Below are 56399 nucleotides of genomic sequence, written 5' to 3' on the forward strand. Positions count from 1 at the left end.
CCAGTCGGCCTGGTACAGCCGGTGCTCGCGCTGGAGCGGCGGCGGCTTCGGCGGCAGGATCGCGGACCCGTCCGGGATCGGGCTGAACGCCGAGTAATAGACCCGCTTCAGGCCGACGCTGCCGTAGAGCAGCGCGCTCTTGCGGATCAGCGCCTCGTCGGTGGTGGCGTCCGCCCCGACGATCACCTGCGTCGAGTGGCCGGCCGGCGAGAAGCGGCGCTTCTCGGCCTTGGCCTGCACGATGCGCTCGCCGATCTGGGCCATCGCTCCCTGGATCGCGGCGCCGTCCTTCTCCGGGGCGAGGCGTTCCAGGCTCGCCTCGGTGGGCAGCTCGACGTTGATCGAGAGCCGGTCGGCGTAGAGACCGGCCTCCTCGATCAGCCAGGGGCTCGCCTCCGGGATCGACTTCAGGTGGATGTAGCCGGCAAAGCCGTGGTCGCGCCGCAGCGACTTCGCCACCCGGGTCAGCAGCTCCATGGTGTGGTCCGGCGACTTGATGATGCCCGACGAGAGGAACAGGCCCTCGATGTAGTTGCGCCGGTAGAAGTTCAGGGTGAGGTTCACGACCTCCTCGACGGAGAACTTGGCCCGCCGCACGTTCGAGGAGCGCCGGTTGATGCAGTAGGCGCAATCGAACAGGCACCAGTTGGTCAGCAGGATCTTCAGCAGCGAGACGCAGCGCCCGTCCGGCGTGTAGGCGTGGCAGATCCCCGCCCCGGTGGTCGACCCGAGCCCGTCCTTGCCCGCCGCGCGCTTCGGCGCGGCCGAGGAGGCGCAGGAGGCGTCGTACTTGGCGGCATCCGCGAGGATGCGCAGCTTCTTGGCCAGGGTTTCGTCCATCGAACAGACAATGAACAACCCGGCCAAAGGTGCAAGGCCGCCCCGCCTTTCACCCCGGGCCGCGATGCCGCACCCGTCACACCATGTCGTCGGGCTCCAGATCGACCACCCGGCGGGCGAGGTCGTAGGCGAAGCCGGCCCGGGCCAGGGCGGCGAGGTCCCGGTCGCGGTGCGCCGCCCGCTGATCCGGGCGGCGATACGGTCCGAGGCGCCGCCGCTTGGCATAGGCCCGCGCGGCCTGGTCCTCGATCGCCTCCGCCTCACCGTCCGGCAGGGCGTCGCGCTCCGCCAGCATCGCGGCCTCGACGACATCGCGCGGAACGCCCTTGGCGGCGAGCTTGGCCGAGACGCCGCGGCTCGACGTGCCGCGGCGGCGCAGGGTGGCGAGGCGGGTGTCGGCGAAGCGCGCGTCGTCCACGAGGCCGGCTGACACCGCCCGTGCGACGGTCGTCGTCACGAGGTCGGTGAAGAGCGCGGGATCCTCGCCCCGGGCGCGGGCCCGCTTCTGGACGCGGCGCGCAAGGGTCCGGCGCAGCATCTCGGTCGAGGCGCTGTAGCGCTCCAGATAATGGAGCGCCGCCCGCTCCAGCCACGCCGGGCTCACAGGGCCGGGCGGCTTGATCTCGCGGTCGCGACCTTCTGGCGCGGATCCTGCAACGAATGGAGATTTCACCGGTTCTTCACGATCTCGACAGGTTTGCGTTCCATGACTCGGGCATGGAACGCGCGCAACGCGACAGGCTCGGCCATGGCCCGAACCACCGTTCTTCGTCAGGCGATCCGCAGGGTCGACGGAACCGTCGGCTGCCACGTGCGGCAGCTATCCTGATGCGGCGTGAATGGCTCCTGGTCCTCGTTGCCCTGGGGCTCGCTGCGGCCGCGGCCGCAATCGTCTATCTGTCGCGCCCGAATACCCTGACGGTGGCGGTCGGCCCGCAGGACGGCCCCGAGGCCGCGCTGATCGAAGCCTATGCCAGCGCCCTCGACCGGGCACGCGAGGATGTCCGGCTCAAGGTCGTGCGCTACGGCGACGTGCGCGACAGCGCCCTCGCGCTTCAGCGGAACAAGGCCGACCTCGCCGTGGTCCGGCCGGACGTGTTCCTGCCCGAGAACGGGTTGACCCTCGCGATCCTGCACGACGAGGCCCTGGTCATCGCGGCGCCGGAGGCGGCCGATATCGACGACATCCCCGCGCTCGCGCGCAAGCGGCTCGGCATCGTGGTCCGGCACAGCGCCGACCTGTCCTTCCTGACGAACCTGCTCTCCTTCTACGACCTCGTGCCGGACAATGCGGGCGCGGACGCGCCGGAGGCCAGCCCTGCCGCCGAGGCGGAGCCCGGTCATGTCACCGTGGTGCCGCTCAAGATCGGCGAGGTGACCGCAGCCCTCGCCGACAAACGCGTCGATGCGGTGGCGGTGATCGCGAGCCCCGCCTCCAAGCCCGCGGCTTCCGTGGTCCGCGCCGTCGAGCTGGGCTCGCCGGAGCGGAAGGTCGGCTTCGTCTCGATCCCGGACGGCGACGCGATCCTGCAGCGCTTCCCCGAATTGCAAGCGGTCACGATTCCGGCCGGCACCTTCGGCGGCCGGCCGAAGCGCCCCGACGAGGAGATCAAGACCGTCGGCGCCTCCTACCGCCTGATGGCGCGGGGCACGGTCAGCCGGGTCGCGGTCGCCTCGGCAACGCAGCACCTGTTCGAGTGGCGCTCGCGTCTGGCCTCGGCGGCGCCGGTGGCCAAGCTGATGAAGGCGCCGGACTTCGACACCACCGTCGCGGCGACCTCGGCGCGCCTGCCGAACCACCCCGGCGCCGTCGACTATTTCGAGCGCGAGCAGCAGACCTTCCTCGATCGCTACGAGGATTACATCTACCTGTTCGCTTTCTTCGGCGGCACGATCGGGTCCGGCATCGCCTGGATCGGCCAGCGCCTCGCCCGCAAGCGCCGGGAGCGCGTGGACTTCGTCCTCGACCGGCTCCTCGACATCATGCGCGAGGTGCGGGCGGCGACCAGCGCCGCCGAACTCGATGCGATCGCGATCGAGACCGACGGGCTGGTGGCGGACGTCGTCTGTTACGCCCGTGAACGCAGCATCGATGCGCGGACGGTCAGCGCGCTGATCCTGGCGGTGGACGGCGTCCATGCGGCGATCGCGGACGCGCGGCGGCAGGCGAGCGAGGCGGAGCCCCGGGCGGCGACCCGCACCCGCACGGCGCGGCTGCTCGCCCTCGACCTGCCGGCTGCGGAATAGCGGCGGGGCCGCGTGGCTGGCGGTGTCGGGATATCATGCTAACGGGAGCCATGTTCGATCCCGTCGCAGCCCTCAACACGGTTCTGGAGAACCTCGACCGCGAGGCCCGTGAGCCCACGAAGCTCCGGGCCGCGCTCGTGCCGCAACTGCGCCGGGTCATCGAAGAGGGCCACCGCGCCGCCGAAGCGCAGCTCCTCGAGGACCGCAACGGGCTGCGCTGCGCGCAGACCTTGTCGAACCTCACCGATGCGGTGGTCCGGGCGATTCACGATGCCGTGGTCTGGCGCCTCTATCCCAACGACAATCCGTCGACCGGTGAGCAGCTCGCGGTGGTCGCCACCGGCGGCTACGGCCGGGGCACGATGGCGCCGGGCTCGGACATCGATCTGCTGTTCCTGCTTCCCTACAAGCAGACGGCGTGGTCGGAGAGCGTCGTCGAGGGGATGCTCTACGTCCTGTGGGACCTGAAGCTGAAGGTCGGCCACGCCACCCGGTCGGTGGAGGAATGCCTGCGCGAGGCGCGGGCCGACATGACGATCCGCACCGCCCTCCTGGAAGCGCGATACCTGTTCGGCACCCGGATCCTCTACGAGGAGCTCGTGACCCGCTTCGACGCCGAGCTGGTGGTCGGATCCGCCGCCGAGTTCGTGGAGGCGAAGCTGCGCGAGCGCGACATGCGCGTCTCCAAGGCCGGCACCTCCCGATACCTCGTCGAGCCCAACGTCAAGGACGGCAAGGGCGGCCTGCGCGACCTGAACACCCTGTTCTGGATTGCCAAATACACCTACCGGGTCCGCGACCAGCTGGAACTCGTGAGCGCCGGGCTGTTCACACCGGAGGAATACGCGCTGTTCGAGCGCTGCGACGAGTTTCTGTGGCGGGTGCGCTGCCACATGCACTTCGTGACGAAGCGCGCGGAGGAGCGCCTGTCCTTCGGCCTGCAGCCGCGGATCGCCGAGCGCTTCGGCTACGAGCCCCGGGGCGGCCTCTCCGGCGTCGAGCGCTTCATGAAGGCCTATTTCCGCATCGCCAAGGACGTGGGCGACCTCACCGCCATCGTCTGCGCCGAGCTGGAGGCGCGCCATGCCAAGCGCACCCCGGTGCTCGACCGCTGGATCGGCCGGTTCCGCGACCGGTTCCGGGCAACCGCCATGGAGGCGGAGGATTTCTGGATCGACCACGGCCGGGTGAACCTGCGGGCGGAGGACGCCTTCGAGCGCGACCCCGTGAACCTGATCCGGCTGTTCTGGCTCGCCGACCGGCACAACCTCGCGATCCATCCGGACGCCAAGCGGCTGGCCAACCGGTCCCTGCGCCTCGTGAACCCGTCGCTGCGCGTGGACCCCGAGGCGAATCGCCTGTTCGTCGAGATCCTCACCTCGCGGAACGCCCCGGAGGAGGCGCTGCGCGAGATGAACGAGGCGGGCGTGCTCGGCCGCTTCATCCCGGATTTCGGCCGCATCGTCGCGATGATGCAGTTCAACATGTACCACCACTTCACGGTGGACGAGCATCTGCTGCGCACGGTCGGCGTCCTGGCCGACATCGAATCGGGCCGGGTCCAGGAGACCTATCCGCTGGTCTCGCGCCTCGTGCATACGATCCACAATCGCATGGCGCTCTACGTGGCGATCCTGCTGCACGACATCGCCAAGGGCCGGCCTGAGGACCACTCGATCGCCGGCGCCGCCATCGCCGAGAAGCTCTGCCCGCGCTTCGGCCTGAACCAGGCCGAGACCGAGACCGTGCGCTGGCTCGTGGAACACCATCTGCTGATGTCCATGACGGCGCAGAGCCGCGACCTCTCGGACGCCAAGACGATCGAGCGGTTCGCCGCGAGCGTGCAGAGCCTGGAGCGGCTGAAACTCCTGACCATCCTGACGGTGGCCGACATCACCGCCGTCGGGCCGGGGGTCTGGACCGCCTGGAAGGGCACTTTGATCCGCACGCTGTACGACGAGACCGAAGTCTACCTGTCAGGCGGCCATTCCGAGATCGCCCGCACCGACCGGGTGCGCCTCGTGCAGATGGGCCTGCGCGAGCAGCTGCCGGGCTGGGCCTCGGAGGAGTTCGATGCCTACGCGGCGCGGCACAGCCAGGCCTACTGGCTGAAGGTCGACGGCACGCGCCAGCTGAAGAACGCGATCTTCCTGCGCGACGTGGTGCGCGACGGACGGACCAGCGCCACGGACGTGGCCCTCGATCCGGTTCGGGGCGTGACCGAGATCACCATCTACTCGCCGGATCATCCCCGCCTGCTCGCCATCGTCACCGGCGCCTGCGCGGCGGCGGGGAGCAACATCGTCGACGCGCAGATCTTCACCACCACGGACGGGTTTGCCCTCGACACGATCTTCATTTCCCGCGCCTTCGAGCGCGACGAGGACGAGCTGCGCCGGACCAAGCGCATCACGGCGGCGATCGAGCGCGCGCTGAAGGGCGAGATCCGCATCGCCGACCTCGTCGCCGACAAGCACCCGACGGCGAGCACCCGCGCCAAGACCTTCCCGGTGCCGCCGGACGTGATCATCGACAACGCGCTGTCGAGCCGGGAGACCGTCGTGGAGATCACCGGCCTCGACCGGCCGGGCCTGCTCTACGAGCTCACCACCGCCTTCAGCCGGCTGTCGCTCAACATCACGTCGGCGCATGTGGCGACTTTCGGCGAACGCGCCGTGGACGTCTTCTACGTCACCGACCTCACCGGCACCCGGGTGACGCAGCCCGACCGGCAGGCCGCGATCCGCAGCGCCGTGATGGACGTGTTCGCGCACGACGTCGCCACGCTGAAGGCCGAGGGTCTGGAGGCGCTGGTGGCGGCCCCGCCGCCGCGCGAGGCGTGAGCGGACGGGTTGATTTCGCGACCCCTTGGCCAGATATCAGCGCCGATTCCACGATCCCTCACCGATTCCCGCCCACGACTGAAACGTGATGACGAGCAACGACATGCCTCAGGATGACCAGCGCCAGACCACGGTCGAAGCCGGTGCCGGCGCGGCCCAGGATTCCGCGCCCGCGGGTCAGGGCGGCGAGTCGGCCTCCGTCGATCCCGTCGCGGAGGCCCTGGCTCTGCTGACCGCCGAGCGCGACGAGCTCAAGGACCGGACGCTGCGCACCCTCGCCGAGATGGAGAACCTGCGCCGCCGGACGGAGCGCGAGGTCGCCGACGCGCGCGCCTACGCGGTGACCAACTTCGCCCGGGACGTTCTCAACGTCGCCGACAACATCCGCCGCGCCCTCGACAGCGTGCCGGACGATGCGAAGTCCACGGCCGACGGCGCCCTGAAGGGTCTGATCGACGGGATCGAACTCACCGAGCGCGACCTCGCCAAGACCCTTGAGCGCCACGGCGTGAAGATCGTCGAGCCCCAGGGCCAGAAGTTCGACCCGAACCGCCATCAGGCCATGTTCGAGGTGCCGAACGCGGAGGTTCCGGCCGGTACCGTCGTGCAGGTCGTGCAGGCGGGCTACGTCATCGGTGATCGCGTCCTGCGCCCGGCCCTGGTGGGCGTCGCCAAGGGCGGCCCGAAGGCGGCGGCCAGCCCGGCGGACGCCGCCTGACCGACACTGCCGCTCGTCCCCGCGGCGCGGCCTATTGGCAGGGCAGCGCCGCGGAGAAATCCGAGATGAATCGCGCCGCCTCCCGGGTGTGAGCGGGCGCGCGCGGATCCCGGGCGACCACACCGGCCTCGACCGTGAGGCGCCGATTGCACGCGCAGCTCGTTAGCGTGCCCGACATCGGATCGGCCGAGCAGATATCGTGACGGGCGCAGGCCTGGTCCAGCGCGTCGATCGGCCGGAATCCGGGACCCCGGTTACCCGGCCCGCAGAAGTTTCCGTAGATCAGGATGGCACCGCGCCCGGTGGGTCCGGGCGGGATGATCTCCTGGGCCCGCACCGTTACGGCGCAGGCCGCGAGCCCGAAGGCGAGCAAAGCTGTCGTGAGGGTGGTCGGTTTGGGGATGCTCACGGCCGATCCTGTCGGAGAAGACCCTCGATCCCGCACGGCAACGCCCGCGCGACATTCGGAATCGCCGCCCTGCACCGGCCATGACCTCGTTCGCGCGGCCGACGGATTCGCGAAGCCGAACGTCGCGTATGGCGTCCCAGCCCACGGGAAGCGTCAAGATCTCCGACAGCGAATATTTGTTAGAATCTATAATTCACGCCGGCCCTGACCAAGGCGAAACCAGATTCCTGTTTGCCGGCACCATAATATGCCGGAACGCTGGCGTTGTAGTACGTAGCAGCGGACGATCCGCGACCGAGATGGAGGTAGAGGGCCTCCACCTTGGCGGAAAGCTTCTCGGTGAAGGCGTATTCGATGCCGCCGCCGGCCGCATAGCCGGTCCGATCGGTCGCCGGCAGGGTGTAGGGATAGGATCCCGCATAGGTCGAGCGCGTGCCGCCGCCATACGCGAAGCCGCCGGTCCCGTAGATGAGGACGCGGTCCATGGCGTAGCCGAGCCGGCCGCGGACCGTCCCGAAATAGTCGAGGCTCGGCCGAACGCTGTAGTACGGCGTGGTGCCGAGATAGGCTGCATCCGCCTTGGCGAAGGCGGTGCCCTGGAGATCGGTCTCGAAGCCGACCACGAAGCCGGAGCCGGGCGTGAACTGATAATTGTAGCCGATCTGGCCGCCACCGGCGAAGCCGCCGCCCCGGCCGCCGCCCGTGACCGCGCCGTAGGTCGGATCGGTGAAGCCGCTGCTTCCGGTGCGGAAGGCGTATCCCGCATTCACGCCGGCGTAGAAGCCGGTCCAGGTGAAGACCGGCAGCGACGGCGGCAGCGGTGGGGGCGGCGCACGGCGCGGCAGATCGGCCGCCTGAGCGGCGAACGCGAAGCAGCAGGCCGCGGCTCCCGTAAGGGCTGCGTGGATCTTGAGCGTCATGGACATCTCGTCGTGGAAGGCGGCGGAGCCGCAGGATCACAGGGTCAGGAGGAGCAGGCCGACGACGGTCACCGCCAGAATCAGGCAGAGTGCGAGATCGAGGATGGCTGCTCCGCCGCAGGTCGGCGCCGGATGCGCGGTGCGAAGGCTGGACAGGGTGGTCATGACCGGTCCTCCCGGTATCCCGGCGTCTGCATCGCGGTCCTCATGCTCCGGAGGGCGCGTTTGGGCACTTCGAGAGCGGCAGGTGCCGCCGCCCCGCCTGAGGGGATGACGGGAGCGGCGGCCTGCGGCGCCTTCGGTGCAGCGGCGCGGTGGACCGTTTCCGCGACAGCCACACCGAGGACGGGCAGCGTGAGCGCGGCGGCGACGCAGACGATGCGCCGGAGCCGCGGAAGGGGGTCGTTCTGCCGCGGGCGGAACCCGGAGGCCGGAGGCAGGGTGAGGGGCGGTAGCGTCTCCAGGACCAGTCGGCGTGTCGGAACGGTCATGGTCCTGTGCTCCTCTTTCGACGTGGGAAATTTGACCACGCCGTCGATGTACGTGTGCAAAAATCCCACGTCAATTCGAAATCAGCGGATTGAGGTGCGCCGCCGCACGCAGTGGGATTGTATCCCACGGCACAAACCGCCACCATGCGATCATGTCTGAAACTGCCGATACTCCGCGGGACGGCGCGAGCCTGCACGCGCCGCTGGCGCGGCTGCTGCGCCCCCTCGTGCGCCTGCTGGTGGCCCGTGGAATCACCTTCCCTGCGCTGATCGACCTGTTGCGCGAGCTCTACGTGAACGTCGCCGAGTACGATTTCGCCCTCACCGGCAAGGAGCAGACCGACAGCCGCGTCTCGCTGCTCACCGGCATCCACCGCAAGGAGGTGCGGCGCCTGCGCGGGGCCGGCGCCCCGGTGAGTGCCGTGCCGGCGGTCGTCTCGCGCACCAGCCGGATCATCGCCCGTTGGATCGCCGATCCGGCCTTCACCGACCCGCAGGGTCATCCCCTGCCGCTGCCGCGGACCGCCGACGGCAACGCCCCCTCCTTCGAGACCCTGGTCTCGGGCGTGACCCGCGATCTGCGGCCACGGGCAGTCCTGGACGAGTGGCTCGACCGGGGCCTCGCCTTCTTGGATCCACAGGACCGGATCGTTCTCGCCGAGGCGGCCTACGTGCCGCGGGGCGACGGCGCCGAGGGGCCGCAGCTCTACTATTTCGGCCGCAACCTGCACGACCACATCGCGGCCGCCGTCGCCAACATCGTCGGCGACGCGCCGCGCTTCCTGGAGCGGGCGGTCCATTACGACGGCCTGTCCAAGGATCTCGCGATCAAGCTCGAAGCGCGCGCCCGCGAGATCGCCATGGAGGCGCTGCAGCAAGCCAACCGGGAAGCGCACGCCGCCTGCCAGACCGATCCCGGCGGCACGCATCGGTGGAATTTCGGTCTCTACGTCTACACGGAAGCGGCGCCCTCAGCGCAACCCAAGGACGAGCGGTGAGAGGCCGGCCGGTGCGCGTCTTGCCGAACCGCCGGTTCGTCCTGCGCCTGCTCGCGGGCGCCGCGACCTTTCTGCCGGCCCCCGTCCGGCCGCAGGAGGCGCCGCGCGACCAGGGCATCGGCGGCACCGGCATGATGCGGACCGACGAGCCCCGCAACGGGCCCCTTGGCGAGGGCGACCGCGGGATCGGCGGCACCGGCGTGATCGGCACGATCCGCCGCTTCGGCTCGATCATCGTCAACGACCTGCGCATCGCCTATCCGCCGGACGTCGAGGTGCGCATCGACGGCACGGCGGCGAAGTCGGCCGACCTTAAGATCGGGCAGGTGGTCCACGTGGTGGCCCGGCCGGAGGGCGCCGGGCTCGCCACGGGGCGGATCGACGTGACCAGCGAGGTGGTCGGGCCGGTGGAATCGGTCGCGCCGGGGCGGTTGGTGGTCCTCGGCCAGCGGGTCTCGACGGCGGGTCTCACCGGCGCCTGGAAGCCGGGGGCGCGGGTCGCGGTGAGCGGGCTGCGGCGGCCCGACGGCGTGATCGTGGCGAGCCTGATCGAGGCGCGGGATTCCGGGCCCGACCGCGTCGCCGGGCCGGTGCAGCGGATCGTGGGCGGCCTCGGGATCGGCGGCCTGCGCATCGCGGGGGCCGACACCCTCCCGACGGGCCGTCGCGCCCTGGTGACGGGCACGGCGGCGAACGGCGTCCTCACCGTGACCAACGCCGCGCAGGTCGGCCTGCCATTCCCGCCGGGGCTGAAGCAGGTCTCGATCGAGGCCTATATCGGCCGGTCCGGCAGCGGCTTCGATGTCGGCGCGGGCTATGCCGTTGCGGGGCGCCCGGGCGCGCGCGTTCCCCGCGCCGGGAGCGTGAAGGCGGTGCTGACCGCAGCCATCGCGCGGGACGGTGACCTGACGGTGGAGCGGCTGCGGATCGAGAACCGCATCGCGCCCGAGCCGCAACAGCCGGATGCCCCGCGGTTCGAGCGGGAACGCGACCGGCTCGACCTGCGCAATCTCCCCGATGAGCTGCCCGGTCGCTTCGGAGCCGAGCCCGGCGGCCGGCAGGGCGGCATCGGCGGCCCTGCCGGCATCGGCGAGCCGCGCGGCCCCGCGATCGACACCCGGCCGGGGGGCACGGTCGTCCCCGGGGCGGAGGGTCCCGGCGGATTCGGGGCGCCCCGCGGCGGATTCGGCGGCGCACCGCCGGCCGCTCCGGGGGCGTTCCCCGGCGGCCCCGGGGGATTCGGCGGTCCCCCCGGGGGTCCAGGTCCGGGCCCCGGTGGAGGCGGCTTTGGCGGCGGGTTCGGCGGCCCGGGGGGCGGCCGGCGCTAGGCCGACCATCGTCTTCGCGCGCGATGCCGGGCTTCAGCCCTCCGCCTCCCGGTCGAGCAGCGCGCGCTTGCGCGCGACGCCCCAGCGATAGCCCGACAGGGCGCCGTCCGAGCGCACGACCCGGTGGCAGGGGATGGCGACCGCCACCGGATTCGCCCCGCAGGCCTGCGCGACCGCGCGCATCGCCGTCGGCAGGCCGATCGCCCGGGCGATCTCCGCGTAGGTCGCCGTGGATCCGACCGGGATCTTCCGCAGCGCTGCCCAGACCCGCTGCTGGAAGGCCGTGCCGCGGATGTCGAGCGGCAGGTCGAGGCCGCTGCCCGGCGCCTCCACGAGACCGATGACCTGCGCCATCCAGCTCTCGAAGGCCGGGTCGCCGCCCTCGATCTCCGCGGCGGGAAAGCGGCTCTGAAGATCGTGCAGGAGCGGCTCGGGCGCGTCGCCGAGGAGGATGGCGCAGACGCCCGCCTCCGTGGCGGCCACGAGGATCGCGCCGAGCGTGCAGGCGCCGATGCCGAACCGGATGCGCAGACCGGTGCCCCCCGTCCGATAGGCCGCCGGCGCCATGCCGAGGCGTGGCGCGCCCCCCGCATAGAAGCGGCTCGCCGCACCGTAGCCGGCTTCGTACAGCGTCTCCGTCACCGAGGCGGCGCCGGGCAGCCGCCGGGCCACCACGGCGGCGCGGTGGGCGGCGGCATAGGCCTTGGGCGTCACGCCGGTGGCAGCCTTGAACACCCGGTGGAAGTGGTAGGCGCTCAGGCCGGCGGTGCGGGCGAGTTCGGCGAGCGACGGCATCGTCTCGGCCGACTCGATCAGGCGGCAGGCGCGGACGACCGCCTCCGCCCGGCGCGCGGCGAGGCCGGGCTCGTCGGGGCGGCAGCGCCGGCACGGGCGGAAACCGGCAGCCTCGGCCTCCGCGCAGGTCCGATGGAAGCTGACATTCTCGGGCCGCGCCGCCCGCGCGGAACAGCTCGGGCGGCAATACACACCCGTGGTGCGGACCGCGTACACGAAGGTGCCGTCGGCCCGCGCGTCGCGGGCGGCGAGGGCCGCCCAGCGCTCGGCGTCGCTGAGGTCTGACCTTGGACCGTGGTTCATGGCGGCGGCACTATGCGGCTTGGCGTGGGCGTTGGGGAGGGGCATGAGGGGGCCTGCCGGGCGGTGGAGGACGCGCGCAGCACTCTGTCCGTCCGCCGCCGTGCCGGCATCCCGCTCCTTGCTGCCGAATCCGCTGTCCCGGGCGGCCGTTCGAGCGGGGGGCCATTTCACGAGTGCGCCATGGCTCCGAGCACGCCCGACCACATCCATGTCGGCCAGGATGGATGGCTGTTCCTGAAGACCGGGCGCAACGACGTGCTGGGCCAGTACGAGCGGCCGGAGGAGACCACGGAGCTGATCTGGCAGTGGCGCAGCCTCGTGACGATGCGGGAGCGGCGCCTGCGCGCCCAGGGAATCCTGTACCGCCACGTCGTCGCCCCGGAGAAGCTGATGATCTACGATCACCGGCTCGACGGGCTGACCATCCGGCCGAGCGCCTCGCCGGCCTATCGGCTCCTGCACAACGAGCCCCCGCCGGGTCGCTTCCGCGGGCCCTTCGGCCTCTATGCGGCCTGGCGCCGACGGACGCGCTGGCGCCAGACCTGCATCGATCTGGTGACGCCGATGCGGGCGCAGCGCGATACGGCCGATCTCTACTGCCGGACCGACACCCACTGGTCCGCAGACGGCTGCTATCTCGCCTACGCGGAGATCTGCCGGGCTTTGGGCGCCGAGCCCCGGCCGGATCTGCGGGAGCGGCCGTCCTTCGAGACCGACCACGACGGCGATCTGGGCAGCGCCTTCGACCCGCCCCGGCGGGCGCGCTCACGCACCGTCCTGATGCAGCAGGACGCGGTCCGGACCTATGGCAGCCCGATCGTCGAAGCCCGGGAGAAGGCCGGTCTGCTGCACACGCTGCATGTCGGCGCGCACGTGATCTACGGGAACGCCAAGGCCACCGATCCGCGCCGGCTGGCGCTGTTCGGCGATTCCTTCTCGCACGTCATGCCGTACATGCTGACGATCATGCTGGCCGAGACGTTCCGCGAGGTGCACTTCATCTGGAGCACCTCCCTGGACTGGCCGTATATCGAGCGCGTCCGGCCCGACATCGTGCTGACCGAGGTGGCCGAGCGCTTCATGGTCCAGCTGCCCGACGACACCTTCTCGGTGGAGCGCTACGCGCAGGACCGCTTCGGGGCGGAACTGGCAGCCGCAGGCGCCTGAGCGGCGCCCGCGGCTTGGCCCCGCTCAGGCCTGCAGCTTGGCCACCAGCGCGTCCGACAGGGCGAAGTTGACGTAGACGTGCTGGACGTCGTCCTGATCCTCGATCACCTCGACGAGGCGGATGAGCTTCTCGCCGGTCTCGTCGTCGACGTCGATCGTATTCTGCGCCTTCCAGATCAGCCCGGTGCGACTCGGCTCGCCGAAGCGCGCCTCGAGGGCCTTGGTGACCTCGCCGTAGGAATCCTGGGCGCAGACAACCTCGTGGCCGTCCTCGCCGGAGCTGACGTCGTCGGCGCCGGCCTCGATGGCGGCCTCCAGCATCGTGTCGGCATCGGCCACGGAAGCCGGGTAGGCGATCACGCCGACGCGGTCGAACATGAAGGCGACGGCGCCGGTCTCGGCGAGGCTGCCGCCGGACTTCGTGAAGGCCGAGCGGACGTCCGAGGCGGTGCGGTTGCGGTTGTCGGTCTGCGCCTCGACGATCAGGGCGGCGCCGCCCGGTCCGTAGCCCTCGTAGCGGATATCCTCGTAGTTCTCGCCGTCAGCACCGGCGGCCTTCTTGATGGCGCGCTCGATATTGTCCTTGGGCATGTTCTCGGCGCGGGCCGCCAGGATCGCGGCGCGCAGGCGCGGGTTCATCGCCGGGTCGGGCGTGCCGAGCTTGGCCGCCACGGTGATCTCGCGGGCGAGCTTGCCGAACACCTTCGAGCGGACTGCGTCCACCCGGCCCTTCCGGTGCATGATGTTCTTGAACTGCGAATGGCCTGCCATGACGGTTCAGACTTTTGTTCGTTGGCGAGGGCGGGCGTCCGGGACCCCGCCGTCGCGGCTGTGAGGTCGCGCCGTATATAGGCCGCCGCCTTCGGACGAAGCAACGCGGCCGCCGCCGCTCGGCACCGCGCAGGGGGACACGGGCGCGCAGGCTTCGCAATCCCGTGATCGCGGAAAGAATACCCGCCTCGGGCGTTGGCGCTGCACTTCTCCCTGAGCTGGAAGCCCGATGTCGAGCCGGAACGGACGCAGCACGGTCATGGTCACGGGCGCGAGCGCCGGTGTCGGCCGCGCCGTGGCGCATGAATTCGCCCGGCACGGCTGGAATGTCGGTCTGATCGCCCGGGGCGAGGCCGGGCTGAGGGGCACGATCCGCGATGTCGAGCGGGCGGGCGGCCGGGCGCTGACCTTCGCGGCCGACGTCGCCGACGCGGAGGCCGTCGCCCAGGCCGCCGACGCGCTGGCCGAGGCGTTCGGCTGCATCGACGTCTGGGTCAACAACGCCATGGTGACGGTCTACGCGCCCGTGCAGGAGACGGACCCGGAGGAGTTCCGACGCGCCACCGAAGTCACCTATCTCGGGCAGGTGCACGGGACCCTGGCGGCGCTCCGCCACATGGTGCCGCGCGACCGGGGCACGATCGTGCATATCGGCTCGGCGCTCGCCTATCGGTCGATCCCGCTGCAGGCGAGCTACTGTGCCGCGAAGGCCGCCGTGCGCGGATTCGTGGATTCCCTGCGCAGCGAATTGCTCCACGACGGCAGTCGGGTGCGGCTGACGATGGTCCAGCTCCCGGCGGTCAACACGCCCCAGTTCGACTGGGCGCGGTCGCGGATGCCGCGCAAGCTCGAACCGGTGCCGCCGATCTACCAGCCGGAGGCGATCGCCCGGCACGTGTTCCGGGCGGCGCACGACGCGCCGCGGGAATTGTGGATCGGGGCTTCGGCCTGGAAGGCGATCATCGGAAACATGCTGATCCCGGGCTGGATCGACGGCTACCTCGCCCGGCACGGCTATCGCGGGGAGATGACCAGCGTGCAGGCGCAGACGAACCGCCCCGACAACCTCTACGACCCGGTGGACACCGATCCCGGCGCCCATGGCCGCTTCGATGCCCGGGCGACCGGCCACGTCGCCGCGGCAGACCCGCGCTGGCTCAAGTTCGGGATCGCGGCGGCGCTCGGCATCGTGGCCGGGACGATGCTGTTCGCCACCGAGGCGCATGGGCGGGCGGAAGCGCGCGCCGACCGCCGGCTGGGCAGACGCTAGGATACCGGTCTAGGCAGGCCCATCGCGCAGCCTCGGGGCTGCGCAAACCTTGCGGAACGCGCTGTGTGGCGCCCCAGGCGGCACCGGGCTTTAGGGAGGATCCGATGCCGGCAACGAACCGCCGCGACCTCGTACGGGGTGCGCTCGCCGGAGGGGCCGTCCTGGGTCTCGGCGGCGGCGCCCGCGCCGCGGCGCCCTTCGGCGGATCGCAGGCGCCGGGCTTCTACCGGACCCGCATCGGCAGCTGCGAGGTCACGATCCTCAACGACGGGGCGCGCAGCTTCCCGATGCCGGACCGCTTCGTGCGCAACGTTCCCCGGGACGCGGCACTCGGCGCCGCGCAGGCGGCCTACATGCCGCCCGGCCAGGTGACGGTGCCGTTCAATCCGACGCTGATCAACACCGGCGCGAAGCTCATCCTGATCGATACCGGCAACGGTCCGGTGCCGGGCGCGCCCGTCGGCCGGCTCGCGGCGAACCTCGCGGCGGCCGGGATCAGACCCGAGGAGATCGACCTCGTGCTGCTCTCGCATCTCCATCCCGACCACACGAACGGCCTCAAGAGGGCGGACGGGAGCCTCGCCTTCCCGAACGCCGAGATCCGGGCCGCCGCGCCCGACTGGGCATTCTGGATGAGCGACGCCCACATGGCCCAGGCCGCCGACCCGGTGACGCAAGGCTACTTCGCCAACACCCGCCGGGTGCTCGGCGACCTGAAGGACCGGATCGGCACCTTCGCGTGGGACGAGGAGGTCGCACCCGGGATCACCGCCCTCGCCGCGCCCGGCCACACGCCCGGCCACACGGCCTTCGCGATCGCCTCGGGGGCGGACCGGCTGCTGATCCAGTCCGACGTGACCAACATTCCGGCCTTCTTCCTGCAGCACCCGGACTGGCACGTGATGTACGATTACGATGCCGATCAGGCGCAGGCGACGCGCCACCGCTTCTACGACATGGCCGCGTCCGAGAAGGCCCTCGTGGTCGGCTACCACTTCCCCTTCCCGTCCATCGGCCATGTGGAGCGGAACGGGCCGGGCTACCGGCTGGTGCCCATCGCTTGGAACGGCGTGCTCTGATCGTCCAGGGTCGCGTGCACCCGGATCAGGTTCGCCAGGTCCACGACCCCGCCCGGCCATTCGACGCCCGCGATGTGCCGGTGCGGCCGTTCCGGCTCGCCGAGATCCGAGACCGCCGAGAAGGCACCGTCGAGCGGGTGGCTCTCGGTGTAGCGGCTCCGTGTCGCCAGGACCGGCAGCCCCGCGGCCCGGGCCGAGCTGATGCCGGCGGCCGAATCCTCGAAGGCCACCGCCTCGCAGGCCGGGATATCCAGGCCGGCGAGCGCTAGAAGGAACACGTCGGGGGCGGGCTTCTTGCGGTTCGCCTCGTCGCCGGCCGCGATCACGTCGAAGGGTGCCGCGTCCGGCGGGAAGTTGGCGGCCAGGAGCCGGTCGACATTCGGCCGGCTCGTGGTGGTAGCCACGGCGAGCCGCAGGCCCGCCGCCCGGGCCTCGGCAATCAGCCGGGCGATCCCGGGACGCAGCGGCAGGCCGCTCGCCGCCACCAGTTCGCCGTAGGCGCGCGTCTTGCGGGCGTGGATCTCGGGGGCCAGCGCGTGGAGCGCCTCGGCTTCGGCTGCGTGCCGGGTGTCGATGTAATGGGCGAGCCGCTCCTTGCCCCCCATCACGGTCAGCAGGTCGGCATAGAGCGCCTCGTCCCAGCGCCAGGGCAGGCCGAGTTCCGCGAAGGCGCAGTTGAACGCCTGCCGGTGCAGATCCTCCGTCTCGGCGAGGGTCCCGTCGACGTCGAAGATCAGCGCCCTCAGCACGACAGGTCGCGACCGGAGGCGCCCTCCGCGCCCGCGCGGATCGCCGCGATGCGCTCGGCATAGGCGTCCGGACCGCCGCCGAAGACCGCGTTGCCGGCGACGAACGTGTCGGCCCCGGCGCGGCTCGCCGCCTTGACGGTCTCGGGGTCGATCCCGCCGTCGACCTGGATGCGGATGTCTCGGCCCGCCACCATGGCGCGCACCCGCGCCACCGACTCCATCGTGCTCTTGATGAAGCTCTGGCCGCCGAAGCCGGGATTGACCGTCATCACCAGCACGAGGTCCACGAGGTCGAGCACCGGCTCGACCAGGGCGGCCGGCGTGCCCGGATTGATCGCCACGCCGGCGCGCTTGCCGAGGTCGCGGATGGTCTGGAGCGAGCGGTGGATGTGCGGCCCGGCCTCGGCATGGACGGTGATGCCGTCGGCCCCGGCCTGCGCGAAAGCCGCGAGGTACGGGTCGGCGGGCGCGATCATCAGGTGGACGTCGAAGTACTTCTGCGTGTGCGGGCGCAGAGCCTTCACCACCGGCGGCCCGAAGGTGATGTTGGGCACGAAGTGCCCGTCCATGACGTCGAGATGGATCCAGTCGGCGCCGGCCGCGTCCACGGCGCGGGTCTCCTCGGCGAGCTTCGAGAAGTCGGCGGACAGGATCGAGGGGGCGATGACGGGTGGGAGCATAGGAGGCTTTCGGGATTGTTCAGGCCAGCCTGCGACGGCGCTCGACGAGCTGCATGATCATCGGCGTCAGGATCAGCTGCATGGCCAGATCCAGCTTCCCGCCGGGTATCACGATGGAATTGGCCCGGCTCATGAAACTGTCGTGGATCATGGAGACGAGATACGAGAAGTCGATCCCCTTCGGATCCTTGAAGCGGATGACCACCATCGATTCGTCGGCGGTGGGGATCCAGCGGGCGATGAACGGGTTCGAGGTGTCGACCGTGGGCACCCGCTGGAAGTTGATGTCGGTGAAGGAGAATTGCGGGCAGATGGTCTGCACGTAATCGGGCATGCGCCGCAGGATCACGTCGGTCACCGCCTCGGTGGAGTAGCCGCGGAACGAGCGGTCCCGGTGCAGCTTCTGGATCCATTCGAGGTTGATCACCGGCACGACGCCGATCTTCAGGTCGGCGTAGCGGGCGATGTCGACATCCTGATCCGCCACGCAGCCGTGCAGGCCCTCGTAGAACAGCAGGTCCGAATCTGGCGGGAACGACTCCCAGTCCGAGAAGCTCCCCTCCGGAATGCCGAAGGCCTGCGCGTCGTGGGCATCGTGGGCGTAGTGGCGGGTGCGGCCGGTCCCGGATTCGGCGTAGCTGCGGAAGACCGCCTCCAGCTCGGGCAGGAGGTTGGCGCGCGGCGCGAAGTGGGACAGCGTCGGTTCATTCGCCATCATCGCCCGCATCGTGTCGCGGTCGAACGCATGGAAGCCGTCGCCCTCGATGAAGACCGCCCGCACGTCCTCGCGGCGGAAGATCTGCTCGAAGGTGTTGCGCACCGAGGTGGTCCCGGCCCCGGAGGAGCCGGTCACCGAGATGATGGGGTGCCGCGCCGACATTACCGTCCGGACTTCGTGCTGTGCCTCACGACCGCATCAGACCGCGCTGCCCGAACAGCGGCGAGCGGCCGGCATCGGGCTTGCCGCCCGCGTAATAGGTCGCGACGCAGGCCACCTCCTCGGTGGAGCCGCAGACCAGGGGCGCCCGCTCGTGGATGCCGGTGGCCACCAGGTCGAGGATCCGCGTCTGGCCGTCGGTGGCCGTGCCGCCGGCCTGCTCGACCAGCATCGCCACGGGGGCGACCTCGTAGAGCAGCCGCAGGCGGCCGCGGGCGTAGTTCTTCCGGGCGTCGCCCGGGTAGAGGAAAACGCCGCCGCGGGTCAGGACGCGCTGGATGTCGGCCACCAGGGAGGCGAGCCAGCGCATGTTGTAGTCCTTGTCGCGCGGGCCCTCGGTGCCGCGCTGGCAATCCTCGATATAGGCCTTCACCGGGGCATCCCAGTGCCGGGCGTTCGAGGCGTTGATGGCGAATTCCTTGGTGGAGGCCGGCACCGACATGGCCGGGCTCGTCAGCTTGAACGTACCCTCGGCGCGGTCGAGCACGTAGGACTGGGTGCCCTCCCCCAGCGTCAGGATCAGCGCGGTGGCCGGGCCGTAGGTCACGAAGCCCGCGGCGATCTGCGTCGAGCCGGGGGTCGTGAACGAGGCGAGCGGATTCGCCGGATCCTTTATCGACGGCCGGATGCCGAAGATCAGGCCCACGGCCATGTTCACGCCGATGTTGGACGAGCCGTCGAGGGGGTCGATGGCGACGGCGAGCGGCGCGTCCGGGTTCAGCTGCATCACCTCCTCGGCCTCCTCGGAGGCGACCTCGGCGACGGGCGCGGTCCGCAGGGCCGCGGTCACGCTCTCGTGCGCGATGACGTCGAGGGCCTTCTGGACGTCGCCGTCGCTGTTGTGCTCGCCGGCCGCCGCGAGGTCGCCGCCGAGCGCACCGCGCCCGATCCGCTCGCTGATCTCCACCGCCGAGCGCGCCACGGCCGCGATCACCGCGGCGGTGTCCTTCAGCGCCGGATTGGCGTCCACGGCCTGCGCAAGACAGGTCTCGAGGGGCGTCCCGATCGCCGCTGAAATTGCCATCGGCCTACTCCTCCTGCTCGGATCCCGTCCGTCGGGATCGCGCCTTCCGCGCCGGCTCTGTAGCGGCCGCTCGGCCGCCAAGATAGCGGTCTGTGTCTCCGGATCGACAGGAACCCGCGGCGCGGCCTTCAAGATTTCTGTGCGATCTTGTGTCATAGGACGAAAAAAACGAGATGTCCGCCATGCGCAATCTCTCCCTCAAGCAGCTTCAGGCGGTCGCTGCCGTGGCCCGACTCGGCACCATGACCCGGGCGGCGCAGGAGCTGAACGTCACCTCGGCCGCCCTCTACGCGCGCATCCGCCAGCTGGAGGAGGAGGCCGGGCTGCTGCTGTTCGACCGGACGCCGGGCGGCCTCAAGCCGACCGATGCCGGCCGCGAGATGCTCTGGGCGATCGACAGCATCAACACCGTGCTGGAGACCTGCACCGACCGCCTGCGCACCCTGCGGGGCGCCGAAGGCGGGCGCGTGGCGCTGGGCGTCGTCTCCACCGCCAAGTACTTCGCCCCGCAGGTGATCGCGGGCTTCGTCAAGAAGCATCCAGGGGTCGAGATCAGCCTGTCGGTGCGCAACCGCGGCCAGACCGTGGAGGCTTTGCGCGGTTACGAGATCGACTTCGCCCTGATGGGCCGCCCGCCCCGGGACTTCCCGATCGAGGCCGCGACCTTCGGACCGCATCCGATCGTGCTGATCGCCCCGCCAAGCCATCCCCTCGCGGGCAAGACCGGGCTGAACCGCGAGGATCTCGCCGACCAGCCGTTCTTCCTGCGCGAGGAGGGCTCGGGCACGCGCATGGTCTTCGAGGAGTTCATGAGCGGCGTCCTGGTCAAGCGGGCGCCGCTGGACATCGACACCGGCTCGAACGAGACCATCAAGCAGGCGGTGATGGCCGGGCTCGGGATCGCGCTGCTCTCGGTGCACTCGGTGGCGGCCGAGCTGGAGAGCGGCCGCCTCGTCCTCCTGAACGTCAAGGGACTGCCGATCCGGCGCGACTGGTACGCGGTCCGGCGCGCCGACAAGGTGCTGGGTCCGGCCGCTTCCGCGGTCTGGTCCTATCTGATGTCGGAGGGTGCGCGCAGCCTGCCGGGCGTCGCGCAGAGCGGTCTCGTGCCGGCGGGAGCCAAGGCGTGAGTCCAGCCGGAATCGTCGTCGCGGGCGCCGGCCAGGCCGGCTTCCAACTCGCCGCCTCCCTGCGCGAGGGTGGGTTCAGGGATCCGATCACCCTGGTGGGCGACGAGGCCGCCCTTCCCTACCAGCGTCCGCCCCTGTCGAAGGCCTACCTCGCCGGCAAGACAGACCAGGAAGGCCTGTTCCTGCGCCCCCCCGGCTTCTTCGCCGAGCACGCCATCGCGCACCGGCCGGGGCTCCGCGCCGTCGCGATCGACCGGGCGGCACGTCTTCTGCAGCTGTCGGACGGCGGGCACCTTCGCTACGACCACCTCGTGATCGCCACCGGCGCCCGCAACCGGCCCCTGCCCGTGCCCGGAGCGGAGCTCGACGGCGTGCGCCAGTTGCGCGGCCTCGCGGATGCCGACGCGCTCCGGGCGCAGATCGAGGCGGCCCGGGCGATCGTCGTGGTGGGCGCGGGCTTCATCGGGCTCGAATTCGCCGCCGTCGCGGCCGGGCGCGGCCTCTCCGTGACGGTGATCGAGGCGGCCGAGCGGCCTATGGCCCGGGCGGTCTCGGCCGAGATGGGCGCGTTCTTCCGCGGTGCGCAGGAGGCGATGGGCGTGCGCTTCGCCTTCGGGGCCGGCGTGACGGCGATCCTCGGGCGGGACGGCCGTGCCGTCGGCGTGGCCCTCGCGGACGGCCGGGAACTGCCCGCCGACCTCGTCCTGGTCGGCATCGGGGTGCTGCCGAACCGGGAGCTCGCCTTGGAAGCGGGCCTGCCGGCCGAGGATGGGGTGCGGGTCGACGCGTTCCTGTCGACACCCGATCCGGCCATCTCGGCGATCGGCGATTGCGCCCGGTTTCCCAGTCCCTTCGCTCACGGGCTCACACCGGACGGCACCGTGCGGATCGAGTCCGTGCAGAACGCCATCGACCAGGGGCGCTGCCTGGCGGCGCGGCTCACCGGCAAGCCGGCGGCCTACGGCGCGCTGCCCTGGTTCTGGAGCGACCAGGGCCGGCACAAGCTGCAGATCGCCGGATTGGCGGGCCCCACGGATGCCAGCGTGGTCCGCGGCTCCGGCTCCGCCTTCTCGGTCTTCCGATTCCGCGACCGACGCCTGAGCGCCGTCGAATCCGTCGACCGGGCGGGCGACCACATGATCGCCCGGCGGCTGCTCACGGCCGGAACGCCGCTGAGCCCGGATCAGGCGGCGGATCCGGGCTTCGACCTCAAGGCGCTGGCGCTGCAGCGGCCCTGAGGGTGCTCAGCCCGGGAACGCCACCGGGGCCGGCTTCTGCCGCAGGGCGATGGCGGTGCCGATCCCGAGCGCCAGGATCGTGACGGCGCATCCCAGGAGCGCGCCGAGCTGGCCGAACCGGAGCAGCGCCTGCCCGATCACCGCGACGCCGAGCGCCTGCCCGCAGAAGAATGAGAAAGCATGGAGCGCCACCGCGGAGGCGCGGGCCTTGGGCGCCACCTCGGTGACCTGCGTCTGGTAGGTGTTGTGCAGCATGTAGAAGCCGAGCCCCATCGCGGTGAGCGCGGCGCAATCGACCTGCCACGTGCCGGCGAGCCCGACGACGGTGAGGGACGCACTACAGATCAGGCCGCCGCCGATGAGCATGCGCGGCAGGCCGAGCAGCCGCACCAGCAGCCCGACCAGGGCCGAGTAGAGCAGGCCGCCGACCGCGAACCCCGCCAGCACGAGGCCGGCCTCGCGCGGTCCCCCCTCCCCGCGGGCCTCGATCAGCGGGGCGAGGTGCGGGAACACGCCGAAGATCGCGATGGCCTCGATGAACACCGCCGAGAACAGCACCCGCGCCCGGGGATTGCGCAGGATCGTCCGGTAGCGGGTCACCGCCTCGCCGAAGGCCGGACGGCGCGCGGCGGGCCGGCCGGTCCGGTCGAACCCGAACACGGTCGCCGCGCAGGCGATGGCCGCCACCGCCGCGGTGACCGCGAAGACACCGCGCCAGCCGATCGCCGCCTCGATCAGGCCCGCGAAGGTCGAGCCGGAAAGCTGGCCGAGGATCACCGCCACTAGGAACCGGCCGATCGCCACCTGACGGCCCTCCATCGGCACCCGGTCACCCAGCAGCGCCAGGGACAGCGGAATGCAGCCCCCCGCCGCCGCCCCCGCCAGCATGCGCAGGCCGAACAGGCTGCCGATATCGGGGGCGATGCTGCACAGGGTCAGGGCGACGGCGAGCACCGCGAGGCAGGTGCTCATCACCCGCTCCTTGCCGAGCGCGTCGCCGATCGGGCCGAGCACCGGCTGGATGAAGGCGTAAGGCAGCGCGAAGGCGGTGGAGAGGAGCGCCACCGTGTGGGCGTCGCTCGCGAGATCCCGGGCGAGCACGCCGACGAGAGGCTCAACCGAGCGGAGCGCGAAGGTGCTGCCGAACCCCGCACAGGCCAGGACGACGATGAGACGCGGGATCGACGTCGGCGGCGACTTCGGCAGCGTCGCGGCGGGGACGAGAGCCGGCTCTGTGCTGTCGGTCATGAGGGACGCTGCGCGACGCGGGCCAAACCAGACTCGCGACATCGCATCTCCCCCGCCGGAGCGGAACCCCGTTGCGCGACAGATCCGTGCGCGTCGAACGCCGGATCCGGTGCGGGGGATCGCCGCCGCCCGAGCCCGGCGGCGCTCAGGCCGAGGCGGCCGCCTGATGCGCCTCCGCGAGCTGCGCGTCCTCGGCCGCGACCTTCCGGGCGGCCGGACGGGACCGGATGCGCTCGACATAGGCCGTCAGGACGGGCGCGGGCTCCACGAGGCCGAAGCCCGTCGTCCAGCCGAGGGCGCCGCCCCACAGGATGTCGGCGGCGCTGAAGCGCTCGCCGAGCAGGTACGGCCCCGGCGTCAGCGCCTCCTTCACCCGGGCGATCACGCTGTCGTAATCGGCATAGGCCGACATGGCGCGTGGGCCCGGCTCCCGCTTCAGGTGCCGGTCGATCACCGCGGGCTCGAAGCAGGAGCCGTAGAACACCATCCAGCGCAGATAGGTGCCCCGGTCGGGCTCGGTGGGCGCCGGGGCGAGCCCGGCCTCGGGGAACAGGTCGGCGAGGTAGAGGTAGACGGCCGCCTGCTCGGTCACCACGGCCTCGCCGTGGCGGATCGCCGGCACCTTCGCCATCGGATTGACGGCACGGTAGGCCCCTTCGAGGTGCTCGCCGGCGCGCATGTTGAGCACGTGCAGCCGGTACGGGACACCAAGTTCCTCGAGCAGGACGCGCACCCCTGACGAGCGGGTATTGGGCGAATGAAAGAACTCGATGTCAGGCATATTGGTGGCTCCGCCCCCTCAGAGGATTGTCGATTCGCCGAAGCACACGCTCATACCGGCCGGAGGACGGGTCAACCTCGCACCGAAGCGGCCCTTCTCCAGGGACCGGAATCGGGGCAGGAACGTTGGGCGATTGTGCGATGCCGCGCGTTGAGCTGCCGTCCGGCACGACGCGAGCCGGGGGTATGAGTTCTGATGGCGAAGATTCTGCTGGTCGAGGACCACGAAGAGATCTGGGACTTCCTGTCCCGCCGCCTCAAGCGGCGCGGGTATGAGGTGATCCTCGCGCATGACGGCGAGGCCGGGGTCCGACAAGCCCGCTCGGGTCAGCCCGACGTGATCCTGCTCGACATGAACCTGCCGGTCCTGGACGGCTGGTCGGTCGCCCGGACGCTGAAGTCGGGCACCGACACGCGGGCGATCCCGATCATCGCGCTTACCGCCCACGCCATGTCGGGCGACCGCGACAAGGCGATCCAGGCCGGCTGCGACGACTACCACCCGAAGCCGGTCGATTTCTCGAAGCTTCTCAGCCAGATCAGCACCGCCCTGGGCGAGACCGCCCCGGCGAGCTGACCCGACCGCGGACGCGCGAATTGCGATCCCGAGACCTGATGTGAGTGGAGCGTGTCCGTGAGCGAGGATCCCGTCACTGCCCAGCGCCTGCGGCAGGGCCTGCCGGTCTTCGTGGCCTTGGCCTCGATCCTCCTCGTGGTCGCCACGCTGGCGGCCCTGTATCTCGGGCGCGAGATCCTCGTTCCGGTGACGCTGGCGATCCTCCTCAGCTTCGTGCTGGTGCCGGCCGTCCGGATCCTGCGGCGGCTGCGCGTGCCGCGTGCGCCGGCGGTCCTCCTCGTGGTGGTGATCGTCTTCGGCGCCCTGTTCGGGATCGGCAGCCTGATCGCCAGCGAGGCGTCCCAGCTCGCCTCGGACCTGCCGCGCTACACGCAGGTGATGCGTACCAAGATCAAGGATCTGCGCGGGGCGACGGCCGGGACCGGCACCCTGTCGCGGATCGTCGACATGGTGCAGGACCTCAGCGCCACCCTGCAGCCGCCCCCGGCCGCGGAGGTCCGCGGCGAGCCGGGATCGCGCACGCATCCCCTCACCGTGGAACTCACGCCCGCCCGCGCCAGCGTGGTCGACACGCTTCAGACCTTCGCGGGCCCGATCCTGCACCCGCTGGCCACGACGGGCCTGATCCTGATCTTCACGATCTTCATCCTGCTCCAGCGGGAGGATCTGCGAAACCGGGCGATCCGGCTCGCCGGCGGCTCGGGCGACCTGCGCCGCACCACGGCGGCGATCGACGATGCCACGAGCCGGCTCAGCCGCTTCTTCCTGGCCCAGCTCGCCCTCAACATCGCCTTCGGCCTCGTCATCGGCTTCGGACTCTGGATGATCGGCGTCCCGAGTCCGACCCTGTTCGGTGTCCTCGCGGCGATCCTGCGGTTCGTGCCCTATATCGGCGCGGCGATCAGCGCCCTTCTGCCGCTGATCCTCGCCGCCGCCGTCGATCCCGGCTGGGGCATGGTGATCGCCACCGCGGTCCTGTTCCTGGTGGTGGAGCCGATCTGCGGCCACGTGGTCGAGCCGCTCCTCTACGGCCACTCCACCGGCCTCTCGCCGGTCGCCGTCATCCTCGCGGCGACGATCTGGACGTTCCTGTGGGGGCCGATCGGCCTCGTCCTGGCCACGCCGCTCACCGTGTGCCTCGTGGTCCTTGGCCGGCACGTGGAGCGCCTCTGGTACCTCGACGTCCTGCTGGGCGATCAGCCAGCCTTGTCGCCGCCCGAGATCTTCTACCAGCGCATGCTGGCCGGCGATCCGGTCGAGGCGATCGACCAGGGCTGGCAGTTCCTCAAGGAGCGCGCCCTCGTCACCTACTACGACGAGGTCGCCCTCGCCGGCCTGCTGCTCGCGCAGGAGGATCTCTCGCGCGGCACCCTGGACCGCGAGCGGCAGGCGGAGGTCGGGGCGGCGATCCGCACGGTCGTCGACCGCCTCGGGACCGCTCCGATGACCCGGCGAAGCCGCCGAGGCTCCGGGCGCGGGCCCGATACCGAGACTGCGGCGGCGCTGGCCGCCATCGGGCCCGACCGGCAAGTGGCAGGCATCGTCCTCGAGCGCGAGGATCTCGCCCCCAACTGGCGCAGCGAGACGCCGGTGCTGTGCGTGTCGAGCCGCGGCCCGTTCGACGAGGCGGCGACGCTGATGCTGAGCCAGATCCTCGCCCGCCACGGGCTGGCCTCGCAGATTCTCTCGATGGCCGCGATCCGCGCCGGCGAGCGTCCCGACAATCCGGAAGGGCTCGCGCTGATCTGCTTCTCGTATCTCGAGCCGGTGAGCCTCTCGCAGATCCGCTTCACCGTCCGGCAGGCCCGTGCGGCGGTGCCGGGCGTGCGCATCCTCGTGGGCTTCTGGCGCGAGCGCGATCCGGCGACACTGGAACGGCTGCGCCGGGCAACCTCGGCAGACTTCCTCGTGACATCGCTGAACGAGGCGCTCTCGGCTGTGCTCGGCGCCTGTCAGGAATCCGCACCCACCCGGCTCGTCCCGGCACCCGTGACTGCGCGTTCCGGTTCGGCGCAGCCGGCAGTGGCATGACGCGCCGTGCGACACCACCTCTGAGGACGGGCCGTCGACATCGCGCTCTCGACCGCTAGTGTTCCGTCCGCTTTTCGTGATCGGGCGCGCGCAAAATGCTTTTACGTCCCGGAGGCTGAACATCACCGCGCATGTCTGAGACCCCAGAAACACCGCCCTCCGGGCCGAGCCCTCCGATCAGGGACAGCGCGCCGAGTGACCTGACCGACCGCCGCAGCGATATCTTCTTCGCGGCGGTCGAGACGACGCGCATGCCGATGATCGTCACCGATCCGCGCCAGCCCGACAACCCGATCATTTTCGCCAATCGGGCGTTCCTGGCGATGACGGGCTACACGCCGGAAGAGCTGATCGGGCGCAACTGCCGCTTCCTTCAGGGCCCCGAAACCGACCGCGAGAGCGTCGCGCAGGTCCGGGCCGCGATCGCCGAGAAGCGCGAGTTCGCCACCGAGATCCTGAACTACCGCAAGAACGGCTCGACCTTCTGGAATGCCCTGTTCGTCTCGCCGGTCTACAATGCCGACGGCGAGCTCGTGTACTATTTCGGTTCTCAGCTCGACGTCTCGCGCCGCCGCGACGCCGAGGAAGCGCTGGGTCAGGCTCAGAAGATGGAGGCGCTGGGCCAGCTCACGGGCGGCATCGCGCACGACTTCAACAATCTCCTCCAGGTGATCGTCGGCTACGTCGACATCCTGGCGGCCGGGCTGGAGAAGCCCGACGCCGACCGCGCCCGGCTCGGCCGCGCCACCGAGAACATCCGCCAGGCTGCGGAGCGCGCGACGACGCTGACGCAGCAATTGCTGGCCTTCGCCCGCAAGCAGCGGCTGGACGGGCGCGCCGTCAATCTCAACACCCTGATCGAGGGGATGGGCGAGATGGTCGCCCGCTCCGTCGGCGAGGCCGTGAAGGTCGAACTCGATCTTGCGGAGGATCTCTGGAACTGCCGGGTCGATCCGACCCAGGCCGAGGTCGCGATCCTGAACGTCCTGATCAACGCCCGCGACGCGATGCCGGAGGGCGGCACCGTCCGGATCTCCACGGAGAACAGCGAGGTCGCCGCCCGCGGCCGGGAGCTCGGTCCGCTGCGCGACGGGCGCTATGTCAGCATCGCCATCAAGGACACGGGTACCGGCATCCCGCCGGCTGTGCTCGCCCGGGTGATGGACCCGTTCTTCACCACCAAGGAGGAGGGCAAGGGGACGGGGCTCGGCCTGTCGATGGTCTACGGCTTCGCCAAGCAGTCGGGCGGCGCGGCGCAGATCGAGTCGGCGGTGGGTGCGGGCACGACGGTGCGCCTGTCGTTCCCCGCGACCGACGGCGACGTCAATGCCCCTGCCAAGGTTTCGCTGCGGTCCGTTGATCGGCAGGGCTCCGAGACGATCCTCATCGTCGACGACCGCGAGGACGTGGCCGAACTCGCCCGCACCATCCTGCGGGACTTCGGCTACACGACGCTGGTGGCGAGCAATGCCCGCGAGGCCCTGGAGATCCTGGATTCGAGCGAGCGCATCGATCTGCTCTTCACCGACCTGATCATGCCCGGCGGCATGAACGGCGTGCTGCTGGCCCGCGAAGCCCGCCGCCGCCAGCCCAAGCTCAAGGTGCTGCTCGCCACGGGTTACGCGGAGGCGAGCCTGGAGCGAACCGATATCGGCGGCTCGGAGTTTGATCTCATGAACAAGCCCTACCGGCGCACGGAGCTGGTCCGCCGCGTGCGCGCCATCCTCGACGGTCCGACCGGCGTGGGCTGAGCTTCGGGAGACGGCCCATGTCCCAGGGCGACAAATCGAAGTACACCGACAAGCAGAAGCGCAAGGCCAAGCACATCGCCGAGTCCTACGAGGCCCGCGGGGTGCCGGAGGACGAGGCGGAGGCCCGGGCCTGGGCCACCGTCAACAAGGACGACGGCGGCGGCAAGAAGCCGGGCGGCTCGGGCCGCGGCAAGGCCACCGGACATCCGGCCGCCCACAAGGGCGGCGAATCCGGCGGCAAGGCCTCGGCCGGGCGGACGGCCGCGGAACGCTCCGCCTCCGCCAGGAAGGCCGCCGCGACCCGCAAGGCCAACGCCGCCGCACGGGCGTAACCGTCCTGTGCGCACCGGGCCGCCCCCGCCTTCGCGAGGGCAGCGCAGCAATGCAGCGGCGCCGGACTCTCCGACGTCGCGCCACCCCGGGCCGCGTCGCTGCGCTCGGGGTGATGGTCCGGGCACCGGAGAGCGACGTCAGTCCTTCTGCTCGGCGAGCTTGACCAGCGTGTGCAGCAACCGGTTCGCCGGTGTCGGAATGCCGAGCGCCGCGCCCTTGCGCACGACGAAGCCGTTGAGGTGGTCGATCTCGCTGGCCCGGCCGCGGGCGAGGTCCTGGGCGGTGGACGAACGCTGCCCGGACATGGTGACACCGAGATCCAGCACGGTGTCGAGGATGTCGGGGGGCACCGACACCCCGTCGGCTTCGGCGACGGCGACGCATTCCCGAACGACATCCGTGATCGCCGCGACGACGCCCTCGCCCTGGAGCAGGCGACCGTAGGGACGCTGCGTCAGGGCCGAGAGGGCGTTGTAGGCGCAGTTCGTGATCAGTTTCGCCCAGAGCGCGTCGACCGCGCGCGCCGAGACCGTGGTGGGGATGCCGGCTGCCGTGAAAGCGGCGGCGATGCGGTCGCTCGTCTCCGAGGCGCCGAGGATCAGGTCGCCGCGCCCGTTGTGCCGGACATGGCCGGGGCCGGCCATCGCGCTGGCGACGTAGACCGCTACCGGCACGACCGGCCGGTCCAGCACGGCGGCGAGCCGCTCCGCGTTGTCGACGCCGTTCTGGAGGCTGAGGATCGTCGCGGCAGGATCGAGATGGCCCGCGATCATCGCACCCGCCGCTTCGGTATCGCCGGACTTCACGCAGACCAGCACGAGGTCGGCGCCGGACACGCCGTCGCCGGCCTCGGTCGCCCGCACGGGGACCGAGGCCGTCCCGGCCGCGCGCTCCAGCACCAGCCCGGCCGCCCCCACGGCCTCGACCAGGGCGGGGCGTCCGATCAGCGTCACCGCGTGGCCGGCCTGCGCCAGGAGAAACCCGTAATAGCAGCCGACAGCGCCGGCCCCGACGACAGCGACGTTCATGGCAGATCTCATGGCGCCGCAGCCGCGGCGCGGGCGGGATGGAAGGCCGCAGCGCCGCCGGCATCCGCACGGACATGCTCGAGGAGCGCCTGGGCCGGGTGTCGCAGCCGCACGCCGTCGACCAGCGTGGCCTGGGACCGGCAGGAATATCCGTCCGCCAGCAGGGTGCAGCCGGGCGCCTCGGCCACGTGGCGGGCCCAGCTCAGGCCGTAGATCGCCTCGGAGGTGGCGCGCTGGCGCGCCTCGTGCCCGTAGGTCCCCGCCATGCCGCAGCAGCCGGCGGCCGGCACTTCGAGCCGCAGGCCGAGATGGGCGAACACGGCCTGCCAGTCCCGCACCGCGCCCGGAGCGTTGGTGCGCTCGGTGCAATGGGGCAACAGCCGCATCGTGCGGCCGCCTTGGCCCGGCGCGATCCGGTCGAGCCGGGCGGCCAGCCATTCCTGGAGGAGATGGACCTTCGGGAGATCGTCGCCCACCGCCTGCGCGTATTCGGCCCGGTAGGTCAGCGTCATCGACGGATCGATCCCGACCAGAGGCACGCCGTGCCTGGCGAGATCGCGCAGCATCGCGGCATTGGACCGGGCGACGGCGGCAAACCGCGCCAGGAAGCCGTGCACGTGCAGCGGTTTGCCGTTCGGCCGGTAGGGCACGAGCCACGGCCGGAAGCCGAGGGCGATGAGGAGTGCGCAGCTATCGGCCACGACGTCCGCGTCGAAATGAGTGGTGAAGGCGTCCTGCACCACCAGCACGGCCCGCGCCCGCTCCTGCGCATTCAGCCGGGCCAGGGCGTCCGGCGTCGCGACGCCGACCCCGAGATCCGCCAGCCGCTCCGTGAGAGCGACGGGCGACAGGGCCGGGATCGCCACCAGCCCGGCCCGGGCCAGAAGCAGCCGGGCCACCGGATTGGTCAGGACGACGTTGCTCAGGCGCGGCATCCGGGCCGCCAGCGGCAGCAGCGGTTCCAACGCCGCCACGAGGTGATCCTTCAGCGGCCGGGCGTAGCGCGTGTGATAGAGCGCCAGGAACTTGGCCCGGAAGGTCGGCACATCGACCTTGATCGGGCAGGACCCCGTGCAGGATTTGCAGGCGAGGCAGCCATCCATCGCCTCCTTGACGGCGTGGGAGAAATCGTCGGCCTCCGACCGGCGGCGGATACCGCTCCGCAAGGTCGCCGCCACGTCGTGCAGCCACCCGGCGCGCTGCCGCGCCAGCTCGGCGGCCGGGTCGATCCCCGCCTCCGCCGCACGGCGCAGCCACTCGCGCATCAGCGAGGCGCGACCCTTGGGCGAATGCCGGCGTTCCCGCGTCGCCTTCCAGGACGGGCACATGGCCTCGTCGACATCGAACGAGAAGCAGGCGCCGTTGCCGTTGCAATGGAGCGCCTCGTCGAACCCCCGCCGGACCGCCGCCGGGATGGTGCGGTCCTGCTCGCCCCGGCGCGGCACGCCGTCGATCCGGGTCAGCCCCTCCCCCTTGGCCGAGGCGATCTTGCCCGGGTTCATCCGGTCGCCCGGATCGAAGGCGCGCTTGACCGCCTCCAGCGCCGGCATCAGCGGCCCGAAGGTCGCGGGCACGAACTCCGACCGGAAGCCCTTGCCGTGCTCGCCCCAGAGCAGGCCGCCATACTTGGCGGTGAGCGCGACCACGCCTTCCGTGACCTCGCGGATCAGGCCGTTCTGGTCCGGATCCTTCAGGTCGATGGCCGGGCGGACATGCAGCACGCCGGCATCGACGTGGCCGAACATGCCGTAGCGCAGCCCCTTGCCGTCGAGGAGCGCCCGGAACTCCGCGATGAAATCGGCGAGCCGTTCCGGCGGGACGGCCGTATCCTCCACGAAGGGGATCGGGCGGGCATCGCCCTGGGCGGCGCCGAGGAGGCCCACCGCCTTCTTGCGCATGGTCCAGAGCCGCTCGATGGCGTCGCCCCGGGCGATGGTGAAGCCGAGGCGCTTGGTGTCGGTGCCGCGCTCGGCCTCCAGCAGGCCGGTGAGCCGCGCCAGGGCGGCCTCCACGGAGGCCGCGTCGTCGCCGACGAATTCCACGAGATTGATGCCGTCCACCGGCCGTCCGGCCGGATCGTCGGGAAAGAAGGCCCGCACCTCGGCCCAGATCGGATCCTTGCGGGCGAGCGCCAGCACCGTGGAGTCGATGGTCTCCACCGAGGCGGCGCCGAAGGGCAGCAGCGCCTGCGCGTCGCGGAGCGCCGCATCGAAATCGACGTAGGACAGCGCGACCAGCACCGCGGCCTTCGGGATCGGCAGCACGTTGAGCCGCGCCTCGGCGATCAGCGCCAGGGTTCCTTCGGAGCCGCATATCACGCTCTTGAGGTCGAACCGCCCCGCCGGATCGCGCAGATGGGCGAGGTCGTAGCCGGTGAGGCAGCGGTTGAGCTTGGGAAAGCGCTCCGCGATGAGCGCCGCATTCGCGGTGACGACGGCATCGATGGTGCGGTGGATCGCCCCGACCCGGTCGTTGCGCCCCTTGGCGGCTTCGAGGCCTTCCGCGTCGAGGGGCTCGGCGGTCCAGACCGTGCCGTCGGTGAGCACGCAGGTCAGCGCCAGGACGTGGTCCCGGGTCTTGCCGTAGAGGCACGAGCCCTGCCCGCAGGCATCGGTGGAGATCATGCCGCCGATCGTGGCGCGGTTCGAGGTGGAGAGTTCCGGCGCGAAGAACAGGCCGTGCTTGGCGAGCTCCCGGTTGAGCTGGTCCTTCACAACCCCCGGCTCGACCCGGACGAAGCGGTTCGCGACGTCGATCTCCAGGATGCGGTTCATATGCCGCGAGGTGTCGACCACGAGGCCGTGGCCCAGCGACTGGCCGTTGGTGCCGGTCGCCCCGCCCCGGGGCCGGATCACGATCTCGGAAAAGCGCGGATCCTCGAGGAGCTTGGCGATGCGCACGAGATCGTCGCGGCTGCGGGGAAAGGCCACGGCCCCCGGCGCCACTTGGTAGATCGAGTTGTCGGTGGAGAAGACCGTGCGGTCGGCGTCCGACAGCGTCAGATCGCCCTCGAAGCCGCGCAGGCGCAACTCGGCGCAGGCGGCAACATAGAGCGGCACGGCCTCGGTGTGGCGGGTCAGGACCGGGATCATCCGCGCCTTCTACACCCGGCGGAGCGCGGGAGACCATCGGCGACGGGATGACGCGCGCGCTGGCATCCGGCTTGCCACGCACCCGCGATCTTCGGGACGGATACCCATGAACGCGAGCGTCGAACGAGTCAGGGATGCCCTGGCCGAGCTGATCAAGGCCGCCCTTCTCTCCGACGACGGCCTGAGCCGCGCGTGCCGCGATGCGGGTCGCGCCAAGCTCAGGGCCCTCGCGGACGATCCCCCCGAGCCGGAGAGCCTGCGGATGGACGGCGCCTGGACGCTCGCCATCCGGAAGGCCGAGACGCCGGAGCTGGCGCCGCAGGAAGGACGGGTGAACCTGACCCTGCCGCGCGCCTGTCCCTTCACCCTGGACGAGTTGCTCGCACCCGGCCTCGACATGGACCAAGCCGTGGCACGCATCCGGACGAGCGCCTCGACCGGCTGATCGCGCCTGTTGAGGAAAGCCGGGGCGGCGTTGCCGCGGGCGGGCGGGACCCCCATGTTAGTCCTACAGGACCGACGCCTCGGTCCCGCGCCCGCACGCGGGTCCCGTCTACCGCAGAACCGTTCGGCATCCCCCTTTTGGCACGACGCACCACCGCCCCCGCGGCCGAGCCCGATGCTCCTCCGCCCCTCCCCACCCGCGAGCAGATCCTCGCCTTCGTGGCCGAGTCGAAGGAACGCGTCGGCAAGCGGGAGATCGCCCAGGCCTTCGGCATCAAGGGGGCCGCCAAGATCGACCTGAAGCGCATCCTCAAGGAGATCGAGGCGGAGGGCGCCCTCGACCGTGGCCGCGGCGGCCTCGCCCCGGCGGGCCATCTGCCGCCGGTCGTGCTGGCCGACATCCGCTCCCGCGACCGCCACGGCGATTTCTTGGCGATACCGGTGGAATGGACCGGCACGGGCAAGCCGCCGGCCATCGTGCTGACGCAGCCGCGCGGCCCCCGCAAGGGCAGCCGGCCGGCCCCGGGCATCGGCGACCGCGCCCTGATCCGCGTCGAGCGCGACGCCGAGGGCGGCTACACCGGCCGGGTCGTCAAGGTCATCGGGAAGAACAAGGCCGAGATCATCGGCGTCTACCGGGCCGGCGCGCAAGGCGGCCGGATCGTGCCCGTCGAGAAGCGCTCGCAGGGGCGCGAGATCCTGATCCCGCCCGGCGAAGAAGGGCAGGCCCGCGACGGCGACCTCGTCAGCGTCTCCCTGGAGCGCGAGACCCGCTTCGGCCTGCCGCGGGGCCGGGTCCGCGAGCGGCTCGGCTCACTCGGGTCCGAGAAGGCCGTCAGCCTGATCGCGCTGCACCTTCACAACATCCCGCACGTCTTCGCCGACACGACCCTGGCCGAGGCGGATGCCGCCGAGCCCGCCACGCTGAAGGGCCGCGAGGATTGGCGCGACCGCCCGCTCCTCACCATAGACCCGCCGGACGCCAAGGACCACGACGACGCCGTCATGGCCGAGGCCGATCCGGATCCGGCCAATCCCGGCGGTTTCATCCTCACCGTCGCCATCGCGGACGTGGCGGCCTATGTCCGCCCCGGCTCCAGCCTCGACCGCGAGGCCCTGGAGCGGGGCAACTCGGTCTATTTCCCCGACCGGGTCGTGCCGATGCTGCCCGAGCGGATCTCGAACGATCTCTGTTCCCTGCGCGAGGGCGAGGACCGGCCGGCGCTCGCCGTGCGCATGGTCATCGCCGCCGACGGCGAGATGCGCCACCACGGCTTCCACCGGGTGATGATGCGCTCCCGGGCCAAGCTCGCCTACGCGCAGGCGCAACGAGCCATCGACGGGCAGCCGGATGACACGACCGGGCCGCTGCTGGAGACGGCGCTCCGCCCCCTCTGGGCGGCCTATGCGGCCCTGCGCGCGGCCCGTGACCGCCGGGGCCCGCTCGCCCTCGACCTGCCCGAGCGCAAGGTTCTCCTGAGCCCCGAGGGCGCGGTCGACCGGGTGATCGTGCCGGAACGCCTCGATGCCCATCGGCTGATCGAGGAGTTCATGATCCAGGCGAACGTCGCCGCCGCCGAGACCCTGGAGCACGCCCGCCAGCCGCTGATCTACCGCGTCCACGACGAGCCCGCCCTGGAGAAGATGCGGGCGCTGGGCGAGGTTCTGGCCTCTGTGGGCATCAAGCTGCCCAAGGAAGGGGCGCTGCGCCCCGCCCTGTTCAACCGGATCCTCGCCACGGCGGCCGAGACCGAGCACGGGGTCTTCCTCAACGAGGTGATCCTGCGCAGCCAGGCCCAGGCCGTCTACGCCGCCGAGAATCTCGGGCATTTCGGCCTGAACCTGCGCCGCTACGCGCACTTCACCTCGCCGATCCGGCGCTACGCCGACCTGATCGTCCATCGGGCCCTGATCACCGCCTGCCGGCTCGGCTCGGACGGGCTGGCGCGCGACATCTCGGCGGGCGAGCTGGCGCAGATCGGCGAGCAGATCTCGGCGGCCGAGCGCCGCGCCATGGCGGCCGAGCGCGAGACCATCGACCGGCTGATCGCCCATCACCTCGCCGATCAGGTCGGCGCGACTTTCGCGGGCCAGATCGCCGGCGTGACCCGGGCCGGCCTGTTCATCAAGCTCGACCAGACCGGCGCCGACGGCTTCGTGCCGGTGTCGCAGCTCGGCGCCGACTATTTCCGCCACGAGGAGGGCCGCCACGCCCTGGTGGGGGAGCGGACCGGAGAGACGTTCCGCCTGGGCGATCGGGTCGAGGTCCGGCTCGTCGAGGCCGCGCCGGTGGCCGGGGCTCTGCGCTTCGAGCTGCTCAGCGAGGGTCGGCCCCGCTCCGGCGCCCGGAACGCCGGGCCCGGCAAGAAATCCGGCGGCCGGCCCTTCAAGCCCGCGCCGCCCGGCCGCCCCCCCGGCATCCGCAACACCGGGTCGCGCCACCGCGGCTCGCGCCGCTGACCCGGCCGATGTACACCGATTCCATGACCGCCGATGCGATCCCGGCCCGCACCCGCCTGATCCCCGCGCTGGCCCGGGGCTTCATCGGCCGCTGCCCGCATTGCGGCCAGGGCCGGATCTTCGGCCGCTTCCTCAAGGTGCGGCCGGAATGCGACGTGTGCGGCCTGGAGCTGCACCACCACAGGGCCGACGACCTGCCGCCCTACGTGGTGATCTTCATCGTCGCCCACATCGTCGGCTACCTGATCCTGGAGACCGAGAGCGCCTACGACGTGCCTCTCTGGGTGGAGATGGGGGTCTGGCCGATCTTCACGCTCCTGTTCGCGCTGGTTTTACTCCAGCCGGTGAAGGGCGCCGTCGTCGGACTGCAATACGCCCTTGGCATGCACGGCTTTGCCACGCTACCGCGGAGCCGCCCCGCCCCGGGGCCGGAGGAGACGCACCTTGCCGCTGCCGCAGCAGGAGCCCGAGATCGCCACAGCTCCTGAGGGCAAGCCGGCCGCTGCGCGCCTGCGGCCGCGGGACGCCGCGACCATGATCGTCATCGACCGGCGCGGAAAGGGCGGCCCGAAGGTCCTGATGGGCCGTCGCAACCCGAACCTCGCCTTCATGCCGGGGAAGTTCGTCTTCCCGGGCGGCCGGATCGAACTCGGCGACCGCCACATGCCGGTGGCCGGGGCGCTTCCCGATTACGCGGAGGCGGCGCTGACCCGGCAGGTCTCCCGGCCGCCGCACCATCTCGGCCGGGCCCTGGCGCTCGCCGCGATCCGCGAGACCTACGAAGAGACCGGCCTGCTGCTCGGCACGACCGAGCACGGCGCTCCCGAGGATCCCCCGGCGGGCTGGGAGGGCTTCGGCCGCCACGGCGTCCTCCCCGATCTCGAAGCGCTCCATCTCGTGGCCCGCGCGATCACCCCGCCGAAGCGCGTGCGCCGGTTCGACACGCGCTTCTTCGCGATCGACCGCCGCGGGGTGGCGGCCGAGGAGCCGGGACGGATTCAGGCCGACGCCGAGTTCACCGAACTGGCCTGGGTCCGGCTCGACGCCGCCCGCAAGCTCGACCTGCCGTACATAACCCGCGCGATCCTGGACGACCTGGAGGCCCAGATCGCTGCCGATTTCGCGCCCTACCGGATGATTCCCTTCCACTACGAGCGCTACGGGCGGCGCGAGCGGGTGGCCTTGTGAGCCGTCCAGACGGCTTGCAGCAGAACCAGCCGCGCGGGATCAGGTCGGAGGAGGTGGCGGCGATCGCGGCGGCCGTGACCTGCGTCACCGTCGTCGGCATCGGCCTGAGCCTGTCGATCCCGCTCCTCTCGATCGAGATGGAGCGGCGCGGTGCGTCGAGCACGCTGATCGGGCTCAACACCGCGGTGGCGGGCATCGCCAGCATCTGCACCGTGCCGTTCGTCCCGCGGCTCGCGGCGCGCATCGGCGTCGCGCCTCTGCTGGGACTGGCGCTCGTCGTCGGAGCGGTCAGCCTCGCCCTGTTCCCGCTCCTGCCGGGCCTCGCCCTGTGGTTCCCCCTGCGCTTCGTCTTCTCGATGACGCTCGGCGCGCTGTTCGTCCTCTCCGAGTACTGGATCAACGCCGCCGCCCCGCCGGAGCGCCGCGGCCTCGTGATGGGCATCTACGCCACTGTCCTGGCGGCGGGCTTCGCGGTCGGGCCGCTCCTGCTGGCGCTGGTCGGGACCGAGGGACCGGCGCCCTACGCGACGGGAGCCGTCCTCATGCTGGCCGGCGGGTTGCCGATCCTTCTGGCCCGGGGGCTGTCGCCGACGATCGAGACGGGCTCCGGCCGCGGCATCCTCGGATACGTCCGGCTCGCCCCCGGCGCCCTGGCGGCGGCCCTTGCCTACGGCGCGGTGGAGACCGGCATCTTCGCCATCCTGCCCCTCTACGGCCTGCGCCTCGGCTACGACGCGCAAGGAGCGGCTGGTCTCGTCAGTCTGATCGCGCTGGGCAACGTGCTGTTCCAGATCCCGTTCGGCTGGCTCGCGGACCGGCTCGACCGCGGCGCGGTGCTGCTCGGTGCGGGCCTCGCGGGCGCCGCGGGCTCGGCCCTGATCCCATTCGCGGCCGGCAACCCGGTGGCGTTCGGCCTGCTGCTCCTCGTCTGGGGCGGGATTGCCGGCACCCTCTACACGGTCGGCCTCGCGATGCTCGGCGACCGTACCCCCGCGAACGATCTCGCGGGGGCCAACGCGGCCTTCGTGGTGCTCTACAATGTCGGTCTGATGCTGGGTCCGCCGGTGATCGGCGGCGGGCTCGACCTCGTGCCGCCGCACGGCTTCGCCCTGGCGCTGCTCGCCCTGTTCCTGGCCTTCGCCGGCTGGCTCGCCGCAACGGAGCGATCGGGCCCACGCTCTTGACCTGCCGGGCCCGATCGGGCATTCACCCGCCCGTATTCGGCCGGGCTCTCCCGGCCATTTGCGTTTCGCTCACGCGGAATGCCGCACCCTGCAGGAGCGCCGCGCCATGGCCAAGGCCGTCACCGTCAAGATCAAGCTCGTCTCCACCGCCGACACGGGCTATTTCTACGTCACCAAGAAGAACTCCCGCACGCAGACCGAGAAGCTGACGATGCGGAAGTACGACCCGGTCGCGCGCAAGCACGTCGATTTCAAGGAAACCAAGATCAAGTAAGGTCGCTGGCTGCATCGCAGCCTGACCGCCGACGGGAAGCCGCTCCGGAGACGGGGCGGCTTTTTCTGTTCGGCACCGCCTCGCGCGACGATGGCGCGCGTTCCCGGCAGCTGCCCGGCCGCCGCCCGAGCGGCCGACAGCCTGGCGCCAGCACGACTCGTTAACCCTCACTCGTCCCGGACGCTGCGCGATTCGCCGGCCGATTTCCGGCCCGCGGTTTCGGCCAGCCTGGCGGGCGGAGGGTGGGTTCGATGCAGCGGATCCTGCTGGCGATCCTCATCACCGGGGCGGTACTGGCGATCTGCCTTGTCCTGACGCTGCCGGTGCATGCCCTCGGCGCGGCCCGCCGATGGCTCCTGGAACGCCCCGCCCCGGTCCGGGCACGGAGCCGATCGCTCAGGCGGTCCCCGACGCGGCCAGATCCGGATCGAGCGTCCGCGCCAGGGACCGCGCGATAGCTACGAGGGCCGTCACCATCGGTGTGGACGGCTCGCGCCGCGGAGCGACCAGGCCGATCGTGTGCTCCAGGTCCGGGGCGGTGATCGGTATGGTGCGCACGCCCTCCATGGGCCCCAGCGCATCGACCAGGATCTCCGGCATGATCGAGGCCCAGCGCAGGGTGCGGACATGGGTCAAAAGCACGATCATCGAGTTCGATTCGAGCGTTGCGGCGGGGTCAACACCCGCCTCCCGGATCTGGTGATCGATGATCCGCCGGTTCTGCATGTTCGGCGTGAGCAGGCAGAGGGGCAGGCTGCCGGTCTCGGCCCAGGTGACGCTGGACCGGCCGTCGAAGGGGCCGCCGATCGCCGTCACGAGGCGGTAGCGCTCCCGGTAGAGCGGCACGGAGACCACCCGCCCCAGGGGCTCGTTGTCGAGGTAGGTCAGGCCGGCATCCGCCTCCAGGTTCTCGATCAGCGAGAAGATGTCGGTCGAGGTGGCGGACTCGACCGTCAGCCGCACGTCCGGGTGGCGCTCGCGGTAGGGCGTGGTGAGGTTGACGATCATCGGCAGCGCCGTGGGGATGGCGGCGATGCGCAGGTGTCCGGTGAGGCCCCGGCGCAGGCCGGTGACCTCCTCGTGCATGGCCCGGGCATCGGCCACGATGCGCCGTGCCCATTCCAGCACCCGCTCGCCCTCGGGCGTGAAGCCCTGGAAGCGGGAGCCGCGCAGCACGAGCTGCACGCCGAAGCGGTTCTCCAGCTGCTTCACGCCGGCCGAGAGGGTCTGCTGGGTCACGCCGCAGGATTCGGCGGCGTGCCCGAAATGCTGCTCGCGGGCGAGCGCGAGCAGGAAGTCCAGCTTGTCGATCACGACGAAGGCATCCCGGCACGGCGAGGCGCCGGAAACCTAGCGACCCGCCGTGCCTGCCACAACCGAGCGATCGGGTTCAGCGGAACAGGATGAACGCCTTCGACAGGGTGATGCCGATGCCCCAGACGATCGGGATGCCGACCACCGCCCAGGCCAAGCCGGCGCCGGGGCTGAAGCCGCCGCGGCCGATGCCGAAGGAGCCCGACGGCCCGGAGGCCGTGGCGCCCGAGCGGACATCCAGGGAGGCCCGCTCGGAATCGGACATGAACCACCTTTGCGCCAGCGGCCGGACCAGCAGGTTGCAGAGGAACCCGACCGCCAGGAAGCTCGCGAGCACGTACATGGTGCGGCCGTAGAGGTCCGCCCCCTGCACGCCGGCCGCGACCTGCGCCTCGCGGATCTTGGTGATGACGAAGGGCCCGACGATGCCCGCCATCGACCACGCGGTGAGCAGGCGCCCGTGGATGGCGCCCACGAACTGCGTGCCGAACACGTCGGCGAGGTAGGCCGGGACCGTCGCGAAGCCGCCGCCATACATGGACAGGATCACGCAGAAGATCGCGACGAACAGCGCCTGCGAGCCGATGCCGGCGGCCCAGGGCGCGGCCGCATACAGGAGGCCACCCAGGGCGAAGAAGATCGCGTAGGTGCCCTTCCGGCCGATCCGGTCCGACATCGAGGCCCAGAAGAACCGGCCCAGGATGTTGAACAGGGAGAGCAGGCCGACGAAACCCGCCGCGATGGCGGCGACCTGCGCCTTCTGGCCGGCGTCGAGGGCGGAGAAGCCGGTGCCCGGCAGGCCAATCAGCTCGCCGCCAAAGATCTCCTGGAGCATCGGCGAGGCCAGCGCCAGCACGCCGATGCCGGCGGACACGTTGAGGAACAGGACGAGCCAGATCATCCAGAACTGGAAGGTCTTGTGCGCGTCGCGCAGATGGACGTGGCCCGAGGCGATCATGGCGTTCTTGGCGGTCGGGTTGGTCCAGCCGTCCGGGCGCCAGCCGGCCGGGGGCACCCGGTAGCCGAAGGCGCCCCCCAGCATGAACAGGATGTACCCGACACCCATCACGGCGAGCGTCTGCCAGACACCGGCCGAATCCGCGGTCCGGAAGCTCTTGATCAGGCTGTCCGCCAGGGGCGAGCCGATCATCGCGCCGCCGCCGAAGCCCATGATCGCCATGCCGGTGGCCATGCCGCGGCGATCCGGGAACCATTTGATCAGCGTGGACACCGGCGAGATGTAGCCGAGGCCCAGCCCGATGCCGCCGATCAGGCCCATGCCGAGCCAGACCAGCCAGAGCTGGTGGATGTAGACGCCGAAGGCGCCGATCAGGAAGCCGCCGCCCCAGCAGAGGGCCGCCGCGATGCCGGCCTTGCGCGGGCCGGCCCGTTCCAGCCAGCCGCCGAACAGGGCGGCCGAGAGGCCGAGCACGACGATGCCGATGGAAAACACGGTGACGAGGTCGCTTACCCGCCAGTCGCAGGTCGTCGTGAACAGGGCCGTCATCACGCCCATGTCGGGGCAGGCGGCAGGAGCCGGCTGACCCACGGAGAGCGCCCGGGTCAGCGGCAGCCAGAACACCGACAGGCCGTAGGCCATCCCGATACAGAGATGGATCGCCAGCGCCGCTGGCGGGACCAACCATCGGTTGAAGCCCGGCTTGGCGACGATCCGCTCGCGCGACAACAGATTCGGGATTCTCTCAGGCGCGATCGCGCCCGCCACTCCAGCGCCCATCTTGGATTCCTCCGCCGCAGCCTCGTTGACGGGCCGCTCGGCGGCGGAAGATGCGCGATTTGTGTGCACGGCACCAGCGCGTAGCACGCTGAGGAAGCAATTTTAATCCGTTCCCGCGCCGTTTGTATGCGCCTTCCCGGCGAATGGTCCTTCGCCCCGCGCGTCGAGGCCGGACCGATTGACCGCATCCCGGCGGCCCGAAGGCCTCCGCGACGCGGCTGCAGGGCGAAGATCGAACGTCGCCCCCAGGCTCCTGATCGGCCCGCGCGACTGAATGCGTCGGGCGGGCCGTCCGGCCTTACATGGGCGGGGTCAGGCCGTCCTTGCCGACCGCGATGAGCTTGCCGTCGGCCTTGGCGCCATCCTTGGCGACCACGGCGAAGACCTTGGAGCCGGGCGTCAGGATCGCCTTGTCGGCGGGCTCGAACGCGACGATCGGCGCCGAGGAGGGCACCACGATCTCCTTGGAGCCGTCCTTGCCGTAGCTCACCGTCAGGGTGCGCTCGCCGCCCGAGGCCGCCTTGTCGGCCTTCACGGTGCCGTTGGTCATGGCGCTCTTCACCTTGGGCGCGCCCGACGTCTCGGCCTTCACGGTGCCGTTGGTCATGGCGCTCTTCACCTTGGCGCCGGCGCCGGCGGTCTGATCGGTGATCGCGTCCCAGCCGTAATGGCCCTCGCCGGTGCCGCGCATCGACTCGGGGAAGAGCACGACCTCCAGGGCGGTCATCGGGTTCTCGCCCTTGGTGGCGGTGCCGATGAAGACGCCGTCCTTGATCTGATCGAGGCTCGACGGGACCACCCAGGCGAACTTGGCGCCCGCGACATCCACCGTCTCGGTCTTGCCGTCGTCGGTCTTGATCGTGAGCGTGCTGCCATCGGCTTTGTCGACGGTACCGCGGACGCGCTCGACCTGCGCGGCGAAGGCCGCACTCGACAGGAGGGCGGTCAGGCCGGCGGCGGCGAGGGTCTTGCTGAGGTGCTTCATCGGGGTCCCATCCTGGATGCGGAAGCCCGGTTATGGGGCGACACGCGCGCGAAACAAGGTTGTGCGCAAGCGAAATGATCGCCCTGAGAAACAAATAAGGCGGCGCCCGGGGGACGCCGCCTCATCGGTCGCGGGGGCGGCCCGAGGACCGCCCGGTGCATGGTCAGGCCGCGAGCGAGCGCAGCACGTAGGGCAGGATGCCGCCGTTGCGGAAGTATTCCAGCTCGTCGAGGGTATCGATCCGGCAGGTCAGCGGGACCTGCTTCACCGAACCGTCGGCGGACTTGATCTCCGCGGTGAGCGTCTGGCGGGGCTTCAATTCGCCGGCGAGGCCCTTGATGGTGACGGTCTCGTCACCCTTCAGGCCCAGCGACTGCCAGCTCGTGTCGCCCTGGAAGACCAGCGGCACCACGCCCATGCCGACGAGGTTCGAGCGGTGGATGCGCTCGAAGCTCTCGGCCACCACGGCGCGGACGCCCAGCAGCTTCGTGCCCTTCGCCGCCCAGTCGCGCGACGAGCCGGTGCCGTACTCTTTGCCGGCGAAGATGACGAGCGGCGTGCCCTGCTCGGCGTATTTCATCGCCGCGTCGTAGATGAACATCTTCTCGCCGGAGGGCTGGAAGTGCGTCCACCCGCCCTCGACCACGCCGCCGGAGGCGTCCTTCACCATCTGGTTCTTGATGCGGATGTTGGCGAAGGTGCCCCGCATCATCACCTCGTGGTTGCCGCGCCGCGTGCCGTACTGGTTGAAGTCCTGCACGCGCACCTGATGCGACTGCAGGTACTCGCCGGCCGGCGAGGCCGCGCGGATGTTGCCCGCCGGCGAGATGTGATCGGTGGTGATCGAGTCGAGGAACAGGCCGAGGATCCGGGCATCCGCGATGTCCTCGACCGGCTTCGGGGTCTTCTCCATGCCGACGAAGTAGGGCGGGTTCTGCACGTAGGTGGAGCCCGGGTTCCACGCGAAGGTCTCGGCCTCGGTGACCTCGACGTCCTTCCAGTTCTGATCGCCGCCGAACACGTCCGCGTAGCGGGACTTGAACAGCGCCGAGGTGATGTTCTCCTCGATGAACTGCTGCACCTCGGCCGAGGACGGCCAGATGTCCTTGAGGTAGACCGGCTTGCCGTCCGAGCCCAGGCCGAGGGGCTCGGTGGTGATGTCGATCTGCATCGAGCCGGCCAGCGCGTAGGCGACCACGAGGGGCGGCGAAGCGAGGTAGTTCGCCCGCACGTCGGGGTTCACGCGGCCCTCGAAGTTGCGGTTGCCCGAGAGCACCGCCGCGGCCACGATGTCATTGTCGTTGATGGCCTTGGAGATCGCCTCCGGCAGCGGGCCGGAATTGCCGATGCAGGTGGTGCAGCCGAAGCCCACGAGGTTGAAGCCGAGCGCGTCGAGGGGGTCCTGCAGGCCGGATTTTTCGAGATATTCACCGACCACCTGCGATCCGGGCGCGAGCGAGGTCTTCACCCACGGCTTGGAGCGCAGGCCCTTGGCCACCGCATTGCGAGCCAGAAGCCCGGCGCCGATCATCACCGAGGGATTCGACGTGTTGGTGCAGCTGGTGATCGCCGCGATCACCACGTCGCCGTGCCCGAGGTCGAAGTTCGTGCCCTCGACGGGGTAGCGGCGCGCGATGTCGGCGGCCTTCTTGAACTCGGTCTCCATCGAGCCGGCGAAGCCCGGCTTGGCGCCGTCGAGCAGCACCCGATCCTGCGGGCGCTTCGGGCCAGCGAGCGAGGGCCGGACCTCGCCCATGTCGAGCTCCAGCGTGTCGGTGAAGACCGGATCGGGGGTCTGGGCGTCGCGCCACATGCCCTGCGCCTTGGCGTAGGCCTCCACCAGGGCGATCCGGTCGTCGGAGCGGCCGGTGACCTTCAGGAAGTCGATGGTCTTCTGGTCGATCGGGAAGAAGCCGCAGGTGGCGCCGTATTCCGGGGCCATGTTGGAGATCGTGGCCCGGTCGGCGACCGCCATGTCGTCGAGGCCGGGGCCGTAGAACTCCACGAACTTGCCGACCACGCCCTTCTTGCGCAGCATCTGGGTGACGGTGAGCACAAGGTCGGTGGCGGTGGTGCCCTCGGGCAGCTTGCCCGACAGCTTGAAGCCCACGACCTCGGGGATCAGCATCGACAGCGGCTGGCCGAGCATGGCCGCCTCGGCCTCGATGCCGCCGACGCCCCAGCCCAGCACGGCCATGCCGTTGACCATGGTGGTGTGCGAATCGGTGCCGACCAGCGAATCGGGATAGGCCACCTCGGACCCGTCCTCGGACTTCGTCCAGACGGTCTGGGCGAGGTATTCCAGGTTCACCTGGTGGCAGATGCCGGTGCCCGGCGGGACCACGGAGAAGTTGTCGAAGGCCGACTGGCCCCACTTCAGGAAGGTGTAGCGCTCGCCGTTGCGCGAGTATTCCAGGGCAACGTTGTCGGCGAGCGCCTTCGGGGTGCCGAACTCGTCGACGATCACCGAGTGGTCGATGACGAGGTCCACCGGCACCAGCGGGTTGATCTTCTGCGGGTCGCCGCCCAGCGCCACCATGGCGTCGCGCATGGCGGCGAGGTCGACCACCGCCGGCACGCCGGTGAAGTCCTGCATCAGCACACGGGCGGGGCGGAACGCGATCTCGACCTCGGCCTTGCCCTTCTGGTCGAGCCAGCCGACGGCGGCCGCGATGTCGGCCTTCTTGACCGAGCGGTCGTCCTCGCAGCGCAGCAGGTTCTCCAGGATCACCTTCATGGAGAAGGGCAGCGCGGTGGCCGAGGCGAGGCCGTTCTTCTCGGCCGCGGGAATGGAATAGTAGGTGTAGGTCTTGCCGCCGGCTTCGAGCGTCTGGCGGGCCTTGAAGCTGTCGAGTGAGGGCACGGCTGGTTCTATCCTCGCTGCGGGTTGTCGAACACGCGCAGGCAAGACCTGCGCTACGAGATCCGTGTTCGGCCTGTGTAGCGCCCGACGGGCGCGCGCCGCCCCGGGAGTGCCCGGGCAGGACGATGCGCGGGGGCGATTTGGACGCCCGTGATGCCGCGCGGCGCAGCCGGGGAGGGATATAGAACTTTTCGAATCTGGCCGCTACCGGGTCGTCGTGACAGGTGCGTTTTCCTGTCGGGCACGGTGCGGAGCGGGCACGACGGCGGTGAGCGGGTGCGTGCGCCGTCCCGTTCCGCGCATGGGGTCAGGCGACCTCTGCGTCGGGGTGCATCGTCGGTCGCGAACACTGAGGGCGGGCCCGGACCGGCGGGGTGACCGGCCGCCACGGGTTTCGGCGCAGATCGGACCGAAGTATCAGGCCGATGGGCCGTCGCGTCACCCCTGGCCCGGCGCCCCCATGCCGGACAACGACTTGGGCCGATTGGGCTGGGCCGCGAGCCGGCGCAGGGAGGCGACGTTCGTGGCCGCCTCCTCGGGGCTCATGTCGCGGCGCAGGACCGCCTCGGCATCGGCGAAGCGGCCTTTGAGGCCCAGGACCATGGCGAGATTCGCCCGCACCCGCGCGTCGGCGCCGGGCTGGTCGGCGGCCTGCCGGAGGGTCTGCTCCGCGAGATCGAGATTGCGCGACAGCGCGTAGGACAGGCCGAGATTGGACAGGAGCGAGGGCTCGTTCGGCCGGATCTTGAGGGCGGCCTCGTAGAAGCTCTGCGCACGCTCCTGCTCGCCGAGCTGGGCGGAGGCCGAGCCCTGTGCCGACAGGATGCGCCAGTCGGGATTGGCGGGCGTATGCGCGTTGGCGAGCACGTCGATCGCCTCGCGGAATCGGCCCGCCTCGACCAGCGACTTGCCGTAGGCGCCGAGGAGGACCCGGTCGCGCGGGTTGCGCAGGGCCGCCTGCTGCAGCACCGCCGAGGCCTGGCTGATCTGATCGGTGGCCCGCAGGGCGCGGGCATAGGCGATCGCCGTGCGGCCGTCGGTGGGATCGGCGTTGAACCGCTCGGCCAGCCGGTCGATATCCTGTCGCGCGGGCACCGCGGCGGCGACCGGTGTGCCCCCGAGCGAGCCGATCGAGCCGGTCGTTTCCGGAGAGCGGGTGTTGCAGCCGGCAAGCCCCAGCGCGACGACGGCCGCCACCAGAGCGGCGCGGCCACCGGCATTGGCCTGGGATCGTGTGACCCGGATCAGGGCCGTCATCATGGTACGCTCCGCCGGCATCTGGCCTGGACGCGATGGCACGCGCTTCACGCTCCCGGCCGGCCGGTGATAGAGCGTTAACCCTAACCACCGGTTAAGCCGCCCATCCGGACGGCATGCGAGAGGCACATGACCCAGGCCGAGATTCCGGCGACGACCCTCGGGCTCCTGCCCGGCGACACGCAGGCCGTGCCGGTGAGCCTGGTCACGACCGGGAGCTGGGCAAAGGTCGAAGCCGGCCTGGAACCGACCCAGCGGAGCTTCGCCCGGGCCATCGGCTTCAAGCCCAAGGCGGGCGGCGTCGCACTGCTGCCCGGCCCCGACGGCAGCCTCGCGCGGGTTCTGTTCGGCCTCGGCGATCCGGAGGCGGCAAGCCACGACCGGCTGCTCGTCGGCAAGCTGCCGGGGCTTCTGCCGGAGGGCGTGTTCCGGCTGGACGACGCGCCCGAGCCCACCGAGACGGCGCTCGCCTGGCTGATGGGGAGCTACCGCTTCGGCCGCTACCGCTCCGGCGGCGGGAGCCAGGCCCGGCTCGTGGCGCCGGCCGGCATCGACGCGGCCGAGGTGGAGCGGATCGCCGCCGCGGTGGCGATGGGCCGCGATCTCGTCAACACGCCGGCCAACGATCTCGGCCCCGCCGAGATCGAGGCGGCGGCCCGGACGCTCGGCGCGCGCCACGGCGCCTCCGTCACCGTCACGCAGGGCGAGGCGCTCGCCACGGAGTATCCCCTGATCCACGCGGTGGGCGCCGCCTCGCCCCGGGCGCCACGGCTCATCGACCTGACCTGGGGGCCGGCGGATGCGCCGCGCGTGACTCTGGTCGGCAAGGGGGTGGCCTTCGACACCGGCGGCCTCGACATCAAGCCGTCGGCCGCGATGCTGCTGATGAAGAAGGACATGGGCGGCGCCGCCGCAGCGCTGGCCGCCGCCGACATGGTCATGGGCGCGCGCCTGCGCCTGCGCCTGCGCCTGCTGATCCCCGCGGTGGAGAACGCCGTATCGGGCAACGCCTTCCGCCCCGGCGACGTGCTGCCGAGCCGGGCCGGGCTCAGCGTCGAGATCGGCAACACCGATGCGGAAGGCCGGCTGATCCTGGCCGACGCGCTCGCCCTCGCGGACGCGGACTCCCCCGACCTGATCCTCGACTTCTCGACCCTCACCGGCGCCGCCCGGGTGGCCCTCGGGCCGGACCTGCCCGCCTTCTTCACGGAGGACGATGCGCTGGCCGAAGCGGTGGCACAGGCCGGCCGGGCGGCGATCGATCCGGTCTGGCGCATGCCGCTGCACGCGCCCTACGCGAGCCTCCTCGACTCCAAGGTGGCCGACCTCAACAACGTGTCCGGCGGGCCGTTCGCGGGGGCGATCACCGCGGCCCTGTTCCTGCGCCGCTTCGCACCGAACACCAAGGCGCACGGCCATTTCGATCTCTACGGCTGGAACCCCTCCACCAAGCCCGGGCGGCCCGAGGGCGGCGAGGTTCAGACCGCGCGGCTGACCTACACGCTGCTCAAGGCGCGCTACGGGAACTGATCCGGCCTCCGGCCCGGCAGGGCCGGCGCTGCAAGCCCGTCCCCGCCCCGCTGCGCGCGAGGATCGCCTGATCGGGCCCGATCCGCCCGGCGTGGCAGGATCCCGGCCCCGGCGCACGGTGCGGGGCGGCCCGAGACCGAACCGCAAGGCCACGCGGATCGCCGCCGGGAGGCAATCGCCGGCGCCCGATCAGCGGAGCCGTGACAAAGGCCCGTCGGGAGCAGAGCACGACCGTGCCGCCGGCCGTCGCATCCCGGCGAATGGGCCGGAGACGGAGAGGTCGGCCCCCCGTTGCGGGACCGGAACGGCCTACGCGAGGGTCGGGACGGCGGGGCGCGCGCTCAGGCGGTGAGCGGCAGGCCGGTCTCGATCAGGCGCGCCCATAGGGAAGCCCCGTACGGCGCAGCCGCGTCGTTGAAATCGTAATGCGGGTGATGGAGCGAGGCGCTATCGCCGTTGCCGATGAACATGTAGGCGCCGGGGCGGCGGCCGAGCATGTAGGAGAAATCCTCCGCGGTCATCATCGGCGCCACCGCGCGATCGACGTTCTCTCGCCCCACCAGGGCCTCGGCGACATCGGCCATGAAGTCGGTCTCGGCGGGATGGTTCTCGGTGACCGGATAGCTCGATCCGTACTCGACCCGGCCGCGGGCGCCGAAGCCGCCGGCGATATCGGCCACGAGGGTCTCGATCCGTCCCTTGATCTGGCTGCGCACCGCCTGGGACAGCGTGCGCATGGTGCCGCGCATGGTCACGGTCTGCGGCAGGACGTTGAAGGCTTCGCCGGCCTCGAGCGCACAGACCGAGACCACCGCCTGCTGCACCGGGTCGAGGTTGCGCGACACGATGCTCTGCAGGGCGATGATCACGTGGCTCGACACGAGCACGCTGTCGATGGCGTTCTGCGGGAGCGCCGCGTGCCCGCCCCGCCCCTCGATGGTCACGGTGAAGCGGTCGGTGGAGGCCATGATCGGCCCCGGGCGGATCGCGAAGGTGCCGATCGCCATGCCGGGGATGTTGTGCATCCCGTAGACCGACTCGACGCCGAACCGCTCCATCAGGCCGTCCTCGACCATGGCCTCGCCGCCGCCCCCGCCCTCCTCGGCGGGCTGGAAGATCAGCACGGCCGCCCCGTCGAAGTCCCGGGTCTCAGAGAGGTACTTGGCGGCGCCGAGGAGCATGGTCGTGTGCCCGTCATGGCCGCAGGCGTGCATCTTGCCCGGCACGGTGGAGCGGTAGGGCAGGTCGCGCACCTCCTGAATCGGTAGGGCATCCATGTCGGCGCGCAGGCCGATGGCGCGGTTGGAGGCGCAGCCCTTGCCCCGGATCACGCCGACCACCCCGGTGCGGCCGATGCCGGTGACCACCTCGTCGCAGCCGAAGGACCGCAGCGTCTCGGCCACGAAGCCGGCGGTGCGGGTGACATCGTAGAGCAGCTCGGGATGGGCGTGCAGGTCGTGCCGCCACGCCGTCATCGTGTCGGCGAAGTCGCGGATCCGTTCGAGGACGGGCATCGGGTCGGGGCTTTCGTGGCCTTTGGGGTGGGCCGGACCAGCAAAGCCGGGGCCAGCGCCGCCGTCAACGGCCGCGCTTGGCGCATGCGCGGCGCCCAGGGCCCGATCCGGACGACGCGCAGAGCCCGGCCGTCCGGATCAACCACCCGAACCGGGAGCCCCGCGCACCGACCTCGCAGGGGGATTCACCGGATCGCCCCGTTCTGAGAGGGAGGCGAGCCGGGATCGTCGCGCGCCACCGAGCCTCCGCCGGCGGCCCAGTGCGCCTTCCGGTCCGCTCAGGCCGCCCCCCGCGCCGGTCCCCGCCCCGCCAGCCCACGGCTGCGCCGCCGTGGTTCGGGCGGATGGTCGTCCGCGGCGAGATCGTCGAGGATCGGGCAATCCGGCCTCTCGTCGCCGCAGCAGGCCTCCGCCAGATGCTCCAGCGTCCGCGCCATCCCCTCCATCTCGGCGATGCGGCGGCGCAGATCGGCGATCTGCTCCTGCGCGATCGCCTTCACCCCGGCGCTCGGGCGGGCGCGGTCGCGCCAGAGCGCCAGCAGATCCGCGATCGCGTCGACGCTGAAGCCGAGGTCGCGGGCGCGGCGGATGAAGCGGAGCGTGTGGAGGTCGGCGTCGCCGTAATGGCGGTAGCCGGATTCGGACCGCGCGGCCGGCGGCAGCAGGCCGGTCGCCTCGTACCAGCGGATCATCTTGGCCGAGACGCCGGTGCGGCGCGCCGCCTCGCCGATCGTCAGACTCGCCGCACTCATGCCGCCCTCGCGTTGAGCGCGGGCGCCGCGCCGGGCGCGGGCCGTCCGCCGGCCCGGCGCAGCCGCAGGGCATTGCCGAGGACGAACACGCTGGAAAACGCCATGGCGCCCGCGGCCAGGATCGGCGACAGGGCCGGGCCGCCGAACGGCACCAGCACGCCGGCCGCCACCGGGATCAAAGCGGCGTTGTAGGCGAAGGCCCAGAACAGGTTCTGGCGGATGTTGGCCATCACCGCCCGCGACAGCGCCAGGGCCTCGACCAGGGCCTCCAGGTCGCCCGACATCAGCACCACGTCGGCGCTCTCGACCGCGATGTCGGTGCCGGTGCCGATGGCCAGCCCGACATCGGCCTCCGCCAGTGCCGGCGCGTCGTTAATGCCGTCGCCCACGAAGGCCACCGGCCCGTGCTCGGCCCGGAACCGCTGGACGGCCTCGACCTTCCCGCCGGGCAATACCCCGGCGGCCACCGCGTCGATGCCGAGGCTCCGCGCCACGCCGGCGGCGGTGACGGGGTCGTCGCCCGTGACCATCGCCACCACGAGGCCGCGCGCCTTCAGGGCCGCCACGGCCGCACGGGCCCCCGCCTTCACGGGATCGGCCACCGCCAGGATCGCGGCATGGCGGCCGTCGAGGACGAGGTGGACCGGGCTGCGGCCCTGGCTGGCCAGCGTCTCGGCGCGGGCGGCGAGATCCTGGTTCAGGGCGACGCCGAGCCGTTCCAGGTAGCGCGGGGCGCCGACAGCCACGGCCCGGCCCGCGACCCGTCCGGAGATTCCGAAGCCCGCCACCGCCTCGAAGCGGTCCGGCTCGGGCATGGCGAGGCCGCGGTCGCGGGCGGCCGCCACCACGGCGCCGGCCAGCGGGTGCTCGGAGCGGGTCTCCAGCGCGGCCGCGAGGGCCAGGGCCTCGGCCTCGGCGATGCCCGCAGCCGGCACGATCTCGGTGAGCCGGGGGCGGCCCTCGGTCAGGGTACCGGTCTTGTCGAGGGCCACGACCCGCACGTCGCGCAGGCCCTGGAGCGCGGCGCCGTCGCGGAACAGCACGCCGCGCGCCGCCGCGCGTCCGGTGCCGACCATGATGGCGGTGGGCGTCGCCAGACCCATGGCGCAGGGGCAGGCGATGATCAGCACCGCCACGGCGTTGACCAGGGCCGGCCCCAGCGAAGGGGCGGGCGCCAGGAGCAGCCACGCCAGGAAGGTCGCCGCGGCGATCCCGATCACCGCCGGCACGAACCGTCCCGTGACGCGGTCGACCAGGGCCTGGATCGGCAGCTTGCCGCTCTGGGCGCGCTCCACCATGGCGGCGATCTGCGCGACCACGGTGGCGCCGCCCACGGCCTCGACCCGCAGGTCGAGGCTGCCGCGGCCGTTGAGGGTGCCGCCGACCACGGTATCGCCCGGCCCCTTGCGCACCGGCGCGGGCTCGCCGGTCACCATGCTCTCGTCGACATGGCTGGTCCCGGAGACCACGGCGCCGTCCGCCGCCACCCGCTCGCCCGGACGCACCCGGACGACGTCGCCGAGGCGCAGGGCGTCGAGGGGCACCTCGGTCTCGGCGCCGTCGCGGACGATCCGGGCGGTCTTCGGGGTCAGGTCCATCAGCCGGGCGATCGCCTGGCCGGTGCGCCCCTTGGCCCGGGCCTCCAGGGTCCGGCCGAGCAGGATCAGCGTGACGATCAGGACGCTCGCCTCGAAGTAGAGGTGCGCGGCCCCCGCCGGCAGGAGGTCTTGCGCCAGGGTCGAGACCAGCGAGTACAGGTAGGCGGCCCCGGCCCCGAGGGCGACCAGGGCGTTCATGTCGGGATGGCCGCGCAGCAGGCCCGGGACGCCGCGCAGGAAGAAGCGCCGCCCCGGCCCTGCGAGGACCAGGGTGGCGAGGATCGCCTGGACCAGGGCCGTCACCGGGCCGCCATGCAGCCCGGGAAGAAGGTGGCCGCCCATGTCGAGGGCGACGACGGGCGCCGAGAGCACGGCGGCCACGATCAGATCGCGGCGCAGGGCGCGGCCCTCCTCCGCCTGACGGGCCGACGGGTCGGCCGGCTGGCCGGCCTCGACCGGGCGGGCGTCGTAGCCGGCCGCCGCCACGGCCGTCACCAGATCGTCCATCGACACGACGCCCTCGGGATGCCGGATCGCGGCCCGTCCGGCGGCGAGGTTGACGCTGGCTCCGGTCACCCCCGGCACGGCGGCCAGCGCCCGCTCGACGCGGCCCACGCAGCTCGCGCAGGACATCCCGTCCACGGCCAGCAGGCTCTGCGTCTCGGGGACGGGGTAGCCGGCCTCCGCCAGCGCCATCGCGACCTCGCCCGGGCTCGTGCCCCCATCGAGGACGAGGCTGGCGCGCTGGGTGGCGAGGTTCACCGCCACGTCCCGGGTGCCGGGCAGCGCCGCGAGGGCGCGCTCCACGCGGCCGACGCAGGAGGCGCAGGACATGCCCGTGACGGGCAGGGTCAGGGCGACGGATTTCGACATGGCGGTGATCCGGTTCGAAGCATCCATGCCGGGTCAGATGGGGCTTCCCATCATAGGAAGGTCAAGGGCGCGCGGGCCGGATATCGGACAGATCCGGGCGATGGCGAGCCGCTTCGCCCGTTGTCGAATCGCTCGTGCCCGGCCAAGCTTCCCGCATACCGGAGCGACGAGGGCGCGGATGAGCGAACCGCTGACGATCTATGGCGACCCGGGCTCCGGGAACTGCCTCAAGGTCAAGTGGGTCGCGGCCCATCTCGGCATCCCGGCGGTCTGGCGCGATGTGGATGTCCCGGGCGGCGGGACCCGCACGCCGGAATTCCTGGCCCTGAACCCCGCCGGGCGGGTGCCGATCGTCGTCCTGCCCGACGGCGCCGTGCTGTCGGAGTCGAACGCGATCATCGTCTATCTCGCGGAAGGCTCCGCGCTGATCCCTGAAGCGGCCCTGCCCCGTGCCCGGATGCTGCAGTGGATGTTCTGGGAGCAGTACAGCCACGAGCCCTACATCGCGGTCCGCCGCTACCAGCTCCATTACCTCAAGCGGGCGCCGGAGGATCTCGACCCGAAGCTCGCCGAGCGCGGCGCCGACGCCCTGAGGCTGATGGAGCGGACGCTGGCCTGTTCCGCCTTCCTGGCGGGCGAGGCCCTGACCCTCGCCGATGTGGCGCTCGTCGCCTACACCCGCATGGCCCATGAGGGCGGCTTCGACCTCGCGGGCTACGGGGCCATCCGCGCCTGGATCGGGCGCGTCGAGGACGGCCTCGGGATCGGCCCCTATGCCGGGCCGGCCTGATCGGCCGGGGGCGGCAGCGCGGCGGTGCCGTATTCCGGCAGGCTGACCCGCACGGTGGTCCCCTCCCCCACCGCGCTCTCGATGGCGATGCGTCCGCGGTGGCGGTTGAGGCTGTGCTTGACGATGGCGAGCCCCAGGCCCGTGCCCCCGCGGGCGCGGCTCGACGCGACGTCGACCCGGTAGAAGCGCTCCGTGAGCCGCGGGATGTGCTCGGGCGGGATGCCCGGCCCGTCATCGACCACGGACAGGACGATCCGGGGCCCGAGCCGCGGATCGTCCTCGCGGGCGAGCCCGACGCTGATCCGGCCGCCGCCGTATTTGACGGCGTTCTCGATCAGGTTCTCGATCACCCGGGCGAGCTCGTCGGAATCGCCGGGGACCGCGAAGGGGCCGGCGCCCTCCTCCAGGCGGATCGTGGCGCCCCGCGCCTCGGCGGGCGGCCCCTGGGCGTCGACCATCTGGCGGGCCAGCGCCGCGAGATCGACCACGGCGGTGGGGGCCACGTGCTCCCGCAGCTCGATCCGCGACAGCGACAGCAGATCGTCGATCAGCCGGGTCATGCGCAGGGCCTGGACGCGCATGATCTCCAGGAAGCGCTCCCGGGCCTGCGCGTCATCGCGGGCGGGGCCCTGCAGGGTCTCGATGAAGCCGATCAGGGTGGCCAGCGGCGTGCGCAGCTCGTGGCTCGCATTGGCGACGAAGTCGACCCGCATGGCCTCCAGACGCCGGGCCGAGGTGAGGTCGCGCAGGAACAGCAGCGCGCTGACGCCGGATCCGTCGGGCATCGGCAGGGCGCCGATCTGGACCTCGAAGGTCCGCTCCAGGGGCACCCGGGTCGACAGCGCGACGCGGCGCGGCAGGCCGGAACTCAGCACCGCCTCGACGCCGTCGAGGACCTCCGGGTCGCGGAGCGCAAAGGACAGGGGCCGGGCGTGGTGCAGGGCCGGCAGGAGGGCCCGGGCGGCGGGGTTCGCCTCCACCACCAGGGTGCGCCGGTCCACCAGGATCACCGGATCCGGCACGTGGGCCAGGAGCGCCTCGGCGACGGCGTGGCGCTGCGTGGTTGCAGCCGGACGCGGCACCGGGGCCTCGCGGCCGCGGCCGCCGAGCCAGCCGCCCAGGCAGACGGCCACGAGCCCGGTCAGGATCAGCGGGAGATCGAGCCGCCCGGCCAGCGCGGTGGCGAGCCCGAGCAGGCCCGCGGCGATCGCGGCGCCGGTCCAGGCGGGGGAGCTGCGCAGGCGACCGGACATGGCAGGCGCGGCGGATCAGCGGGTTTCGGACTCGTCGCGCCACGCCCGGCCGGACGGGCCGGCCGTGCCCTCCGGAGGCCCCGGATCGCGTGCGCCGCCCGCCCGCTTGACGATCTCGTACAGGCCGAGCATCGCCAGGGCGGTCACGAACGGGACGACGTAGTAGCAGCCCCGGAACAGCAGCAGCGAGGTCAGCACCTCGTTGCGCGGCAGGCTCGACAGGGCGAGCAGGACGGTCGCCTCGAACACCCCGATGCCGCCGGGGGCGTTCGACGCGATGCCCAGCATGGCGGCGAGCACGTAGATCGCCAGGAAGGTGGTGAAGCCGAGCGTCGTCTCCTGCGGCAGCAGCACGTAGAGCACGGCCGCCGCCGCGCAGACGTCGCCGATCCCGACGATCATCTGGCCGATGGAGACGGAGGCCCCGGGCAGTTCCAGGCGCCAGTGCTTGACGGTGATGCTGCGCTTCTTGGCCGAGACCCAGGCGAGGTAGCCGAGCACGAGGGCGAGCGCCGCGAGGCCGACGCCCTGGTTGATCCGGATCGACGTGAAGGCGAGCCCGGCGAGCTGGCCCGCCTCGATGATCAGGCTCAGACCCAGCACCACGCCCATGCCGAGCCAGAAGGTGAAGCCGGCGATCACGGTCAGAGCCGCGATCTTGGCGGTGGACAGGCCCTGCCGGGCATAGATCCAGTAGCGGATCGTGCCGGCGGTGAGCAGCGGGAAACCGAGGGTGAAACTCACCGCATAGCTCGTGAACGAGGCGAGCGCGGTGATCCGGTACGGCACCTTGATCTTGAGCTGGCGCAGGGCCAGCGCGTCGTAGCCGGTGAGGAACACGTAGCTGACGCCGACGAACAGGAAGGCGAGCCCGAGCTGCTCGGCGGTCGCGGCCGCGATGGCGCTGCGCACCTCCGCCCAGCTCACGCTCTGGACGAGCTTCCACAGGACGCCGAGGGAGACCGCGAACAGCACGATGCTGGCGCCCGTGCCGATCCAGGCATAGCGGCTGCGCCGGACCTTCCGCTTCGCGTCCGCGGCGGCATCGTGCTCAACCGGCTCGACCGGCTCGGCCGGGCTCCGGTGCTGTCCCTGAAAATTCATGCCGATCGGCGTCCGCCCTTCCGGCTGCGCGGCCCGGCCGAAGGCCGTCAGCCCGAGCCGGAAACTCCCGGACCGCGGCCCGTTGCCCCGCATGTAGGCCGAACCGGCGCCCAAGACCAGGGAAGCGGCCGCCGGGACAGGCGTTCTATCCTCAGCCGGGCATCCGCCCGAGCCGCGCCGCCGCCTCGGCGAGGCCCCGCCGGATCCGGGCCGGCACCTCCGGCGCGGTGCAGACATAGGTCGGACTCGGATGCGGCACCCGGATGACCGGCAGGTCGGGGCGGAGCACCGCGAGCGCCGGCGCCGCCTCGCCGGCGAAGCGGCCGGCCAGCACCGCCACGGCGAGGCGCGGCAGGAGGTCGAGGAGCGGGGCCAGATAGGGCGCGGCGGCCGCGACCTCGGCGCGGCGGGGCGCGCGGTTGCGTGCGCCCTCCTGGTGGATCAGCCAGGGGACGGCGTTCCAGATCAGCGTGTCGGCGCGGGCGATGCCGGCCTCGGCGA

General features: G+C 71.4%; 48 protein-coding genes (2 of these 48 running past the window's edge). 22 read left to right on the plus strand and 26 right to left on the minus strand.

Annotated elements, in window-relative coordinates:
* Both MCBMB27_RS14620 and MCBMB27_RS14625 read right to left on the minus strand, forming a co-directional pair.
* On the minus strand, window positions 1–840 hold the 5' portion of the coding sequence (locus tag MCBMB27_RS14620) for a putative DNA modification/repair radical SAM protein (protein WP_043381242.1). 372 nt of this gene lie to the left of the window's left edge; only the first 840 of its 1212 coding nucleotides appear in the window; it begins with the start codon at window positions 838–840; its stop codon lies off the left edge, out of view.
* Between the two features lie 76 nt (window positions 841–916).
* The gene (locus tag MCBMB27_RS14625; protein ID WP_075380747.1) at window positions 917–1444 is read right to left on the minus strand and encodes a regulatory protein RecX; all 528 of its coding nucleotides are present in this window, start codon (window positions 1442–1444) and stop codon (window positions 917–919) included.
* Window positions 1445–1668: 224 nt separating this feature from the next.
* Here MCBMB27_RS14625 and MCBMB27_RS14630 point away from each other — a divergent pair, with 224 nt between their 5' ends.
* From MCBMB27_RS14630 to grpE, 3 genes are all read left to right on the plus strand, one after another.
* Window positions 1669–3087, plus strand: coding sequence for a TAXI family TRAP transporter solute-binding subunit (locus MCBMB27_RS14630; RefSeq protein ID WP_043349228.1), 1419 nt, complete (start codon window positions 1669–1671; stop codon window positions 3085–3087).
* 50 nt (window positions 3088–3137) lie between these two features.
* A complete protein-coding gene (locus MCBMB27_RS14635) occupies window positions 3138–5930 on the plus strand; it encodes a [protein-PII] uridylyltransferase (RefSeq protein WP_043349231.1) in 2793 nt (930 codons plus the stop codon).
* A gap of 103 nt (window positions 5931–6033) precedes the next feature.
* Window positions 6034–6648, plus strand: a complete 615-nt coding sequence (gene grpE, locus MCBMB27_RS14640; protein ID WP_043381244.1) for a nucleotide exchange factor GrpE — start codon at window positions 6034–6036, stop codon at window positions 6646–6648.
* 31 nt (window positions 6649–6679) lie between these two features.
* Here the strand turns inward: grpE and MCBMB27_RS14645 are convergent, their stop codons facing one another.
* From MCBMB27_RS14645 to MCBMB27_RS30840, 3 genes are all read right to left on the minus strand, one after another.
* Window positions 6680–7057: a hypothetical protein gene (locus MCBMB27_RS14645; protein WP_075380748.1), complete on the minus strand. Its 378-nt coding sequence runs from the start codon at window positions 7055–7057 to the stop codon at window positions 6680–6682.
* 179 nt (window positions 7058–7236) lie between these two features.
* Window positions 7237–7977: an outer membrane protein gene (locus tag MCBMB27_RS14650; protein WP_075380749.1), complete on the minus strand. Its 741-nt coding sequence runs from the start codon at window positions 7975–7977 to the stop codon at window positions 7237–7239.
* Between the two features lie 36 nt (window positions 7978–8013).
* Window positions 8014–8142: a hypothetical protein gene (locus MCBMB27_RS30840; protein WP_257787384.1), complete on the minus strand. Its 129-nt coding sequence runs from the start codon at window positions 8140–8142 to the stop codon at window positions 8014–8016.
* A gap of 478 nt (window positions 8143–8620) precedes the next feature.
* On the opposite strand from MCBMB27_RS30840, the gene MCBMB27_RS14660 reads away from it, so the two are divergent.
* Window positions 8621–9466 (plus strand): DUF6502 family protein, encoded by an 846-nt coding sequence (locus MCBMB27_RS14660; RefSeq protein WP_075380750.1) that lies wholly within the window; start codon window positions 8621–8623, stop codon window positions 9464–9466.
* Window positions 9467–9477: 11 nt separating this feature from the next.
* Window positions 9478–10794 (plus strand): DUF5666 domain-containing protein, encoded by a 1317-nt coding sequence (locus MCBMB27_RS14665; RefSeq protein ID WP_075380751.1) that lies wholly within the window; start codon window positions 9478–9480, stop codon window positions 10792–10794.
* 33 nt (window positions 10795–10827) lie between these two features.
* On the opposite strand, the gene ada is transcribed toward MCBMB27_RS14665, so the two are convergent.
* Entirely contained in the window at window positions 10828–11892 is a 1065-nt protein-coding gene (ada, locus tag MCBMB27_RS14670) for a bifunctional DNA-binding transcriptional regulator/O6-methylguanine-DNA methyltransferase Ada (RefSeq protein ID WP_075380752.1), read from the minus strand.
* Window positions 11893–12072: 180 nt separating this feature from the next.
* Between ada and MCBMB27_RS14675 the strand changes: the two genes are divergently transcribed.
* On the plus strand, window positions 12073–13059 hold the full coding sequence (locus MCBMB27_RS14675; protein WP_043758883.1) for an alginate O-acetyltransferase AlgX-related protein: 987 nt from the start codon (window positions 12073–12075) through the stop codon (window positions 13057–13059).
* Between the two features lie 24 nt (window positions 13060–13083).
* On the opposite strand, the gene MCBMB27_RS14680 is transcribed toward MCBMB27_RS14675, so the two are convergent.
* The gene (locus tag MCBMB27_RS14680; RefSeq protein WP_043349263.1) at window positions 13084–13830 is read right to left on the minus strand and encodes a YebC/PmpR family DNA-binding transcriptional regulator; all 747 of its coding nucleotides are present in this window, start codon (window positions 13828–13830) and stop codon (window positions 13084–13086) included.
* Window positions 13831–14059: 229 nt separating this feature from the next.
* Here MCBMB27_RS14680 and MCBMB27_RS14685 point away from each other — a divergent pair, with 229 nt between their 5' ends.
* Both MCBMB27_RS14685 and MCBMB27_RS14690 read left to right on the plus strand, forming a co-directional pair.
* The gene (locus MCBMB27_RS14685; RefSeq protein WP_075380753.1) at window positions 14060–15100 is read left to right on the plus strand and encodes an SDR family oxidoreductase; all 1041 of its coding nucleotides are present in this window, start codon (window positions 14060–14062) and stop codon (window positions 15098–15100) included.
* 104 nt (window positions 15101–15204) lie between these two features.
* Window positions 15205–16179: an MBL fold metallo-hydrolase gene (locus MCBMB27_RS14690; protein ID WP_075380754.1), complete on the plus strand. Its 975-nt coding sequence runs from the start codon at window positions 15205–15207 to the stop codon at window positions 16177–16179.
* Here MCBMB27_RS14690 and MCBMB27_RS14695 read toward each other — a convergent pair.
* The 4 genes from MCBMB27_RS14695 to MCBMB27_RS14710 are packed head-to-tail and all read right to left on the minus strand — an operon-like array spanning window position 16140 to window position 19569.
* A complete protein-coding gene (locus tag MCBMB27_RS14695) occupies window positions 16140–16928 on the minus strand; it encodes an HAD-IA family hydrolase (protein WP_075380755.1) in 789 nt (262 codons plus the stop codon). The genes MCBMB27_RS14690 and MCBMB27_RS14695 overlap by 40 nt on opposite strands.
* Window positions 16922–17608, minus strand: coding sequence for a ribulose-phosphate 3-epimerase (rpe, locus tag MCBMB27_RS14700; RefSeq protein ID WP_043758891.1), 687 nt, complete (start codon window positions 17606–17608; stop codon window positions 16922–16924). The genes MCBMB27_RS14695 and rpe overlap by 7 nt, the downstream gene beginning before the upstream one ends.
* Before the next feature lie 19 nt (window positions 17609–17627).
* The gene (locus MCBMB27_RS14705; RefSeq protein WP_043349274.1) at window positions 17628–18488 is read right to left on the minus strand and encodes a phosphoribulokinase; all 861 of its coding nucleotides are present in this window, start codon (window positions 18486–18488) and stop codon (window positions 17628–17630) included.
* Window positions 18489–18513: 25 nt separating this feature from the next.
* Window positions 18514–19569 carry a class 1 fructose-bisphosphatase gene (locus tag MCBMB27_RS14710; protein ID WP_075380756.1) on the minus strand — a complete coding sequence of 352 codons (1056 nt, stop codon included), beginning with the start codon at window positions 19567–19569 and terminating at the stop codon, window positions 18514–18516.
* 182 nt (window positions 19570–19751) lie between these two features.
* On the opposite strand from MCBMB27_RS14710, the gene MCBMB27_RS14715 reads away from it, so the two are divergent.
* Together MCBMB27_RS14715 and MCBMB27_RS14720 are read left to right on the plus strand one after the other, a co-directional pair.
* Window positions 19752–20699 (plus strand): LysR family transcriptional regulator, encoded by a 948-nt coding sequence (locus MCBMB27_RS14715; RefSeq protein ID WP_043349301.1) that lies wholly within the window; start codon window positions 19752–19754, stop codon window positions 20697–20699.
* The gene (locus MCBMB27_RS14720; RefSeq protein ID WP_075380757.1) at window positions 20696–21937 is read left to right on the plus strand and encodes an NAD(P)/FAD-dependent oxidoreductase; all 1242 of its coding nucleotides are present in this window, start codon (window positions 20696–20698) and stop codon (window positions 21935–21937) included. The genes MCBMB27_RS14715 and MCBMB27_RS14720 overlap by 4 nt, the downstream gene beginning before the upstream one ends.
* A gap of 6 nt (window positions 21938–21943) precedes the next feature.
* On the opposite strand, the gene MCBMB27_RS14725 is transcribed toward MCBMB27_RS14720, so the two are convergent.
* Both MCBMB27_RS14725 and MCBMB27_RS14730 read right to left on the minus strand, forming a co-directional pair.
* Window positions 21944–23185, minus strand: coding sequence for an MFS transporter (locus tag MCBMB27_RS14725; protein WP_053609064.1), 1242 nt, complete (start codon window positions 23183–23185; stop codon window positions 21944–21946).
* A 145-nt stretch (window positions 23186–23330) separates the two neighbouring features.
* The gene (locus MCBMB27_RS14730; RefSeq protein WP_075380758.1) at window positions 23331–23966 is read right to left on the minus strand and encodes a glutathione S-transferase family protein; all 636 of its coding nucleotides are present in this window, start codon (window positions 23964–23966) and stop codon (window positions 23331–23333) included.
* A gap of 195 nt (window positions 23967–24161) precedes the next feature.
* Here MCBMB27_RS14730 and MCBMB27_RS14735 point away from each other — a divergent pair, with 195 nt between their 5' ends.
* The 4 genes from MCBMB27_RS14735 (at window position 24162) to MCBMB27_RS14750 (ending at window position 28656) form a co-directional block, all read left to right on the plus strand.
* Window positions 24162–24542: a response regulator gene (locus MCBMB27_RS14735; protein WP_043355299.1), complete on the plus strand. Its 381-nt coding sequence runs from the start codon at window positions 24162–24164 to the stop codon at window positions 24540–24542.
* A 57-nt stretch (window positions 24543–24599) separates the two neighbouring features.
* Entirely contained in the window at window positions 24600–26573 is a 1974-nt protein-coding gene (locus MCBMB27_RS14740; RefSeq protein ID WP_043381094.1) for an AI-2E family transporter, read from the plus strand.
* A 131-nt stretch (window positions 26574–26704) separates the two neighbouring features.
* A complete protein-coding gene (locus tag MCBMB27_RS14745) occupies window positions 26705–28324 on the plus strand; it encodes a hybrid sensor histidine kinase/response regulator (protein WP_075380759.1) in 1620 nt (539 codons plus the stop codon).
* 17 nt (window positions 28325–28341) lie between these two features.
* Complete coding sequence (locus tag MCBMB27_RS14750; RefSeq protein WP_075380760.1) at window positions 28342–28656, plus strand: plasmid stabilization protein; 315 nt, start codon at window positions 28342–28344, stop codon at window positions 28654–28656.
* 138 nt (window positions 28657–28794) lie between these two features.
* On the opposite strand, the gene MCBMB27_RS14755 is transcribed toward MCBMB27_RS14750, so the two are convergent.
* Window positions 28795–29685 (minus strand): ketopantoate reductase family protein, encoded by an 891-nt coding sequence (locus MCBMB27_RS14755; protein ID WP_075380761.1) that lies wholly within the window; start codon window positions 29683–29685, stop codon window positions 28795–28797.
* An 8-nt stretch (window positions 29686–29693) separates the two neighbouring features.
* A complete protein-coding gene (ydiJ, locus tag MCBMB27_RS14760; protein ID WP_075380762.1) occupies window positions 29694–32777 on the minus strand; it encodes a D-2-hydroxyglutarate dehydrogenase YdiJ in 3084 nt (1027 codons plus the stop codon).
* Window positions 32778–32883: 106 nt separating this feature from the next.
* On the opposite strand from ydiJ, the gene MCBMB27_RS14765 reads away from it, so the two are divergent.
* From MCBMB27_RS14765 to rpmG, 6 genes are all read left to right on the plus strand, one after another.
* Entirely contained in the window at window positions 32884–33222 is a 339-nt protein-coding gene (locus MCBMB27_RS14765; protein ID WP_043355289.1) for a hypothetical protein, read from the plus strand.
* Window positions 33223–33359: 137 nt separating this feature from the next.
* Window positions 33360–35681: a ribonuclease R gene (gene rnr / locus MCBMB27_RS14770; RefSeq protein WP_075380763.1), complete on the plus strand. Its 2322-nt coding sequence runs from the start codon at window positions 33360–33362 to the stop codon at window positions 35679–35681.
* A 23-nt stretch (window positions 35682–35704) separates the two neighbouring features.
* The gene (locus MCBMB27_RS14775) at window positions 35705–36169 is read left to right on the plus strand and encodes a DUF983 domain-containing protein (protein ID WP_075381979.1); all 465 of its coding nucleotides are present in this window, start codon (window positions 35705–35707) and stop codon (window positions 36167–36169) included.
* Window positions 36126–36869, plus strand: a complete 744-nt coding sequence (locus tag MCBMB27_RS14780; protein ID WP_053609058.1) for an NUDIX hydrolase — start codon at window positions 36126–36128, stop codon at window positions 36867–36869. Before MCBMB27_RS14775 ends, MCBMB27_RS14780 begins: the two co-directional genes overlap by 44 nt.
* Window positions 36866–38053, plus strand: a complete 1188-nt coding sequence (locus tag MCBMB27_RS14785; RefSeq protein ID WP_236952716.1) for an MFS transporter — start codon at window positions 36866–36868, stop codon at window positions 38051–38053. Before MCBMB27_RS14780 ends, MCBMB27_RS14785 begins: the two co-directional genes overlap by 4 nt.
* Window positions 38054–38159: 106 nt before the next feature.
* Window positions 38160–38327 (plus strand): 50S ribosomal protein L33, encoded by a 168-nt coding sequence (gene rpmG, locus MCBMB27_RS14790; protein ID WP_020092568.1) that lies wholly within the window; start codon window positions 38160–38162, stop codon window positions 38325–38327.
* A gap of 396 nt (window positions 38328–38723) precedes the next feature.
* On the opposite strand, the gene MCBMB27_RS14795 is transcribed toward rpmG, so the two are convergent.
* The 5 genes from MCBMB27_RS14795 to MCBMB27_RS14815 all read right to left on the minus strand — a co-directional run bounded on the left by MCBMB27_RS14795 (window position 38724) and on the right by MCBMB27_RS14815 (window position 46484).
* A complete protein-coding gene (locus tag MCBMB27_RS14795) occupies window positions 38724–39641 on the minus strand; it encodes a LysR family transcriptional regulator (protein ID WP_043381106.1) in 918 nt (305 codons plus the stop codon).
* A gap of 76 nt (window positions 39642–39717) precedes the next feature.
* Window positions 39718–41379 (minus strand): OFA family MFS transporter, encoded by a 1662-nt coding sequence (locus MCBMB27_RS14800; RefSeq protein WP_075380764.1) that lies wholly within the window; start codon window positions 41377–41379, stop codon window positions 39718–39720.
* Between the two features lie 298 nt (window positions 41380–41677).
* Window positions 41678–42364: a hypothetical protein gene (locus MCBMB27_RS14805; RefSeq protein WP_043356887.1), complete on the minus strand. Its 687-nt coding sequence runs from the start codon at window positions 42362–42364 to the stop codon at window positions 41678–41680.
* A 163-nt stretch (window positions 42365–42527) separates the two neighbouring features.
* A complete protein-coding gene (acnA, locus tag MCBMB27_RS14810; RefSeq protein WP_043356884.1) occupies window positions 42528–45227 on the minus strand; it encodes an aconitate hydratase AcnA in 2700 nt (899 codons plus the stop codon).
* Window positions 45228–45665: 438 nt separating this feature from the next.
* Complete coding sequence (locus MCBMB27_RS14815) at window positions 45666–46484, minus strand: tetratricopeptide repeat protein (protein WP_075381980.1); 819 nt, start codon at window positions 46482–46484, stop codon at window positions 45666–45668.
* Between the two features lie 129 nt (window positions 46485–46613).
* Between MCBMB27_RS14815 and MCBMB27_RS14820 the strand changes: the two genes are divergently transcribed.
* Window positions 46614–48014 (plus strand): leucyl aminopeptidase family protein, encoded by a 1401-nt coding sequence (locus MCBMB27_RS14820; protein ID WP_075380765.1) that lies wholly within the window; start codon window positions 46614–46616, stop codon window positions 48012–48014.
* A gap of 341 nt (window positions 48015–48355) precedes the next feature.
* Here the strand turns inward: MCBMB27_RS14820 and MCBMB27_RS14825 are convergent, their stop codons facing one another.
* The 3 genes from MCBMB27_RS14825 to MCBMB27_RS14835 form a co-directional block, all read right to left on the minus strand.
* Entirely contained in the window at window positions 48356–49528 is a 1173-nt protein-coding gene (locus MCBMB27_RS14825) for a M20 aminoacylase family protein (protein ID WP_043381111.1), read from the minus strand.
* Window positions 49529–49806: 278 nt separating this feature from the next.
* Window positions 49807–50280 (minus strand): Cu(I)-responsive transcriptional regulator, encoded by a 474-nt coding sequence (cueR, locus tag MCBMB27_RS14830; RefSeq protein ID WP_043356871.1) that lies wholly within the window; start codon window positions 50278–50280, stop codon window positions 49807–49809.
* Window positions 50277–52751, minus strand: a complete 2475-nt coding sequence (locus tag MCBMB27_RS14835) for a heavy metal translocating P-type ATPase (RefSeq protein ID WP_075381981.1) — start codon at window positions 52749–52751, stop codon at window positions 50277–50279. The genes cueR and MCBMB27_RS14835 overlap by 4 nt, the downstream gene beginning before the upstream one ends.
* A gap of 178 nt (window positions 52752–52929) precedes the next feature.
* Between MCBMB27_RS14835 and MCBMB27_RS14840 the strand changes: the two genes are divergently transcribed.
* A complete protein-coding gene (locus tag MCBMB27_RS14840; RefSeq protein WP_075380766.1) occupies window positions 52930–53541 on the plus strand; it encodes a glutathione S-transferase family protein in 612 nt (203 codons plus the stop codon).
* On the opposite strand, the gene MCBMB27_RS14845 is transcribed toward MCBMB27_RS14840, so the two are convergent.
* The 3 genes from MCBMB27_RS14845 to MCBMB27_RS14855 all read right to left on the minus strand — a co-directional run.
* A complete protein-coding gene (locus MCBMB27_RS14845) occupies window positions 53523–54794 on the minus strand; it encodes an ATP-binding protein (RefSeq protein ID WP_078947064.1) in 1272 nt (423 codons plus the stop codon). The two genes, MCBMB27_RS14840 and MCBMB27_RS14845, sit on opposite strands and share 19 nt — an antisense overlap.
* A 15-nt stretch (window positions 54795–54809) precedes the next feature.
* On the minus strand, window positions 54810–55898 hold the full coding sequence (locus tag MCBMB27_RS14850) for a lysylphosphatidylglycerol synthase domain-containing protein (protein WP_043350479.1): 1089 nt from the start codon (window positions 55896–55898) through the stop codon (window positions 54810–54812).
* Between the two features lie 151 nt (window positions 55899–56049).
* Window positions 56050–56399 carry the 3' portion of a uracil-DNA glycosylase gene (locus MCBMB27_RS14855; RefSeq protein ID WP_043350466.1) on the minus strand. Its footprint extends 280 nt past the window's final position, so 350 of the gene's 630 nt are visible here — the last part of the coding sequence; its start codon lies beyond the right edge, outside the window — the gene reads right to left on this strand; its stop codon occupies window positions 56050–56052.

The organism is Methylobacterium phyllosphaerae, assembly GCF_001936175.1.
In the GTDB taxonomy this organism is placed as follows: domain Bacteria; phylum Pseudomonadota; class Alphaproteobacteria; order Rhizobiales; family Beijerinckiaceae; genus Methylobacterium; species Methylobacterium fujisawaense.

Bases quoted from the DNA above. Each gene is read 5' to 3' on its own strand.
- MCBMB27_RS14755 (WP_075380761.1), bottom strand. From the start codon at position 29,685: ATGAACGTCGCTGTCGTCGGGGCCGGCGCTGTCGGCTGCTATTACGGG.
- MCBMB27_RS14685 (WP_075380753.1), top strand. From the start codon at position 14,060: ATGTCGAGCCGGAACGGACGCAGCACGGTCATGGTCACGGGCGCGAGC.
- MCBMB27_RS14725 (WP_053609064.1), bottom strand. From the start codon at position 23,185: ATGACCGACAGCACAGAGCCGGCTCTCGTCCCCGCCGCGACGCTGCCG.
- MCBMB27_RS14845 (WP_078947064.1), bottom strand. From the start codon at position 54,794: ATGTCCGGTCGCCTGCGCAGCTCCCCCGCCTGGACCGGCGCCGCGATC.
- MCBMB27_RS14710 (WP_075380756.1), bottom strand. From the start codon at position 19,569: ATGGCAATTTCAGCGGCGATCGGGACGCCCCTCGAGACCTGTCTTGCG.
- MCBMB27_RS14635 (WP_043349231.1), top strand. From the start codon at position 3,138: ATGTTCGATCCCGTCGCAGCCCTCAACACGGTTCTGGAGAACCTCGAC.
- MCBMB27_RS14750 (WP_075380760.1), top strand. From the start codon at position 28,342: ATGTCCCAGGGCGACAAATCGAAGTACACCGACAAGCAGAAGCGCAAG.
- MCBMB27_RS14660 (WP_075380750.1), top strand. From the start codon at position 8,621: ATGTCTGAAACTGCCGATACTCCGCGGGACGGCGCGAGCCTGCACGCG.
- MCBMB27_RS14680 (WP_043349263.1), bottom strand. From the start codon at position 13,830: ATGGCAGGCCATTCGCAGTTCAAGAACATCATGCACCGGAAGGGCCGG.
- rpe (WP_043758891.1), bottom strand. From the start codon at position 17,608: ATGCTCCCACCCGTCATCGCCCCCTCGATCCTGTCCGCCGACTTCTCG.
- MCBMB27_RS14820 (WP_075380765.1), top strand. From the start codon at position 46,614: ATGACCCAGGCCGAGATTCCGGCGACGACCCTCGGGCTCCTGCCCGGC.
- MCBMB27_RS14805 (WP_043356887.1), bottom strand. From the start codon at position 42,364: ATGAAGCACCTCAGCAAGACCCTCGCCGCCGCCGGCCTGACCGCCCTC.
- MCBMB27_RS14675 (WP_043758883.1), top strand. From the start codon at position 12,073: ATGGCTCCGAGCACGCCCGACCACATCCATGTCGGCCAGGATGGATGG.
- MCBMB27_RS14825 (WP_043381111.1), bottom strand. From the start codon at position 49,528: ATGCCCGTCCTCGAACGGATCCGCGACTTCGCCGACACGATGACGGCG.
- MCBMB27_RS14745 (WP_075380759.1), top strand. From the start codon at position 26,705: ATGTCTGAGACCCCAGAAACACCGCCCTCCGGGCCGAGCCCTCCGATC.
- rpmG (WP_020092568.1), top strand. From the start codon at position 38,160: ATGGCCAAGGCCGTCACCGTCAAGATCAAGCTCGTCTCCACCGCCGAC.
- grpE (WP_043381244.1), top strand. From the start codon at position 6,034: ATGCCTCAGGATGACCAGCGCCAGACCACGGTCGAAGCCGGTGCCGGC.
- MCBMB27_RS14800 (WP_075380764.1), bottom strand. From the start codon at position 41,379: ATGGGCGCTGGAGTGGCGGGCGCGATCGCGCCTGAGAGAATCCCGAAT.
- MCBMB27_RS14765 (WP_043355289.1), top strand. From the start codon at position 32,884: ATGAACGCGAGCGTCGAACGAGTCAGGGATGCCCTGGCCGAGCTGATC.
- MCBMB27_RS14730 (WP_075380758.1), bottom strand. From the start codon at position 23,966: ATGCCTGACATCGAGTTCTTTCATTCGCCCAATACCCGCTCGTCAGGG.
- ydiJ (WP_075380762.1), bottom strand. From the start codon at position 32,777: ATGATCCCGGTCCTGACCCGCCACACCGAGGCCGTGCCGCTCTATGTT.
- MCBMB27_RS14840 (WP_075380766.1), top strand. From the start codon at position 52,930: ATGAGCGAACCGCTGACGATCTATGGCGACCCGGGCTCCGGGAACTGC.
- MCBMB27_RS14835 (WP_075381981.1), bottom strand. From the start codon at position 52,751: ATGTCGAAATCCGTCGCCCTGACCCTGCCCGTCACGGGCATGTCCTGC.
- MCBMB27_RS14815 (WP_075381980.1), bottom strand. From the start codon at position 46,484: ATGACGGCCCTGATCCGGGTCACACGATCCCAGGCCAATGCCGGTGGC.
- MCBMB27_RS14650 (WP_075380749.1), bottom strand. From the start codon at position 7,977: ATGACGCTCAAGATCCACGCAGCCCTTACGGGAGCCGCGGCCTGCTGC.
- MCBMB27_RS14630 (WP_043349228.1), top strand. From the start codon at position 1,669: ATGCGGCGTGAATGGCTCCTGGTCCTCGTTGCCCTGGGGCTCGCTGCG.
- MCBMB27_RS14850 (WP_043350479.1), bottom strand. From the start codon at position 55,898: ATGAATTTTCAGGGACAGCACCGGAGCCCGGCCGAGCCGGTCGAGCCG.
- MCBMB27_RS14705 (WP_043349274.1), bottom strand. From the start codon at position 18,488: ATGTCGGCGCGGCACCCCATCATCTCGGTGACCGGCTCCTCCGGGGCC.
- MCBMB27_RS14715 (WP_043349301.1), top strand. From the start codon at position 19,752: ATGCGCAATCTCTCCCTCAAGCAGCTTCAGGCGGTCGCTGCCGTGGCC.
- ada (WP_075380752.1), bottom strand. From the start codon at position 11,892: ATGAACCACGGTCCAAGGTCAGACCTCAGCGACGCCGAGCGCTGGGCG.
- MCBMB27_RS14690 (WP_075380754.1), top strand. From the start codon at position 15,205: ATGCCGGCAACGAACCGCCGCGACCTCGTACGGGGTGCGCTCGCCGGA.
- MCBMB27_RS14735 (WP_043355299.1), top strand. From the start codon at position 24,162: ATGGCGAAGATTCTGCTGGTCGAGGACCACGAAGAGATCTGGGACTTC.
- MCBMB27_RS30840 (WP_257787384.1), bottom strand. From the start codon at position 8,142: ATGACCACCCTGTCCAGCCTTCGCACCGCGCATCCGGCGCCGACCTGC.
- cueR (WP_043356871.1), bottom strand. From the start codon at position 50,280: ATGAGTGCGGCGAGTCTGACGATCGGCGAGGCGGCGCGCCGCACCGGC.
- MCBMB27_RS14775 (WP_075381979.1), top strand. From the start codon at position 35,705: ATGACCGCCGATGCGATCCCGGCCCGCACCCGCCTGATCCCCGCGCTG.